Origin of the sequence: Corallococcus sp. AB038B, assembly GCF_003668955.1 — a bacterium.
Taxonomy (GTDB): domain Bacteria; phylum Myxococcota; class Myxococcia; order Myxococcales; family Myxococcaceae; genus Corallococcus; species Corallococcus exiguus.
This window is the reverse complement of sequence record NZ_RAWO01000001.1, coordinates 1-56,014: the sequence shown is the minus strand read 5'-3', so window position 1 is coordinate 56,014 and position 56,014 is coordinate 1. Positions and strand designations below refer to the sequence as shown.

Below are 56,014 nucleotides of genomic sequence, written 5' to 3'. Positions count from 1 at the left end.
ATGCATTCCTGTCGGAGGCGGCATGCGATTGGTGAGGGGCGGTTGGGGCGCGTGGGGACTCGTGCTCGCGCTGACGGCGGGCGGGTGCAGCGGCGGCAAGGACCCCGGTCAGGCCGCGCCCGGAGGCGGCCCCCAGGCGGGCAGCCAGAGCCAGGGCGGCGGCAAGCCCACGCCCGTCCAGGTGATGGCGGTGAAGCCCGGCCCGGTGCGCGACACCCGCGAATACGTGGGCACCCTCATCTCGCGCAGCAGCATCACCGTCGTCCCGCAGGTCGCCGGCTACATCCAGAAGATCCCCGTTCGCCAGGGCCAGACGGTGAAGGCGGGCCAGGTGCTGCTCGTCGTGGATCCACGTCAGGAGCAGGCCTCCTTGCGCGCCACCCAGGCCCAGAAGGCCTCCGCCGTCGCCAACCGCGAGTTCGCGCGCAGGACGCGTGAGCGCAGCGCGCAGCTCCTCAAGGAAGGACTCGTCAGCCGCCAGGACTACGACCAGGCCGTGGCCCAGGCGGCGCAATCCGAGGCCCAGGCCCAGGCGGCGGAAGCGCAAATCCAGAATCAGCAGGTGCAACTGGGCTTCTTCAACGTGAGCGCCCCCTTCGACGGCGTCGTGGGCGACATCCCGGTGAAGCTGGGCGACTACGTGACGCCGCAGACGGCGCTCACCATCCTGGACCAGAGCCGCGCGCTGGAGCTGTCCGTGCAGGTGCCGGTGGACCAGGCCGCGCGGGTGAAGGTGGGCGAGACGCCACTGGAGGTGCTCAACGAGGATGGCGAGCCCATCGTCCGCGCCCCCGCCTTCTTCGTCGCCACCACACCCAATCCCAACACGCAGCTGGTGGAGGTGCAGGCCGCCTTCGAGAACACCGTGGGCCTGAGGGCCGGACAGCTGGTGCGCGCGCAGCTCGTCTACGACGTGCGCGACGCCTTGAAGATGCCCACCACCGCCGTGACACGTCAGGGCAGCCAGTCCTTCGCCATGGTGGTGGGGGAAGGCGACGCCGGCACCGTGGTGAAGCGCCAGCCCGTGACGCTGGGGCTGGTGGAGGGCAACGACTACGAGGTGCTCAAGGGCCTGGACGCGGGCACCCAGGTCATCATCAGCGGAGTGCAGCAGCTGCGGGACGGCATGCCCATCCAGCCGAAGCCCGCGCAGCAGTCGCAGGGCCAGACAGAAGGCATGCCCCTGCCCCCTGCCCAGGGCATGGGCGGCGGCTCGGACGCGGGTCAGTAGGGGGCTGCCATGTTCACCGACTTCTTCATCAAGCGCCCCGTCTTCTCCAGCGTGCTGTCCATCCTCATCACGCTGGTGGGCGCCATCTCCATTCCCAGCCTCCCCATCGAGCAGTACCCGGAGCTGGCGCTGCCGCAGGTTCAAATCACCGCCACGTACACCGGCGCGTCCGCGGAGACGGTGGAGAGCGCCGTCACCACCGTGCTGGAGCGCCAGCTCAACGGCATGGAGGGCATGCGTTACATGTCCTCCACCAGCACCAACGACGGCCAGTCCACCATCACCGCCACGTTCGACCCGTCGCGCGACGTGGACCTGGCCGCGGTGGACGTGCAGAACCGCGTGGCCACCGCCACACCCCAGCTGCCCGCGCAGGTGAACGCGCTGGGCGTCACCGTGCGCAAGGCGCAGACGCAGCTGCTGGTCTCCTTCGGCGTCTATGACAAGGAGAAGCGCTACGACACGGAGTTCATCAGCAACTACGCGGACGTCTTCATCCGCGACGCGCTGTTGCGTGTGAAGGGCGTGGGCGACGTGCGCATCTTCGGCGAGCGACGCTTCGCCATGCGCCTGTGGCTGGACCCCACGGAGCTGGCCCGCCGCGGCCTCACCGCGCAGGACGTGGTGAACGCGCTTCAAGAACAGAACGTCCAGGTGGGCGCGGGCAAGGTGGGCCAGGCCCCGTCCTCCAAGGAGCAGGCGTACCAGCTGTCCCTCCAGGTGAAGGGCCAGCTCACATCGGCGGACGAGTTCGGCGCCATTGTCATCCAGCGCGGCGCTGACGGCGCCCTGGTGCGCATCCGCGACGTGGGCAACGCGCAGCTGGGCGCGGAGAGTTATCAGCAGCTGTTGCGCTTCAACGGCCAGGACGCGGTGGGCCTGGGCATCACGCAGTTGCCCGGCTCCAACGCGCTGGAGGTGCGCGAGGGCGTGGAGGCGGAGCTCAAGCGGCTGTCCACCAACTTCCCGCCGGGCCTCACCTATCAGGTGGCGTTCGACACCACGGCCGCGGTGAGCGCCTCCATCGAGGAGGTGCTCCAAGCGCTGGGTGAAGCCATCCTCCTGGTCATCCTGGTCATCTTCATCTTCCTGCACGGCTGGCGCAGCGTGCTGGTGGCGGTGACGACGCTGCCGGTGTCACTGGTCGGCACGTTCATGTTCGTCAACGCGTTCGGCTTCTCGCTCAACACGCTGACCCTCTTCGGCCTCACGCTGGCCACGGGCCTGGTGGTGGATGACGCCATCGTGGTCATCGAGAACGTGGAGCGCGTCATCGAGCACGAGAAGGTGGACGCGAAGGAGGCCACCCACCGGGGCATGCAGCAGGTGGCCGGCGTGGTGGTGGCCACCGCGCTGGTGCTGTCCGCGGTGTTCATCCCGGTGTCCTTCTTCCCCGGCACCACCGGCGCCATCTACCGCCAGTTCGCGCTCACCATCGCGTTCTCCATCAGCCTCTCCGCGCTCGTGGCGCTCACCCTGTCCCCCGCGCTGTGCGCGCGCCTCCTGCGCCCCAACGAGGGCCAGAAGTTCATCCTGGCGCGCAAGTTCGACGAGGGACTGGACGCGCTCCGGCGCGGCTACGGGAAGCTGCTGGGCGTGATGCTGGGCAAGGCACGGTGGCTCGTGGTGGGCATCTTCGCGGTGTTCCTGGTGGCCACGGGCCTGCTCTACCGAGCCACGCCCACGGGCTTCATCCCGGACGAGGACCAGGGCTACGTCATCATCGCGGTGCAGGGCCCGGAGGGCACGTCGCTGGAGTACACGCGCAACGTCCTCATCCAGGTGGAGGGCATCATCAAGCAGCAGGAGGAGGTGACGCAGATCTTCACCGTGGGCGGCTTCTCGCTGTTGGGCACGGGCGCCAACTACGGCTCGCTCTTCATCAACCTGAAGCCCTGGGATGAGCGCAAGACGAAGGAGTCCAGCGTCGCGGGCCTGATCGAGCGCCTGCGCGGTCCGCTGGGCCAGGTGGGCGGCGCGCGCGTGCTGCCCCTGCAACCGCCCGCCATCCGAGGCGTGGGCAGCGTGGGCGGCTTCGAGTTCGTGCTGGAGGACCAGCAGGGAGGCCGCACGCTGGAGGAGCTGGCGCAGGCCACCCAGGCCCTGGTGGGCAAGGCGGGCCAGGACCCACGGCTGCGCGGCGTGTTCTCCGCGTTCACCGCGGGCTCGCCGCAGCTCAACATCGACGTGGACCGGGAGAAGGCCAAGGCCATGGGCGTGCCCCTGTCCTCGCTGTTCTCCACGCTCCAGGTGTACCTGGGCAGCCAGTACGTGAACGACTTCACCTTCGCCAACCGCGTCTACCGCGTGTTCGTGCAGGCCGCGACGCCCTTCCGCGACAACCCGAAGGACATCGGCAGCTTCTACGTGCGCGCGGACACCGGGGCCATGGTGCCGCTGGAGGCGCTGGTGAAGGTGACGCCCATCACCAGCGCGCAGAACATCACCCACTACAACCTCTTCCGCTCCGCCAACATCAACGGCCAGGGCAGCCCCGGCACATCCACCGGCACGGCCTTGAACGCCATGGAGGAGGTGGCGAAGCAGGCCCTGCCGCCGGGCTTCACCTTCGAGTGGACGGGCCTGTCCCAGGAGCAGAAGAGCGCGGGCAACACCGTGCTCGTCATCTTCGCGTTGGGCATCGTGTTCGTGTTCCTGGTGCTGGCCGCGCAGTACGAAAGCTTCGCCCTGCCCTTCGTCGTCATGCTCGCGGTGCCCGTCGCGATGATGGGCGCACTGCTCCTACAGAACCTGCGCGGGCTGGTGAACGACGTGTTCTGTCAGGTGGGCCTGGTGATGCTGGTGGGCCTCGCGTCGAAGAACGCCATCCTCATCGTGGAGTTTGGCGAGCAGCTGCGCGCGCAGGGCCAGGGCGTGGTGGAGTCCGCCATCAACGCGGCGGAGACGCGCCTGCGTCCCATCCTGATGACGTCCTTCGCGTTCCTCTTCGGCGTGGTGCCGCTGATGCTGGCCAGCGGCGCGGGCGCCTCCGCGCGCAAGTCGCTGGGCACGGCCGTCTTCGGCGGAATGCTCTTCTCCACCTTCGTGAATCTCATCTTCATCCCAGTGCTCTACGCACTGGTGGAAGGCGCGCGCACGAAGGTCCTGAAAAACCGCAAGCACGGCAATTCACCTCGCGGTCCGAGCAACCCGCCGCCGCCGGCCATCCCTCCTGAGGGGGAGCCACCGCGACCCCAGCCGGCGTAACGACGCGTCGCGAAGGACCCGCACAGAGCGGGCAGGCACTCCGGCGCGCTACCCCGCGCCGAAGCGTCCTGGTTATCCTTGGGCGACGCATGCCTTCTCCTCTGACTGTCGATGAGCGGCGTCGGTGGCTGTACACGTTGAAGCAAGCCCCCGTGCTGCGCCACGCGCGTGCGTCCGCCCTGATCCGCTTGCTGGAGCGGGCCCGGCCGGTGGATCCCCAGCCGGGCGAGGGCATCTGCCGCGAGGGCGAGCCGGTGGACGGCATCTACCTCCTCCGCTCGGGCGAGTGGCGGATGACGACGCGAGGGACGGTGCTGCTGCACCTGCGCTCGGGGATGTCACTGGGCGTGGAGGCGCTCGCGCGCGGCACGTGGCCCGTCACGGTGACGGCGGCATCCGCGTCGCATGCCCTCTTCCTTCCTCGCGTGGAGCTGGAGGCGGTGGCGACGGTGCTTCGGCCTGGAAGCCCTGGAGGAAGCGCGGCGGCGCGGCCGGATGTGGTGACGTTCCGCGCGCAGCAGGGGCTGGACCTGCCGCCCGCGATGCGGTCCGTGTTGGTGGAGCTGGTGGCGAAGGTGATGGTCCATGACTTCGGGGACCGGGTGCTGCTCGTGCGCGCGGGGGCGAAGCGCACGAAAGGCGCGGTGCGCGGAGCCGACCGCGTGTTCCGCCGCACGGTGACTCCGGGCGCGCCGCTCCTCGCCGAAGGTGAGGACTTCGACTGCGTGCTGGTGGATGGAGTGCCGGTGCCGGAGGTGCTGACACCGCGCGAGGTTCGGCTGGTGCCGCCGGGTGGAGGGACGGACAGAGTGGGGACGCCGGGAGCGCCGGTGCTGCTCACCGTGCTGCTGTCGCCGTGGCGGTCGCAGGGCAGCACGATGTTGCAGGGGCGCTCGCTGCCGGATGAGGACGGATGGGACGCGGAGGCGCCGCCGCCCGGGTGCCGGCTGCGGCTGGACTGGGAGCGACTGGTGGTGCGGCCCGGGGATTCGCGGCCCCTGGCGGCGTTGGGCCTGGACGCGGGGACGCGGGACGCGCTGTCGCGGTGGGCGCGCGCCATCACCGGCCGGCGCGTGGGGTTGGCGCTCAGTGGCGGCGGCGTGTGGGGCTTCTACCACGCGCACCTGTTGCGGAGGCTGGCGGCGCTGGACGTGCCGGTGGACTTCCTCAGCGGCGCCAGCATGGGCTCGCTGGTGGGCGCGTACTACTGCGGCACCGCGCGCGACGGACGTGAAGGTCTGGACGGTCTGCGCCGGCTCCAGCACCGCGCGCGGAACGGGCACCTGTCCGCCGCGGCACTGTCTTCCGTGGTCACCACGCAGGCCATGGAGTGGCTGGTGCGCGGCGACCTGGGGGACCTGGCGCTGGAGGAATTGCCCATGGGATTCCTGCCGGTGACGACGGACCTGACCACGGGCCGCTGCGTGGTGCTGGAAAAGGGACCGCTGGCGTTGGCGGTGCGCGCGAGCGGATCCGCGCCGGGTGTCTGGGCGCCCACGCTCCAGCCTCCCGCGCGCTACGTGGACGGGGCCTTCACCAGCATGGTGCCGGTGGACGTGCTGCTCCACGCGGGCGCGGACCTGATCTTCTCCAGCAACATCTTCCCCGCGGGCCATCATCACGCGGCACGGCCGCTGCTGCCCGGAGCGGTGGGGCTGTTCCTCTCCGCGCTCAACCCGGTGGCACGAGCGAAGGACCTGCTGGCCAGCGGAGTGCTGCTCCTGCACCGCAGCGGCGACCTGGAGTCCGCGCGAGGGGACCTGCGCTACGACGTGGGCACGCGCGAGCATCCGTTGCTCGGCTCCATGCGCTTCACGCACGTGGACGAGGTGCTGGACGAAGCCGCTCGAGACATGGGCCTGGAGCAGAAGCTGCTGGAGTTCAAGCAGGCCTGGGAGGCGCTGCGAGGGCGTCGGAGCGCGGCCGGAGGCAGGAGGGCCGCGTGATTCCTGTCCGCATCCAGGCGCGGGGGTTCTTGCGCGGGAACCCCGCCAGCGGAAGGAGGGCCGCGTGATTCCTGTCCGCATCCTCGGCACCGCTAGCGTGCTGCCGGGTCCGCCGGTGACGACCGCGGAGGTCTGCGCGCGCGTGGGCCGCGATGCAGCGGAGGTGGAGCGCAAGACGGGCATCCGCACGCGGCACTTCGCTCCGACGGGCATGCGCGCAGCGGACCTGGGCGCTCAGGCCCTGCGAGGCGCACTGGAGGCGGCGGGACTCCCGGCGACAGCGCTCCGGCGAATCCTGTTCGTGTCGTCGATGGGCGGGGACGTCACCACGCCGGCCAACGGCAGCCGGGTGGCGGCGGCGCTGGGGCTGTCCGGGACGTGCGATGCGATGGACGTGAGCAACGCGTGCATGGGTTTCCTGAGCGCGTTCGACCTGGCGGCACGCTCGGTGGCGACGGGGTTGGGGCCGGTGGGTGTGGTGTCCGTGGAGCTGCTGTCGCGCACCACGCGGCCGGAAGACCCACGTCCCTACCTGGTGCTGGGTGACGCTGCGGCAGCGGTGGTGCTGGGCGAGGCCCGGCCCGGCGAAGGCGTACTGGGGGCGGCGTTCGGCAACGACGGCACGCTGCCGCCGGACGTCGTGCTGGAGAACCCGCACATGACGGGCCAGCGCGAAGGCATGCGCTTCCTTACGCCCGCGCGAGACATGACCCGCGTCGCGCTGGGGGCACTGAAGCGCGCGGCGTCGACGGTGCTCCAGGGCGCGGGGCTGACGGTGGCGGATGTGGAGTGGGTGCTCACGCACCAGCCGAACGGGAGCATGCTCGCGGCCATCCTCCAGGCGTTGGAGGTGCCGGAGGAGAAGAGCGTCACGGTGGTGGACACGGTGGGCAGCGTGGGCTCCGCGTCGCTGGGCACGGGGTTGGATCGGCTGTGGCGCACTCGGCCGGTGAAGCCGGGGGACCGGGTGTTGATGGTGGGCGTGGGCGCGGGCGTGGCGCACGGCGCGGTGCTGTACCGGGTGGGTGGGTGACGGTCACGGCGACGGCGGCACGGGCCGCGTGGCTGACGACGTTCCGCCTGCTCCAGCGCTACCACCGCTACGAAGTGGTGAACCTGGAGCCGCTCTTGCGACCCGGAGCGAAGCTGCTGGTGGGCTACCACGGCCGACCCCTGGCGATGGACCTGTGCATGCTGACGGTGACGCTGCACGACCGCCTGGGCTACCTGCCCCATGGCATCGCGCACGGAGCGTTCGACCGCATCCCGGGCATGCGCCAGGTAGCGGACGGGCTGGGCTTCGTTACCGGCGACGGGCCGCTGCTGGAGGAAGCGGTGAAGAAGGGCGAGCACGTCCTGGTGCAGCCAGGAGGCACGCGCGAGGGCTGCCGCGACTTCCGGCACCGCTACCGCGTGGACTGGGGAGAACGGCTGGGCTACCTGCGTCTGGCCATGCGCTACGGGCTGCCCATCGTCCCCATCGCGGGCCACGGCATGGACGACGCCTACGTGGGCCTGAACGACGGCTACGCGTGGGGCAAGCGCGTGGGGATGCCCGGAAGGCTGCCACTGTGGCTGGGCGTGGGCGCCACGGGCCTGTGGCCGCTGTCCCTGTCCTTCCCGGTGAAGATGACCCAATGGGTTGGAGAGCCACTGACAACCCACCTGACCCCGGGATTCGACGCGACGGACCGGGAGTCCCTGCTCACGGTGCACCGCGAGGTGACGGGCGCGGTGCAGGGACTGCTGGACGCGGCGCGACCGTCCTGAGCATCACCACCAGAGCGGGCGGCGCTGCGGCTTGTTGCGGACGCAGTACCACTCCGAAATCTGGTGTGCGGCCTTCAGTGCGAGCCCGTGCTCCCGACGAAGCACGTCCAGGAACCCGTGCAGGGAGAGGACCCGTCCGCGAAGTTCTTCGATGCCCCGATGAAGGGCGCGTCGGTCATGCAGGATCGCCGTCGCGTCGGGATGGTGACAGGCATAGGCAATCACCGAGTGCTCCCCCATCCCCTCTGTCACCGGCGGCAGCTGGAGCTGGACCAGCGTTCGGGCCTCCAGACTCTGAGGCACCAACACGGTGGGCGCACCCGCGATGGCCTTGAGCATCGCTTCCGCCTCCTGGACCAGACGCTCCGGAGCGCCGGCAAGCGAGGCGCCCACGGTCAACTCATCCCAGACCGTGTCGGTGATGACGACGGGCAGGGTCCCCAGCTCCCCCAGCGTGATGGCATGCCCCGCGCGCTGGACGTTCGCCAGCACGTCGGTGTCGACGACGTATCGGCTCATGTAGCGAGCAGGTCCTCGACAGGGCGCCCCAGCAGCTCGCGAGCCCGGCTCGATGAGATCAACTCGTGGGCGTGCGCATCCAGGGCACGACGCTCGATGCCGGTGAAGCGCGTTTCGTCCTCGAAGCCCTCCAGGACGGTTTCGTCCGGGGACATCAAGAGGGCCTCCACGGTCTCCCGCTCCCGGATGTACCGGAGGTTGTAGAGGTGCCAGGCCATGGCGGAGAAGCTGAGGCCGAAGTGGGTGCGAGCCCGGATGACCAGCTCACGGGCTTCCTTCAGGCCGTAGCCCTCCGGCTTCGCGGCCCCCAGGCTCTGCGTCACCGCTTCTTCGGGTGCCAGCAGCATGGCGGCGAACGCATTCGCCCGTTTCTCCGCGGGAGGGTTCTCCATCCAGAAGCGCGACGAGTCCAAGCGCCCCTCGTCCGTCTGGACGTCGCTCTCCGACAGGTCGAGGAGCTGATGCGCCAGTTCATGAGCCAGCACGAAGCGGCGCACCGGCTCACGCGTCAGCTCCGAATGGATGACGATGAGGCGAGCATTGCCAGAGCGGCAGCTGACGCCATGCACGGCGGGATTCGTGAAGGCATGGCGGAGGACGAGGACGTCGAAGTGGCTCTCCATCAGCCGGCCCAGATTGCGCAGCGGGCCCTGACGCTCCGGCAGCAGGGCTCGGACCCTCCGGGCGCACGCATATCCCGCCTGGTGGGCGTTCTTCGCGGGGGGCGGCTCGGGATGGAACTCCTCCGCCAACCGGGGGATCTGCCGAAGCGCTCCAAGCAGGCTGAAGGCCCGTGCCTGCCTGAGCCCATCCAGGAGGAAGTCCCGATCCACATCGGAGAGCGAAGCGCTGACCGCGCCTCCCTTCAGCAGCGCCGCAGGCTCCAAGGGGACCTGCTCGACAGGCGCGGACGTGTGGAAGAAGGCCGTAGGCGCGAGTCCCAGCGCCGAGGCCAGCCGGGTCAGCGCACTGAGCCCCAGCGCCTGCTCGCCCAGCTCGAAGGTCCGGATGAGATGCGCGGACACCCGCGCACGCGCGGCCAGGGCCTCCACCTCCAGCCCGGCTTCCTTCCTCCGCCTGGAGAGCCGGCGGCCCAGCTCCCGCAGGGCATCCGAGGCGTCATCCGTGGGCGGCCCTTGCGTCATGACCTCAGCATCAAGCAGGGCCCCCCAGGTGGCAAGGGCGCCCGCTGGACGCGGCGCGTGACTACCAGCGCACGCGGTAGATGGCGGCGCGGCCCTGGCGGGACTCGACCACGGTTGTGAGCCCCTTCACGCCGGTGGTCAGCATCCCGTGGTGGCAGATGGAGCCGATGAACTCCGGATAGGTCCCGCCCTCGTTCACCTTGACGCGGTAGTCCGTGTCCGACAGCCGCTCCACGTCCACGTGCAGGAAGTTGCTGCCGGAGGCCAGGTTGCGCGACATGCGATCCAGGACGCGCGCCGGGCCCAGCAGCTTCAGCACCGCCTGCAGCGCGCGGCCCATGTTCGTCTCGAAGTAGCCCGCGACGAAGCGCTCGCCCAGCAGCCACTGCGCCTCGTTCATGGACACGTTCGGAAACAGCTCCGTCGCTCCAATCTGCAGGAGCTTCTGCCAGATGGCGTTCGGATACGCGGGCTCCAGCTTCCGGTCCAGGTCCAGCCCGGCGTCCTTCAGCTTCGCGCGCAGCGGACCTTCCAGCCGGCCCTTCAAGGCCAACAGCAGTCCTTCGACCGTATGGCCGAAGACGATCTCCGAGGGGTTCGACACGAGGGGCTCCTCCGCCACGGCTCGGGGGATGACGTGGCTTGGGTGCCCCCTGGTTAGTCCGAACACCGACTCGTGAACAACCCCTACATCCCCGGGGTGATGACGATTTCGCGGGGAGGACAGTCGCACCTCCCCGCCGTCAGAAGCGTCCAGGCAGGCCCCACGTCAATGATTGCTCAGCGGTCCCAGGGACACAGGCAATCCAAGGTGGGGGAGTCTCATGAGCTGGAGCATCCACATTCCCGCGGTGAACACGCTCAAGCTCGCGCTGGGCAACGCCGCTCACGAACAGGCGCTGGGCCACGCGGAGCTGAACGGCAACAAGGCCATCCCCATCCAGGGAGGCCAGGTGTCCCTCACGGGCGCCCTCAAGGTCCCCGTCGAGCTCTTCAACGACCGGAACGACAAGGACGCGTACGGCATCATCGGCGTGCCTCCGAAGCAGTTGGACGGCGCCTCGGTGGAGCCCCTCTTCTCCCCGGACGGGACCGCGTGCTGGCTGAAGTACGCGGCGGAGCTGAGCGCGGAGGCCAACGGCCAGGGGAACTTCCCCTTCGTCGAGTTGAGCGGCGGAGGTTCGCTCCAGGTGAAGGTGGCGGACTACCGGCACCACACCGCGACCCAGATACTGGAGGCCGCGCTGGGTTCGGACGCGAAGTCCCTGCGCCTGCCCTTCGTGCTGGGAGATGTGCAGGCACTCCAACCCGGTGATGCCCTGTCGTTCCAGACGCGCGTGGCCCTGAAGGCCGGAGTGAAGGTCTCCTGGTCCGCCATCAGCACGTCCCTGGTGGGGGCGCTCGCGAAGCGGTTGGCCGGGCAACTGGTGTTCGAGCTGAAGGCGGAGGTGGGCGCGTCCATCGGCGGCACCGTGTCGCTCCAGGACGAGTTCCGCATCGTCTTCTCACGGCCGAAGGACGGACCGTTCCGAGTGTCGGTCCGCAAGGCCACCTCGGACTCCGCGGCGGCCCAGATATCCGCGGGGGTCTCGCTGGGGTACTCGTCGCCGCTGCTCGCCTCCATCCTGGGTGCCGTGGACGCGAAGGTGCAGGACGCACTGAAGGTCGTCGACGGCCTGGAACAGGGCTCGCTCACGCCCGCGCTCCTCCAGGTCGCCGGCGCGCTGCTGAAGCAGCTGGGGTTCCACAAGCCGGTGGAGCCCACGCTCGCGTCGGTGACGGCCGCGTACGAGGAGCTGAAGGACTTCGTCGAGAGCGTGGTCAGCGGAACACTCAAGGCCGGCTTCGAATACGAGTACGCGCGCAGCACCGAGGACTCGACGCTCCTGGAGCTGGAGGTGCCCGTGGAGGAGCTGGCGGGCGCGCACGGCGCGTTCGTCTCCGGCGACCTGGCCTCCATTCAGCACCGGGTGAATGACACCTGGCTGCGGCGCTACTTCCACATGAAGTCCGTGGAGTCCCAGCGCGTCTGGGGCCTGGGCCTGGGCTGGCGCGACGTCAACTTCGCCTCGCAAGAGGACCGGCGGAAGCTCAAGGCCGTCGTCCAGCACGCGTCTCGCGACCACCGGCAGGGCCCGCGCCGCTACGCGTTCCTGGGGGCGCGCAGCTACACGAGCTCGGGCGTGCTGTACGGGAAGACCTCTCGCTGGGGGCTCGACTTCAGCGCCCAGATGCCGCGCTTCAGCCTCACGCCCAGCGCGGACGAGTTCGAATACTCCTTCTTCGCCCAGAGCCAGGTGGAGGACGGCCTGTCGAAGGAGCTCATCCAACGCGCGGTGGACGGGGCCACCGTCTGGGGCGCGGTCCGTCCGGAGGACGCGCCAGCGCTGGTGGATCGCCTCTTCCGCGCGGCGCCCGCCGGCACGAAGACCGAAACGCGGCTGGACCTGCGCGTGGACAACCCCAGCTTCCGGCGGCTGCTGGCGAAGCTGGGCTCCGAACCCGCCTTCGAACGCAACGCCTTTGCACGAGCCCTGGCGCGCGCCATGCCCCGGGCCGGCCAGCCCGTGCGCACCAGCCTCCAGCGCCGGGAAGAGCTCTACACGCCGCTCTGGGACGCGTACCTCAAGGACGGGGCGAAGGACTGGACGCTCGACCGGGCGAAGGCGAGCGTGGCCTGGCACCTGAAGAACCATGCCGGACCGGACGGCTTCGTCGCGTCGCACTGGGAGCAGAGCGGCGGGACGGGCACGTTCTCGGACGTGCTCGTGCAGTCCTCACGCTACGCAGGCGACATCGGGAGCCAGCCGTACGGGAAGGTGTACGTGTTCTGGAGGGACCTGCTCGACAAGCTCATCGCGCTGAACAAGGCCATCCACTCGGAAGCCGTCATCGCGGAGAACGACGCGACCTCCGCCGTGCAGCAGGTGTTCACGTCCCTGGATGACCTGGCCTGCGACGACTTCCGCGTCACCGCGTTCGTCGCGTGGATGGATCAGCTCGCCATCCGGTGGAAGCTGGGGTCGGGCATCCAGCGCCTGCTCCAGGTGCGCGTGGGAGCGCAGGAGTTCGTCATCTCCCACGGCTGAGCGCGGGGGCCGCTACCAGCGCATCCGGTACGTCGCGGAGGGCCCCTCGCGGCCCTCCACCACGGTGGTGAGTCCCTTCACGCCGGTGGTCAGCGTGCCGAAGTGGCACAGGGCCCCGATGAACTCCGGGTGGATGCCGCCTTCGTTCACCCGGAGCTGGTAGTCGGTGGCGGCCAGGCGCTTCACATCCACGTGCAGGTAGTTGTTGCCGGAGGCCATGTTGCGCGTGGTGCGCTCCAGCGTGCGCGCGGGGCCCAGGAACTTCAGCACGCCCTGGAGCGCGCGGCCGATGCGGGTGGCGAAGTAGGCCGTGACGAAGCGCTGGCCCAGGTGCCAGTGCGCCTGCGCGACGGAGTGGTAGGGGAAGAGCACCTGCGCCCCCAGGAGCAACATCTGGTGCCACTGGTCCCGGGGATAGGCGGGCGCCAGCTTCTGGTCCAGGTCCAGCCCCACGGCCTTCAACCGCGTCCGGAGCGGGCCTTCCAGATGCCCCTCCAGGGCCACCAGCAGGCCTTCGACGGTGTGGCCGAATACGACCTTCTCTGGAGTACGCACGATGGGATGCTCCTTCTCCACGGCGCTGGGGATGCGTCCTTCATCGGTAAACGCGGACGGACCCGGGAACAACCCATCCATCCCTTCGTGCAGCGGGCTTTCCACCAGCGGACGGAGCAACTTCACGAAGCCCGTGCGCCATGGGCCATCCGTGGCTTCATCCGGCGCATGTTGCTCAAGGCCTGTCTCAACGGAGCCCGCGCGGCCACCGGACACCCCCGGCTGCCCATCACCCCCGAAGCGCTCGCGAGGGCCGCCGCCGCCTGTCACGCCGCGGGCGCGGGAGCGTTCCACGTGCATCCGCGAGCAGCTCACGGCGGCGAGTCCCTGGACGCGGCGGACATCGGTGTGGCGGTGTCCGCCATCCGCCGCGCCTGTCCGGGCGTGCCCGTGGGCGTCAGCACCGGTGCATGGATGGTCCCGGAACTGACGGCCCGCCACGCGCGTGTCGCCAGTTGGAAGGCGCTGTCCGCGGAGACGCGTCCCGACTTCGCCTCCGTCAACCTGTCCGAGCCCGGCTGGGAGTCCATCGCGGACGCGCTGCTCGACGCGAGCATCGGCGTGGAGGCGGGCGTGTGGTTCCCGGAGGACGTGAGCCGGCTGACCGCGTGGCCCCGTGCTTCGAGGTGCCTGCGCATCCTCGTGGAGACGCAGTCCTCGCAACCGGAAGCCGCGTGTCAGGAGGCACGGACGCTGGTGGACCTGCTGCGCGCCACGAGACTTACGCCTCCCCTGCTCGTGCACGGCTCGGAAGGAGGCGCGTGGGCCGTGCTCGGATGGGCACGGCGCCACGGCTTTGACACGCGCATCGGGCTGGAGGACACGCTCACGCTGCCGGACGGCCAGCGCGCGGAGGACAACGCCGCGCTGGTGGCCGCGGCGCTTCAGCTCCAGGGTGGATGATGCGCGGGAGCGCTCACTTCCGGCACGCGATCACGTGCCAGGACTCCGGCCTGTAGAGGCAGGCCCGCGCCCGGGCCTCCTTTACCTGCGGCGCATCCGGCCCCAGGTGGCGGTACTCCCGAAGGAGCTTCTCGAGCAGCTCGCACGCGGCCCCGGACTTCATGGCACAGGCCTGCTCCGAGCGCGCGAAAGCGGCTTCCAGGTCGCGGGGAACACCCGCGACCTTCTCACTGGAGCGCTCCGCCAGCTGCAAGCAAGCGTCGCTGCTGCCACCGGCGCACCCCTTCTCCGCCACCCGGAGCTCCTCCTCGAGGTTGCGCTCGACCCGGGCGAACCGGCTGCCTGTGCTGGCCCGCTGGTACTGAAGCGTCAGGTCCGCGCAGGCATCCGGGTCGCCCGCGTCGCAGTCCGTCCGCAGGTGGCGCACCCGCAGGTCGTCCTTCGGCACCGGCTGGCCCAGCGCCTCGCAGGCATCCCTCATGCGCGCCTTGCAGCCCTGGGCCTGGATGCCAGGGATGCTGCGTTGCGCGTCCGCCCTCAACGCCTCCGGTCCCGAAGCGGCGATCTTCCGCGTCATGGAGAGGAACAGCACGCAGCTGTTGGCGTCCTCCTGTTTGAAGCATCCGTCACGCCAGGCCTGGATGCCCTTCCCCAGGTTCGAGTACGGGCGGGTGGTGTTGGTCAGGACAACGCCCAGCAGGTTGCACGCATCGCCGCCGTCGCGCGCTTCGCATCCCGTCTCCAGGAAGACGAGGCCCTCGAGTGGAGACGGCGGGATCTTCAGGGCCGCATTCCCGGAGGACAGCACGCCCCAGAGCTCTACGCAGGCGGAGGCCGTACGCTTCAAGCATGCCTCCTCCAGCAGCTGCATTCCCTTCTTCGCGTCCACCTGGAACCCGGCGCTCCCCTCCAACAGCACCATCCCGAGCCGGGCGCACGCATCCCCCTCGCCCTTTCCTTCCTGGCACTCCTCCTTCCAGCGGTCGACGGACGCGCGCGGCGCGGGCTTCGCGTCCGCCGTGGGCTTCGCGCTTGCGGCGACCTTGCTCGCATCCAGTTGGAGCGACTCCAGCACGGACTGCTTCGGCTTCTGCGGAGCGACCTTCGCCGGGTCCAGCTGGAGCGACGCCAGCACGGACTGCTTCGGCCCTTCGGTCTTCGCGCCGTCCGCCGTGAGCCCCAGCATGCGCCGCACGTCGCCACAGGCCTCCGGCACCTCGTGGTCGCACGCGCGCTGGTAGAACATCGTCGCGCGGCCGGGGTTCACCGCCACGCCCGCGCCCTTCTCGTACGCGGTGCCCATCATGTGGCACGCCATGCCCAGGCCCACGCCGGTGCCCAGCTCACACATGGCGCGGACCCCATCCAGCTTCGCGCCCTCCTCCGGCGTGGTGACGGGCGTCGGCTCCGGCTTCGCCGCCACCGCCGCGCTCGCGGGCGTGCACGCCTCCTTCTCCCCCATGCCGCACGCCATACGGAAGTAGCTGGACGCGAGCCGCGCGTCCTTGCGCGTGCGTACGCCCTGGTCGAACTCGCGCGCCACCGTGAGACAGGCGACCCCGAGGTTCCGGTTGCACGCCTGCACCAGCATCCCCATGCCCGCCGCCACGTCCTGCGTGACGCCGAAGCCGCCCATCAGCTTCAGCACGCCCAGGTTGTTGCACGACAGCCCGTCATCTCCCGCGCAGCCACGCTCGTAGAAGCGCACCGCCTGCGCGAGGTCCTTCGCCACGCCCCGGCCCTCGCCGTACAGCAGCGCCAGGTGTCCGCAGCCCTCCGGCAGGTCCTGCTCACAGCCTCGCGCGTACAGCCGCGCCGCCTCGGCCTCGTCCTTCGCGACGCCCCGGCCCTCCTCCTTCAGCACGCCCAGCGCCACGCACGCACGCCGCTCGTCGCCGTTGCAGCTCAGCTCGTAGAGCGCCGCCGCGCGCGCCTCGTCCTTCGCGACGCCCTCGCCCACGCGGAGGCGTTCGGCCTGCTCGAAGCACGCTTGCGCGGTCCTCCCACCACAGGTGCGCTGGTACAGCGTGGAGAGCTGTTCGGCTTCCGACGTCGTTTCGTCCGAGGAGCCATGGGCACAAGCCGCGAACAGTGCGAGGGCTGGCATCGTCAGCCACGCGAAGAGGAATTTCACTGAGGGCATGGGTGGATCTTTCCACTCCATTCCCCTTTCCGTCGAGGACCCCTGCCGTCTCCCGAGCCCCACCTCGCGTGGCTTCCTATGATGGGAGCACCATGCACGAGCCCCCTGTCCCAGGCGGATCTCCTCCAGCCGCATCGGAGGGTGCTCCCCCGGCGTGGGCGCTCATCCTGGGTGCCTCTTCCGGCTCGGGCGCGGCCATCGCGGAGGCCGTCGCGCGCAAGCCGGGGCTGAACGTCTTCGGCGTGCACCGGGGCCGCTACCCGGACACCGCGCGCGAACTGGAGACGCGCGTGCGCGACCTGGGCCGGGACGTGCACCTGCGGCAGGCGGATGCCTCCACGCCCGAAGCCGCCGAGGCCGGCGCGGACGAACTGCTCCACCGCACGGGCCCCCGCAGCGTGAAGCTGTTCGTGCACGCCATCGCCGGTGCGTCCGTGGGGCATTTCCTCTCCGAGGGCCCGGACCGGCTCCACCCGCGCCGCATCCAGCGCACGTTCGACTGCATGGCGCACTCGTTCGTGTACTGGACGCAGGCCCTGGTGCAACGCGACCTGCTGGCCCCGGACGCGCGCCTCCTGGGCCTTCAGAACCCGCTGGACGAGACGCACCTGGGCAACACCGGCCTCATCAGCGCCGCCAAGGCCTCACTGGAGATGTACGTGCGCCACCTGGCCATGGAGCTGGGCCCCAAGGGCCACCGCGTCAACCTGCTCAAGTTCGGCACGGTGATGACGCCCGCGCTGCGCCACGTCTACTCGCCGGAGGCGCTGGCCCGGCTGGAAGCGCGCCACGCGGCCATGAACCCCGCGGGGCGCATGGGCACGCTGGACGAGGTGGCCCGCTTCGTCACCGTGCTCGTGGGCGACGACGCCGGGTGGTTCAACGGCGCCACCATCGACTTCACGGGCGGCATGACGCTGAAGCTGCTGGACCTGGTGCTCAACCCGTGACGGCCGGAACGCGGAACGTGAGGCAGTAGTAGAACGGTGACACCTGTTCCTCGATGACGTCTTCGGCGTTCCGCGGCAGCAGCGCGCGAGGGCTCTTCGCGTCGCGCGTGTAGAACGTGAGCGCGCGGAAGGCGGCGCGTTGGAACAGCGACGGACGGAAGGCCGCGTCCAGCTGCTCGTCCACCACCACCAGCGGCGTGCCGGGCCGAGCCACGCGCGCCATCTCCCGCAGCGCCACCGCGGGCTGGCGATAGCTCCCAATCCCTCCGACGTGGAAGACGCGGTCGAACAGGCCGTCCTTGAACGGGAGCGCGTGCGCGTCCGCCACCAGCAGCCGCGTGTCCTTCACGCCCCGGCCCTTGCTCAGCCGCTTCTCGCACTGCGCCAGCATGCCGGTGCTCAGGTCCAGGCCCCACACCTCCACGGGCAGGCCCGGCGGCATCGCGCCGCGGATGCGAGGCAGGTTCGCGCCCGCGCCCACGCCCACCTCCAGCACGCGCACGGGCTGTCCGTCATCGCGCGGCTTCAGCGCGCCCAACTCCAACCTGCGCATGTATCCGTCGCGCATCCGCGACTCGGAGACGGACTGGAACAGCGGCGTCAGCACCGCCGTCAGCGGGTCGTGCAGCGCGGGGAGCCCGTCGTAGACATGGCGCATCAGGCGGTCCGTGCCCTGCACGCGGTCCTCGCGGTACAGCCGGGCGAGCCCGTCCGCCACCTCCCACGTCTCGCCGCAGCTACCGCAGAGAAGACGTCCCTCGTCCAGCCGGTCGTCCTCGCTCTGCCCGTGCCACACCATCTGGCCCCGGCAATCCGGGCATGCCAGCAACGCCACGTCCCTCAGCCACATCATCGCTTCGTCACCCTGCCGTCCCTTGTTCGGCCAGGGTCCGCGACAGGTCCTCGCGCGCCCCCAGCCGGGTGAAATCCTCCGCCGCGCGCCGCAGCAACTCCGCGCGCTCCGCGTCGTCCGCGGGCAGGTGCCGCGCCCACTCCAGCCGAGCACGCGCTGCCTCGTAGGGCATGCCCCGCGCGTCCGACTCCGCGATGCAGCGCTTCCACGCGCGGAAGGCCTTGCGGTGCTTGCCCGCGAGCCATGCCTCACAGCCGCGCCACAGCCACGCGGAGGGCTCGCCGAAGGGGAACACCCGAGCAAATCGCTCGACCTCCTGGAGCGCGGACCGCGCGCTGTGCGTGAGCGCCTGCAAGCCGGGCCCGGGCGTCTCGCGCGCCAGGAGGGTGAGCAGCACCTCCGCCACCGCCGTCGCGCCGAAGTAGACGAAGTGCGCCACCGGCTTGCCCGCGGACAGCCGCACCAGCGCCTTCTCCGCCGCCGCGCGAGCACCCGCCGTGTCGCCCTCGCGCAGGCACAAGAGCGCCAGCGTGCCGTCCACGATGATGCGGTCGGTGGCGCCGCCATGCGCCTCCGTCCATGCGAGCGCCGGCTCCAGCGCCACGCGGGCCCGAGCGTGTTCGCCCAGCCGCAACAGCATGTGCGCGCGATAGTGCTGGGCCCAGTGCTGCGTCTGCGCCGAGCCTCGGCGCACCGCGGACGCCTCCAGCCAGTCCATCAGCGGCAGGCCCCGCGCGAACTGGCCCCGATACATGGCGGACACGGTGAGCAGCGCGCGGCACTCCTCCGCCAGCCGCAGGTCCCCCACCGAGTCCACGATGGCCGTCGCCCGAGCGAGCCACGTCTCCACGTCCTGCCAGCGCGCCTGGTACACCGCGCACACCGCGTTGCGGTTGAGCACGTAGGCCAGGTCCGCCGGGCGGCCCACGCTTTCGGCCACCTCCTGCGCCCGCTTCACCCACGCGTCCGCCACGCGGTGCACCGGCACCGTGCCCGCCACCACCGCCATCACCGTGTAGCCGCGCGCCAGCTCCGGCGTGGGCCCCGCGGGCTCGCACAGGTTGAGCATGCGCAGGCCGCTCCAGAGCACCGGCAGCGCTTCCTGCGCGTAGATGAACGCGTCGGTGAGCCGCATCAGCAGCCGGCCCGCCACCCGCCGCGACTCCCGGCGCCGCCTGGAATCATCCACGTACGCATCCGGCCGGGCACTCTGCGCCAGCCGAGACAGCGCCTGTGTCAGCGTGCCCAGCACCCACGCCACGCGCGACGAGGGCACACGCCAGCCGAAGTGCGCGAGCGCTGACTCCGCGTGCACGCGGAAGGCCTCCAGGTCTCCCAGTTGGAAGCGCGCCTCCGCGAGCAGCGCCTCCACGCGGCCCTGCTCCAGCGGCGTGGCCTGGGGCGCGACCGCCAGCGCCCGCGAGAGCAGCGGCACCGCTTCCCGGCACGCCCCCACCGCCAGCGCCTCCTCGCCCGCGATCCGCGCGTAGTGCGATTCGCGGGCCGCGTCCCCGGCCTGCCCCCAGTGGTACGACAGCGCGGCGGAGTAGCCCGTGGGGTGGGCCGCCTCCAGCGCCTGGGCCGCGCGGCGGTGGAGCGCGGGGCGGAGCGTCGAGGACAGGTCCTCCAGCAATCGTTCGCGCAGCTTGTCGTGAGCGAAGCGCCAGCGGCCGTCGGCCACGTCCAGCACCGCCGCCGCCGCGCAGTCGGTGAGCCACGCCTCCACGTCCACGCCGGGCGCGGCCCGCTCCAGCACCGCCAGGTCCAGCTCCCGGCCCAGCAGCGCCGCCACGTCCAGCAGCTCCCGCGCCTCCCGAGGCACCTTCTCCAACCGGCGCTGCACCAGCGCGCGCATGCCGCCCGCCCATACGCGCTGGGGCAGCGCGACGGCGCCCAGCCGGTCCAGGCCCCCCGCGTCCTCCGCGAGCGCGCGCACCACCTCCACCAGCAGGAACGGATTGCCCTCCGACTCGCGGCGCAACAGCGACACCACGTCGGGCCGGCGGCCGATGGCGCCGAGCATGGACTCTCCCAGCTGGGCAATCTCCTCCGCGTTCAGCCGTTGCAGCCGCAGCACGTGAGTGCCGGGCAGGTGCTCCGGAAGCTGCGGGGACTCGTCGTCGCGGAAGCTCACGAGCAACAGCAGCGGCAGCCCCGGCGCCCTCGCCGCGAGCTGCGCGAGGAGCTGGAGCGATTCGGCGTGCGCCTGATGCAGGTCCTCCAGGATGACCACGGTGGGCTGCGACAGGCGGGCGAAGAGGTCCTCCACCGTCTGGTGCAGACGCAGCTGCGCCATGTCCGCGTCCAGCTCCGGCGCGGCGGGCACCTCGCGGCCCAGCAGCGCGTCCAGGTCCGGCACCAGCGGCCGGAGCACGCGCGCCTCGCGGTCGGAGAGCTCCGTGAGCATGGGCAGCCAGCGAAGCACCGCGCGCCACTCCTGGTAGGGCACGCCGCCGGTGTCCACCGCCTGGCCGCGCAGCACCATCGCGCCGCGCACCAGCGCCAGCGAGCGCACCTCCTCCAGGAGGCGCGACTTGCCCACGCCGCTCTCGCCGCCGATGAGCCACGCACCGCCCTGGCCCGCGAGCGCCGCGTCGAGCACGTCCGTCAGGTGCTCGCGCTCCGCCACGCGGCCCACGAAGCGCGCGGACTGGAGGAAGCTCTCGCGCGTGGCGGCGGACTCGGCGGGCCGGGGCTGGCCCACGGCGTCGCTCAGCGCGGTGATGACGGCCTCCGCGTCGCGCGGACGGCGGTGGGCCTCCGGCGCCACCAGCTGCTCCAGCAGGGCCTTGAGCGCGGGCGGGAAGCCCGGCGTGGCGAACACCTGGCCCGCGTGGGGCAGCCGGCCGAAGAACATCTGGCACGCCATGGCGCCGAAGCCGAACAGGTCGGTCAGCTCGGAAGGGGGCTGGTCCTCGAAGAGCTCCGGGGCCAGGTAGCCGGGTGTGCCCGCGGGCTGCGCGCGGCGGCCCTGCTGGTCGCGGCCCACGGCCAGGCCGAAGTCCAGCACCTTCACCTGGCCGCGCACCACCAGCACGTTCCCGGGCTTCAGGTCGCGGTGGATGATGCCGCGCCGGTGCAGGTACGCGAGCGCCTGGAGCGTCTGGATGAGCAGCCCCACCTGCGTCGCGAGGGGCGCGTCCGTGCCGGCCTCCACCAGCGTGCGCGCGTCCTCCAGCAGGTCCATGGCCAGGTAGGGGCGGCCCTCGGCGTCGAAGCCGTAGTCCAGCACGCGGATGACGTGCGGGTGGCGCAGCGACACCAGCGTCTGGAACTCATGGGCCAGGGACAGGGCCATGCCCTGCGTGGCGAAGGCGGAAGGGGTGCCCCGGCCGGGCCGCCGCGCCAGGTCCGCCACCGTCTTGTGCAGCCGCTTGAGGGCCACCGGCCCGGACAGTCCGTCCTGCGCGCGCCACACGGTGCCCGCGCCGCCGCGCCCCAGCAGGTCGAGGATGCGGTACCGACGCCCCACGACTTCCGGATCCATGCCCGGAGACGTGTCGATGTCCGGGGCATCCGCCCGGGAGGAGGTCTGACAGGAGGGGGGGTGAGACATGAGGGGGAGCCGCCCTACGTACGGATGAGGATATCCCCCCTTCTCGTGCGGGAGGGGGATTGAATGCGTCCGGGGCAGCCGAAGCAGTAGGCGCTTCGGACCCTGGGGAGCAGCCCGGCGGGCAGGGCCCGGCAGGGCTCCTTCCCTCTAGGGAGTGGAAACACCATTTCTTGATGCAGGGAGGACACCGGATGGCGGGCTACGACTTCGACTTGTTCACATTGGGCGCGGGGTCGGGCGGCGTGGCGGCCAGCCGGCGAGCGGGGGCCTCCGGGGCGAAGGTGGCCATCTGCGAGGAGGGGCGCGTGGGCGGCACGTGCGTGCTGCGAGGGTGCGTGCCCAAGAAGCTGCTCGTGTACGCGGCGCACTACCGCTACGACATGGAGGACGCGGCCGGCTACGGCTGGGCGGTGAACAGCCCCGCGCTGGACTGGAAGAAGCTCCAGACGGTGAAGGCGAAGGAGCTGGACCGGCTGACGGGCATCTACGGGCGGCTGCTGCGCGACGCGGGCGTGACGCTGGTGGAGGGCCGGGGCCGGGTGGTGGACGCGCACACGGTGGAGGTCGCGGGCAAGCGCTACACGGCGGAGCGCATCCTGGTGGCCACGGGCGGGCGGCCCTACCTGCCGGAGGTGACGGGCATCGAGCACGCGCTCACATCCGAGCAGGCGCTGGAGTTGCCCACGCTGCCGCGCCGTGTGGCGGTGGTGGGAGGCGGCTATATCGGAGTGGAGTTCGCGGGCATCTTCGCGGCGCTGGGCGCGAAGGTGACGATGCTGATTCGCGGCGACACGGTGCTGCGAGGCTTCGACAACGACATCCGAGCGGCGCTGACGCAGGAGATGCGCAAGAAGGGCGTGGACATCCGCCCGGAGACGTTCGTCCAGGACATCGAGAAGCGCGAGGACGGCACGCTCAGCCTGCTGACGCGCATGGGGGACACGCTGGAGGTGGACGCGGTGCTGTACTCCACCGGCCGCATCCCCAACACGCAGGGCCTGGGCCTGGAGGAGGCGGGCGTGAAGCTGAATGAGCGCGGCGCGGTGGTAGTGGACGCGCAGTCGCGCTCATCGGTGGAGAGCATCTACGCGGTGGGGGACGTGACGGACCGGCTCAACCTCACGCCAGTGGCCATCGCGGAGGGCCGAGCGATGGTGGAGACGCTGTACCGGAACAACCCGGTGACGATGGACCACGAGAACGTCCCGTCCGCGGTCTTCAGCCAGCCACCCGTGGGCACGGTGGGGCTCACGGAGCGCGAAGCGATGGAGCGCCACGGCAAGGTGGACGTCTACGTCTCCAGCTTCCGGCCCATGAAGCACACGCTGACGGGCCGGGATGAGCGGTCGATGATGAAGGTGGTGGTGGAGCGAGGCACGGAGCGCGTGCTGGGCTTCCACATGGTGGGAGCGGACGCGCCGGAGATCATCCAGGGGCTCGCGGTGGCGCTGAAGTGCGGCGTAACGAAGAAGCAGCTCGACGCCACGGTGGGCATCCACCCCACGGCGGCGGAGGAGTTCGTCACGCTGCGGGACAAGCGCCCGGATCCGTCGGAGAGCGCCACGTTGCTGGAGCTGGGGCGGGAGGTGGTGGCCACGCCTCCGGGGGACACTCGTAAGTAGTCACGCCTCTTCGTCGGGGAGGAGCATGCGGAGCAGCTCGTCGTCAGGGCCCAGGGGACGCCAGCCGGGAGGCGGAGGATTGGCGAGAAGCGCGTCTCCCGCATGCCTCACGCGCTCCTCATGGGTTGTCGGGGTAAAGCCGGACCACAAGCCAAGTGCCTTGGCGACCTTGAAACGGTTGGCGTCATCCAGCACCGCCGGCCAGCCGTCGGGCAGACTCCGCCACAGCTCGCGCACGAGTTGCCCGCGCACCAGACGTGTAAGCCGATGACTGCGCTCTGCTTCGGCTACCAGTCCGCTGAATACCTGCGCTCCGGCAATGTCGTCCTTGCCAAGCTCATCAGCCAGCTCAACCAACGAGGCGGTAGGGCGCGCCTCAGCAAAGGCGGTGAGCGAATCGTAACCACGCTCGCGGACCCGCTCGTACAAGCGGACTCGCCAATTGCCCTGCCATGAGCGTCCGTCGGTCATCGCTTAGCTCTCCAAAACACTTCGCTCGCCAGATCGAAAATTCGCGGCTTCCGATCAGGCTTCCTCGTCAGGCATGAGCGTCCGGAGGAGTTCGTCGTCTGGATCAAGTGGACGCCAGCCAGATGGGGGCGGATTCGCGCGCAGAGCCGCCCGGGCCTGTCTGACCCGTTCCTTGTGGGAATCAGGGGTATCGGCAGACCAGCATCCGAGCGCCTTGGCGACCTGGAAACGAATCTCGTCGTCCATGACAGCCGGCCAGCCATTGGGGAGGCTCTCGGATAGCTCCCTCACGAGCACGTCACGCACAAAACGTGTGACCTGCTTGCGCTGCTCCGCCTCGGCATGCAATCCGCCCAACACCTGCACCCCAGCGATGTCATCCTTCCCAAGTTCCTCGGCAAGTTGATTCAGCGGAACGGCAGGACGCGCCTCAGCGAAGGCGGTCAGCGAGCTGTAACCGCGTTCGCGAACACGCTCATAAAGACGGGCCTTCCAGTTGCCCTCCCATGAACGTCCGTCAGTCATCGCGATCCCCAAGGAATGAACCTCATTGGGATGTCGTAACGCTTCATGCGAGTCGCGACAATGTTCAGGACCTCATTCCGCGTCAGCATACGTCCGACTTCCATTTCAGCCTCACGCAATGCCTCCATGATCATCCTGTTCCACTCGCCGGGCCACATGCGCCCCCGCTTCCAGTCACCACCGCCGTGAATCGCCTCATGGTGGGCCCGCTCCATCCGCACACAGAACTGGTCAATATCCATGTCGCCCTTGAAACCGCGCCGTTCGAACCACTCGCGGTGCTCCTGCGGCAGGACATGGTGCTTCGGAGCGTCGGACATGCCCGCCCCTGCTCTGCCGGTTTCGTGCATGGCACGAACCTCGGGGCTGTCACCCAGCGCTTCACGCACGCCCTTGGGCAGGTCCCGAGGCGCTTGCGCCATCAGCACCTGTCCACCGTGGATGAGGACGGCGGAGCTGACAGCAGGAACGGAGATGACGCCCGCCCTCACGAGCCTCCGCATCATCTCCACCCACTCGGCGGAGACCACCAGCCGCGAGCCCGTCATCACTCCTCCCGAGCTCATCACGAAGCCCACGCTCAGCGACGCAGGCGCTGAGGGAGGCAACCGCGGCAGCGACACCTTCAGCGTGGAAATCATGGCGACCATCTCCACCGCCCGCACCGCCGCGAGGACCTGCCCACCGAGCTTCATGCTCGCGCGAGCCTCCCGATGAATCGCGTCGAATTCACGGGTCAGCTTTCCCATCAACTCGGGCATCGCAACCGCCGCCGCCTCCACCCGCTCCAGGTCCTGGGAGGCGAGGTCCGCCAGCACGGGCTCCATCAGCTCCTGCACACGATGCAGGTCGACAAAGAGCTTCTCGACACTGCACGTCGGACAACTCTGGAGCACCGCATCCGCGAGGTGGAGGAAGTCCACCCAGGTGGCCAGCAGCAGGGTGCCGAACATGGCCGCCTGGAGCTTCGGCCCTGTCATGCGAAGGAGCCCCTGCTCCATGTCCGAGTCCCCCACATCCGAAGCCACGCGTGTCAGCGCGGTGGCACTCCCGAGCGCACCCTTCATCCACTTCACCTGACTGGAGCCATGGTCGAGGTAGCGGGTGAAGACGCCGTTGAGGCTCCATCCCATGAGAGGCGGAGGGCGGTCCGCCAGCTTGGAGAGCGCGGCTTCAACGCCGTCCAGGGAGCCCTTCACTTCGGCAATGCCCGCGAGGACTGCATCACGCGTCAATGCATCACTGTCACGTATGCCCTGGCTGCGCAGCGACCGTTGCTCCGGTCCAGAGAAGATAGATGTTCCACTCGGCGCGTAGCTCAAGTTCCGCGGATGCGGCGAGGAGGCACATCCCGTAGCCAGCAGCACTACGACCAGCATCAGCAACATCATTCGCATACGCGCCTCCCAGGAATGCCCTAGCGAGGGCAGCAAAGGATACGCGTCTGACGCTCAGCCCTCGTCGGCCCACTTCGGAAGGCCACAGCGCAGGCACTTCCGTGTGAACGAGTTCCTATAGGGCCCGTCGATAAAGAACCGCTCTCGACAGCGGGGACATCGGAACAGGATTGCCCGAATCGATGAAACCACGGTGAACAGCATCGACCCCAGCACGAAGGCCAACAGGATTCGACTCCCCCCTGGACGCCCATGCAGGGCCTGCCCCACGACAGGGACGAGCGGAAAGAGCAAGAACCCCACGAGCACCCGCCGGCCCCGCCGCCGCAGGTCCTTCCACTGTTCCCGGTAACTGGAGGCCATGGCAGCCCCTTTAGTCCGTCTCGCCCAACTCGAAAGCCGATGTGCCCGTGTGGTGCTTGCGCTTCGTGAGCTGGTGCTCGTCACGAAGCTGGTTCTCGTAGAAGGGCAGGTGCTCCGCCGTGCGGACCTTGCGCAGCGCGCGGATGGTCTCGTGCTCCGTGGTGTTGCTGTAGCCGTGCTTCGCGTGCACGTTCGTGTACGGCTGGGGCTGCAACACCATCCGCGTGGGGTAGCGGTTCTGCAGGATGTGGATGAGCTCGTGCCCGTATACGACGAACGCCGGCGCGGGGATGGGGTGCTGGTCGCGGGAGTAGTTGCGCTGCGTGCTGTCACGCAGTCCCGAGCGCAGGCTGAGCTGTGAGCCGCGTCCCCCGGTGGGGCGCTTGCCCGCGAGCCCCGGCGCGGGTTCGCTCAGCAGGTAATCCTCGCCGTGGCCGTCCTCGTCGTACCAGCCGATCTCCACCTCCATCGCGCCCATGCGCGGGCTCAGCGCATCACGTGCCTCGGCCAGCTCGGCGTAGGGCTGGGACGTCGACGCCAGGCGGCTGCGCAGTTCGCCCCACGGCTCATTGCCTCGCCGCGAGGACTCCTCGATGCGGGACAGCTCCTGGGTCATCCCTTCGTATTCGGCCTCCAGGCGCTTGAGCTCATCGGAGGTCGCCTGCAGCCGCTGCTTGTTGACCACCACCTTCTGCCGGAAGTTGGAGGAGGGCGTGAAGGCCTGGGTCAACACCAGCGTCACCGGCCACTCCGGATCCGCCTCCGTGTCCCTGAGGATCCACCGCATCAACTCCCGGCCATGCGAACGGGACAGCAACCGGGCGTGGATGGCGCGCACCTCGCGGTTGCCGCGCGCGAACTGCGAGCCCGTGGGCAGCTTCACCGCGCCCGTGCCGTTGCGCAGCGCATTCCAGTCCGCGTCCAGCTGATTCAACGCGGCGGTCCCCAGCGTCCCGCGGTCCGGTGTGTAGAGCTTCAGATTGTTCACGTGGACGTAGTCCACCATCTCGATGTGCGCTTCCTGGATCTCCACCAGGAGCTGCATCAACAGCAGCCGCGACGCCGTGGAATGCGCGAGCCGCTCCTGCTCCACGTCGCAGAGCCGGTACAGCAGATGCTCCGCCGTATCGAGCGCCTTCAGCTTCGCGTCCACCCACGTCTGCTTGCCCGTCAAGAAGTACGAGGCCTTGCCCCAACCACTCCAGTCCGCATGGAACGCATCGAGCGCGGCGCAGAACGGCCGGATGAAATCATCCAGTCGCGACACGAGGGGCAGCAGGTGACGGGGATCCATCCCCAGATCCGACTTGAAGTCCGCCGACGTGCTCAACGCCATGTCCGCTCCCGGTGTCTCGACGGAGCGGAACGGTAGCACGCGGTTCCCTACTCGCAGGCTCGGGCCCGGGAGAGCAGGTACTCACGTTGCGGCGGCGTCCGCGCCAGCGCCGCGGCCTGACGGAAGCAATCCGCAGCCCTCCCCCGCGCCCCTACCTGTTCCAGCAGCATGCCCTCCACGGCGAAGCGGTACGGATACCGCCGCAGCACGGCCTCCGAGCGCAACGGCCCCAACGCCTCCAGCGCCTCGTCCGGCCCGCGCACGCGAGACAGCGCCACCACGCGTCCCAGCGCGACGATGGGCGACGGCTTGAGGCCAAGCAGCGCGTCGTACAACCGCAGCAACCGGGCGCTGTCCTCTGGCCCCGGAGTGGCCGTCTTTGCATGCACGAGGGCGATCTCCGCCTCCAGGTGCAGCGGCGTCAGCACCGTCCCCATGGAAGCGCGCAGGTGCCAGAGCCCTCGAGACATCAAGAGAGGCGAAGACTCCGTCCCGGTTCGCGCCTCCTGCGGCACGAATGCGCCCCGCGCATCCACGCGGCCCGGAAGCCCCGCGGTGCGGAAGCAGAACAGCGCCGCCAGTGCATGACCCTCCGGCGTCGCGGTCCCCGCGTGCGACAGCAACGCCTCCGCCAGGCGCAGCGCCTCCAAGCACAGCTCCGCGCGAGACAGGTCGTGGCCCTCGGAGGCTTCGTAACCTTCGTTGAAGAGCAGGTAGAGCGCGGCGTGCACCGCGCCCAGCCGCTCCGGTAGCGCCTCGGGAGAAGGCACCTCCAACGTGGCTCGACAGGCGCGCAGTGTCCGCTTCGCGCGCACCAACCGCTGCGCCACGGTGGGCTCGTCCGCGAGCAGCGCGGCGGCGACCTCGCGCACGGAGAAGCCACACGCCACCTTCAGCGTGAGCGTCACCTGCATCTCGCGGGAGAGCGCCGGATGACAGCACGCGAACAGCAACCGCAGTGCATCATCCGGAAGCTCCGCCGCGAAGCGCGTGGGCTCCTCCGTCGGCGTGGCCTCCTCCACGGATTCCGAGTCCTCCGGCACCTCCGGCGCGCGCTGCCGCAAGAGGTCCGTCAGCCGGTTCAGCGCCACGCGCAGCAGCCACGCGCGAGGCTGCTCCGGAATCCCGTGGAAGCCCCACGTCCGTGCCGCCTGGAGCATGGCGAACTGCACCGAGTCCTCCGCCAGGTCCAACCGCCCCAGCCCCACGCGCCGGGCCAGGGCCGCGACGAGCCCTGCGGACCACTCGCGGAACGCCAGCTCCAGCGCCTGCGTCACGGAGGACACGCCGTCAGACCTCTTCGATGGCGCGAAGCTCGACTTCACCGCCGTAGCGCAGGTGCGGACACGTCCGGGCCAGGGCCACGGCGGCGTCATACGAATCCGCGGACAGGATGAAGAGACCGCCCACCACGTCCTTCACCTCCGCGTACGGCCCGTCCGACACGAGCAACTGTCCGCCCTGCTGCTTCAGGCGCCGGCCGCCCTCGTCGCGCAGCTTCTCGCCCTGGAGCAGGCGCCCCTCCTGGAGCAGCCCGTCACTCCACCGGGCGTACTCCTCCACGATGGCCTGCAGCTCGGCGGGAGACATGGCGGCGAAGTGGGCGGGGTTCTCGTGCAGCAGCATCAGGTAGCGGGCCATGGGATGGACCTTTCGGGAGACAGTTGGGGGTTTCGCCGAAAAAGACGGCCCACGTCGCCGGAGATCGACATGCCTACCTCACCACCCTGTGCGCACACACACACCGTGGACAGAGAACACTCGTCTCGTGCTCACGGGTGACACGTCACCCTGGGGTGCCTACCCCTGATGGTCAGGAGGCGCGGGCAACGGGCGTGGGCAAGGGCGGGCGATGGTTGGGGGGAATGATGGGGGCGTTGCTGCTCGCGGGATGTCCGTCCGCGTGCAACACGAAGGAGTCGTCACGTCCATTCCAGCTCACGGGGCAGGTGGGGTCGCGTGGGGCGGGCTTCGCATCGGCGCTGTACCAGACGACGGGCGTGCGGATGGAACCGCGCAACCGCATCCGGTGGGCGAACAACGGCGCCGTATTCGACGTGATGGTGGAAGAAATCGGCCGGGCCCGCGCCTCCATTCATATCGTGATGTTCATCTGGCGGCCGGGCCGTGCGTCCGACCGCATGATTGAAGCACTGGCCGAGCGTGCCCGAGCGGGCGTGCACTGCCGCGTGCTGGTGGATCCGCTGGGCAGCGGACCCTTCGAGACGGAGGTGAAGCCTCGGCTGGAAGCAGCCGGCTGCGAAGCGCACCTGTTCCGCCCGCTGCCGGCGGACGAGAACCTGGCGCGCAACCACCGCAAGATTCTCGTGGTGGACGGCAAGGTGGCCGTCACCGGCGGGCTCGCCATCCAGGACGAGTGGCTGGGCGACGCGCGCAACGAAAAGGAATGGCGCGACACCAACGTGCGGGTCCAGGGCCCGGTGGTGGCGCAGCTCCAGCAGGCCTTCGCGGAGAACTGGCAGGAGTCGACGGGCGAGTTCTTGCCCCAGACGGACTTCCCCACGCTGTCGGTGGATCAGCCCGGCCTGGACGCCGCGGGTGAAGGTTGGGCGGCCTTCGTCAGCAGCACGGCGAACCCGGAGGTGACGCGCGCGGAGCGGCTGACGCAGCTGATGGTGAAGGCGGCGAAGAAGCGGCTGTGGATTTCGCAGGCGTACTTCACGCCCAACGACGCGCTGACGGCATTGCTGGTGGAGAAGGCACGCGCGGGCGTGGACGTGCGGGTGCTGGCGCCGGGGGACAAGAATGATCAGCGGGCCATCACGCTGCTCCAGCGCCAGAGCTACGACACGCTGCGGGCAGCGGGCGTGCGCCTCTGGGAGTACCAGCCGTCGATGATGCACGCGAAGACGATGCTGGTGGATGACCGGCTCATCCTGGTGGGGTCCATCAACTACGACGCGCTGTCGTTCAATCTGCTGGAAGAAGGTTCCCTGGTACTGGAGGACGTGGAGGCGGCACGTCAGCTGGAAGCCATCTTCCTGGACGACCTGACGAAGGCGCGGGAGGTCCAGGCCGAGCGCGCCGGACGCTGAGAGGCTGGCTGTCCGCTTTCACGCGTGCCCCCTGGAAACAGTGGGCAAGGGGCGGGCCGTGTGCTCAAGAAGCGCTCCAGGGGCCGCGAGGGTCGCGGCCGGGAGGCATCGCCATGAGCAGCGCAGCTCCTCGTCATCTCTTCGTCGCGGGCGCCACGGGCGCGACGGGCCGCACGCTGATGCGGCAGGCCCTGGCCCAGGGCGTCTCCGTGACGCCGCACGTGCGCCCCAAGAGCGCGAACACGGAGCCCGCGAACCACTGGCCGAAGAAGGCGGTGCTGGAGCTGGCGGACGGGCCCGCGCTGGCGGAGGCGATGAAGGGCAGCACCACGGTGCTCCAGCTCATCGGCACGATGCGCAAGCGCTTCGCGGCCGGAGACACCTACGAGTCGAGCGACATCGGCACCACGCGGCAGCTGGTGGACGCGGCGAAGGCAGCGGGGGTGGACCACTTCGTGTTGCTCACGTCGGTGGGAGCGGGAAGCCCGGTGGGCGCGTACCTCAAGGCCAAGGCGGAAGCGGAGCGCATCGTCCGCGAGAGCGGCATCCCCTACACGATGGTGCGGCCCCCCGCGCTGGAGGGCGAATACCACGCGCCACCCGGCATCCTGCACGCACTGGGCAAGCTGCCGCTGCTGCACCACCTGAAGCCCATGCACCTGGATCAACTGGCCGCCGTGCTCCTGCGCATCTCGGAGCGACGGGCACCGCTCGACACGGCACTCGAAGGCAAGCGCCTGTGGGCGGAGGTCGAGGCGGTAGGCCGGTAGCTGTCAGACCCTTCAGGTAGGAAGGTTCCTCCGCGACTGAGGAGGAACCATGGAAGCCGTTACTGTTGAAGAGGTCTTTGAACAGGCATTGAAGTTGCCCCCCGTGGAACGGGCCTGGCTTGCGTACAAGCTGCTGCTCAACACGGACGGCATGGACGCCTCGCAGTACGTCTTCGATGACTCCATGAGCCTCGACGACGTACTGCGAAAAATCGAGGAGCACTTGAGACGTACTCGAGAGCAGCGCTAGGCCCGCGCCTACTCCTTCACCGCCCCGGCCGTGAGTCCGGACACAATGCGCCGCTGGAACAGCACCGTGAGCACCACCAGCGGCAGCGTGGCCACCACCGATGCGGCGGCGATTTCCCCCCACGGTTCCTTGTACTCACTGGCGAAGAGGCTGATGGCCACCGGCACCGTGCGCTTCTCCGGCGTGGACAGGAACGTCAGCGCGTAGAGGAACTCGTTCCACGCGAAGATGAAGACCAGGATGGCTGTCGTCGCCAGGCCCGGCGCCGCCAGGGGCAACAGCACCCTTCGGAACGCCCCCACCGGCGTGCACCCGTCCACCCGCGCCGCGCGGTACAGCTCGTCCGGCAGCTGGCGGAAGAACGACGTCAGCACCCACAGCGTCAGCGGCAGCGCGAACGTCGTGTACGGCAACGCCAGCCCCACCAGGCTGTCCCTCAGCCCCACCGCGTTGAGGATGAGGTACAGCGGGCTCACCGTCGCGATGGGCGGGAACATCGACACACCCAGCGCCGCGGACAACAGCAGTCCCCTCCCTCGGAACTCCAGCTTCGCCAGCGCGAACGCCGCGGATGCGCCCACCGTGAGGCAGAACACCGTCGTCAGCGTCGCCACCACCAGCGAGTTCAACACCGCCCACAGGAACGGCCGCCCGAACAACACACTCTCGTAGTTCGCCCCCGTCAGGTGCGAAGGCCACGGCCGGGTCAACTCCCCGTCCGGCCACAGGCTCGTGAGCACCTGCCACAGGAACGGTCCCAGGAAGAACGTGAGGAACGCCACCACGGCCAGCGCCGTGCCCAACCCTGGCCGCTTCATCGCCGCCCCTCCTCGCGCCCCAGCCAGCGCAGCCACACCACCGCCAGCAGCACCACGCACAGGAACGTCGCCACCGACAGCGTGCTGCCGTACCCGAAGTCCCCGGAGCGCATCAGCGTCTTGTACGCGTAGATGCTCAGCGTCTCCGTCGTGTTCGCCGGTCCGCCCTCCGTCAGCACGTAGATGGCGTCGAACACACGGAACGCGTCCAGCGACCGGAACAGCACCGCCAACAGCAGCGCGGGCTTCAGCAAGGGCATCGTGATGGACCGGAACTGCCGCCACCCCGACGCCCCGTCCACGCGCGCCGCCTTGTAGAGGTCCTCCGGAATCCCCTGCAGCCCCGCCAGCACCAGCAGCGCCACGAAGGGCGTCGTCTTCCACACGTCCACCAGGATGGCCGCGTGCAACGCATACCCCGGCGCCCCCAGCCAGTTGATCTCCGCTCCACCCAGCAGCCTGTTGATGAGCCCGTAGTCCGGGTTGAACATCCACGCCCACAGCCGAGCGCTCACCACCGTGGGAATCGCCCACGGCACCAGCACCGACGCGCGCAACAAGCCCCGTCCCGGGAACGCGCGGTTGAGCAGCAGCGCCAACGGCACCGCGAGCAGCAGCTCCACCGTCACAGCCACCGCAGTGAAGTACGCCGTGTTCCCCAGCGCGGACCAGAAGCGCGCGTCCCCCATCAGGTAGGCGTAGTTCTCCAGCCCCGTGAAGCGCCGCTCGCCAAACACCAGGATGTACCGGTGCAGGCTCAGCCATATCGCCGCCAGCACCGGGTACAGCGCCACCACGGCCAGCACCACCACAGCGGGCGCCACCAACAGGTACGCCTGCCGCCGCTCCCGAGCCTGCGAACCCGCGCCCCTCATTCCTCCTCCGGAGGCTGCTCACCGGTCAGGTGATCCACCTGCTTCTGTGCCCGCGTGAGCGCCACCTCCGGAGTCCGCAGGCCCGCCACGGCGGCGGAGAACTCGCTCTGCAGCACGTCCGCGATGAGCAGGTAGTACGGCGTCACCGGCCGGGGACGCGCCCGCACCAGCGCCTCCTTCAGGCTCGCGATGAACGGCTCCGCCGCGCGCAGCTCCGGGTCGTCATACAGGGCCATCCGTGGCGGGTTGCGCGCGTAGTGCAGCGCCAGCACGCGGTTCGCCTCCGGCGACGTCAGGTGCGCGATGAGCCGCGCCGCCGCCTTCCTGCGCGCGGGCGAAACATGCGCGTTCACCGCGAGCTGCCACCCGCCCAGCGTCCCCCACCCCGGCTGTCCATCCTTCGTCGGCAGCGGCGCGATGCCCACCTTGCCCCGGATGGGAGAGCCCTCCGCCTGCGCCTCGCTCCACGCATAGGGCCAGTTGCGCATGAACACCGCGCGGCCCTCCTGGAATACGCGCCGCGACTCCTCCTCGCCAAAGCCCGTGACCGTGGGAGGAGACAACCCGTCCGCGATGAGCCCATGCAGGTACGCCAGCGCCTCGCGAGCGGGCTCCGTCTCCAGGAGCACGCGCCCGTCCTCGCCCAGTGATTGCCCGCCGTGGCCCCAGATGGCCTCGTACACGTTGCAGGTCAGGCCCTCGTACTGCCGGCCCTGCCACACGTAGCCCTGGATGCCGGGCGCCTTCGCCATCGCGTCGCGAGTGAAGCGCCGCAGCTCCTCGTAGGTGCGCGGCGCGCGAGGCACCAGATCCGTGCGGTAGTAGAGGACGCCCACGTCCACGTACCAGGGCACCGCGTACGTGCGCCCGTTCATCACGACCGCGTCCACCGGCCCGGGCAGGAACTCCTGGCGCAGGCGCTCGGGAGGGAAGTCCTCGGACAGGTCCGCCACCCAGCCCGCTCGAGCGAACTCCGGCACCCAGACGACGTCCGCCACCAGCACGTCGAAGTCCGTGGCCTTGCCCTGCAACGACGTGAGGAAGAACTGGTGCGCCAGGTCCGACGAATTCGGCAGCGCCTCCGTCACCAACTCCACGTCCGGATTGGCGCGCTCGTACTGCGCCAGCAGCTCACGGAACGGCTTCGGGTCCCCCCACAGCGGCTGGAACTTGAAGACGATGCGAGTGCGGCCCGCGGTGCCCGCCTCCTCGGACGAGCGCCGGCAGCCTCCCACAGCGAGGCCCAGCGCGACGAGGAGGACAAGGAGGCGGCCCATGCGCCCGGATGACTCCAGCGCGCAGGCCCACCGTCAACGCCAAGCCCCGCGCCCGGTCATCCAGGCGACACGGGCACCAAGGCCCCAGGCCCAGGAGCGAACAACCGCCGGGCCGTGGCCCCCACCGCGCGGCACGCGAGCGCATCCACCGCGCCGCCCACCAGCCCACCGGCCAGCGGCACCACCTTGGACAGGTTCACGACGCCCTTCTGCGACGCCTTGCTCACCAGCCGGAAGCCCACCGCGCGGTTGATGCTGCTCAGCGCATGCATCGGCACGGCCTCCAGCGCGCGCATGCCCAGTTGCTGGCTCACTTCGATACCGGCCTGCTTCACCACTTCCTTGCCAATGTCCCCCACGATGGCCAGCAGCGTGAGGGTCCGCACGCGGTCCTCCTCCACGTCATGCCCGTGGATGCGAGCGATGGCGCCCACCAGCCGCGCCTGCACCATCCACGACACGCCCAGGCCCGCGGGCAGCGACACCGGCAGGGTGAGCAGGCCGCCCAGCCCGGACAGGAAGCCCGTGGTGAACAGCTTCCCCGTCTCCCAGTGGATGAGCGAATTGATGCGCGCCTCGTGGTCCGCGTAGCGCGTGTCCCGCAGGTACTCGTCCGCCAGCCCCGTCGCGCTGCACAGCGGCCCCAGGCCATCGAAGCCCGCGTCCAGCACGGCATTCACGACTTCCAGCGGCTTTGACATGCGTCCACTCTCCACGATGAGGCCAGCCCCGCATCCTAACCGGCGGAGGTCCCCTGCTGGAGCGGCCCCTCCTTGTCCGTCCTCCAGACAGGCACGCGACCCCCATCCGCGCGGAGGCCTCCGCACCCGGGCGCGCATCCGGCGCTGCAACGGCGTGCTGTTCCTCGGGGGAACCGACCTGCCCTGAGGCGCCCTACTCCGGCGCCAGAACGGTCAGCTCCTTCGGAGGAACCCGCGGCAGGCGCACGGTGAACACCGTGCCCTCCGCCGCGGACGACCGCGCGTTCACCGTCCCGCCGTGCGCCAGCACCAACTGCCGGACGATGTAGAGCCCCAGCCCGATGCTGCGCTCGGAGCGCCCCACCGTCGTCCCGCGCTGGAGCGGCTCGAAGATGCGCGGGAGCATCTCCGGGGGAATGGGGTCCCCACCGTTGCGCACGTTCACCACGACAGCGTCCTGCTCGCCCCGGCTCTCCACGCGCACCGGAGTGTCCTCCGGGCTGTACTTCAGCGCGTTGCCCAGGATGTTGGACAGCACCTGCGCCATCCGGTCGGAGTCCCACGCCCCCTGCCCGTCCCCCACCTGCTCCATCTGGAGGGTGCGCTCCGGATGCGCCGTGCGCGCCTCCTCCACCACCTGCAGCGTGAGCGCGTGGAAGTCGCACGGCGCCGCGTGCACCGGGATGCCGCCGCCCATGCGCGCCTGCGTGAAGTCCAACAGGTCGCGGATCATCCGAGTGGCCCGCTCCGCCGCGGACAGCACGCGCGCCGCCGCCTTCGCGTGCCACGGCTGGATGTCGTCGCGCCGGAGCATCAGCGATGCGCCCGTGAGGATGGCGCCCAGCGGGTTGCGCAGGTCGTGGCTGACGATGCCAATCAGCTGCTGCTCGAACTCCACCCGCGCCTGCGCCTCGTGCACCAGCTTCTGCCGCTCCTCCTCCGCCCGCCGCCGCTCCGTGATGTCGCGCATGGCGCCCACGATGCGCCGCGCCTTCCCGCTCGCTCCGCGCAAGATGGAGCCCTGCGCCGCCACGTACGCGTACACCCCGTCCTTGCGCAGCACGCGGTACTCGTCCTGCCACCGGTCTTCGTCCGAATCGAACGCCCGCTGCAGCCCTGACAGCACCCGCTCGCGGTCCTCGCCGTGGATGTGCCGGCGCCACCACGCCGCGTCCGCGTCCACCTCTTCCAGGGGGAAGCCGAAGACCTCCTCCGTCGCGTCGCCAATCCAGTGCATCGTGTCCGTCTGGAGATCCAGGTCCCAGATGGCGTCGAAGCTCGCGTGCGCCACCAGCTGGTAGCGCTCCTCGGAGCGGCGCAGCGCCTCCTCCGTGCGCTTGCGCAGCCGCACCCCTTCCGCCTCGCGCAGCGCCCGCCGCACGCTGGGGCCCAGCCGCTCCAGCCGGTCCTTCAGCACGTAGTCCGTGGCGCCGCGCTTGAGCAGCTCGATGGCGCGGTCCTCGCCCAGCGCGCCGGACACGAAGAGGAACGGCGTGTCCGGACACACGGCCTTCGCCGCCTCCAGCGCGCTCATCCCGTCGAAGCCCGGCACGTTGTAGTCCGACAGGATGAGGTCGAACTTCCCCTTCTCCAGCGCCGCGACGAAGGCCGCCCGCCCCTGCACGCACTCCAGCGTTGAAGGCAGCCCGCCCTCCTCCAGCTGCGCGGCCACAAGCTGCGCGTCCAGAGGGCTGTCCTCCAGCAAGAGGATGGACAGGGGCCGTTCCATCGAAGGCAGAGTCGTCAGGTCCCGCGCGGCACCGCCGCGTGCGTTCACTTGGGGGCTCCCGTCGTGCCGGGAGAGCCCGGAGGCGGCTGGTTCACCACCGCCCAGAACAGCCCCAGCTCGCGCAGCGCGGACACGAAGTCCGGGAAGGCCACGGGCTTCACCACGTAGGCGTTCACGCCCAGGCCGTAGCTGCGCGCCAGGTCCCGCTCCTCGCGCGACGAGGTGAGCATCACCACCGGCACCGCCTTCAGCTCCGGGGCACCCTTCACCTTCTCCAGCACCTCCAGCCCGTCCACCTTCGGCAGCTTCAAATCCAACAACACCACCGCCGGGTGGCCGTCCTGCCGGTTCGCGTACTCGCCCTTGCGGAAGAGGTAGTCCAGCGCTTGCTGTCCGTCGCGAACCACCACCACCTCGTTGGCCAGGTGCACCTCTTCCAGGGCCGCCAGGGTGAGCGCCACGTCGTTGGCGCTGTCTTCCACCAGGAGGATCCGCTTGAGGTCAATCACGCGTGCGTCTCGACTTTCTTCTCCACGGGAGAAGCGCGGGGCAGGGTGAAGGTGAAGGACGCGCCCTGCCCCACGGCGCCCTCCGCCCAGGTCCGCCCTCCATGGCGAGACACGATGCGCCGCACGTTCGCGAGCCCGATACCGGTGCCCTCGAACTCCTCGGCCGTGTGCAGGCGCTGGAAGACGCCGAACAACTTATCCACGTACTGCATCTCGAAGCCCACGCCGTTGTCGCGCACCCACACCGCGACCTCGCCTTCCGTCTCGCGTGCCCCCACCTCGATGAGGGTCTCCGGCTTGGGACGGGTATACTTCAGCGCGTTCGCCAACAGGTTGTGGATGACCTGCCGCAGGAGCGACGGGTCGCCTTCCACCGTGGGCAGGCTTCCCACCCGCCACTCCACCTGCCGCCCGGTGGCCTCCGGCATCAGGTCGCGTTTGGCCTCCTCCACCAGCTGGCCCAGGTCCACCCGCGACTGGCGCAGCTCCGCCCGGCCCATGCGGCTGAACGCGAGCAGGTCATCCACCAGCGTGCCGCCCTGCTTCGCCGCTCCCGCGATGGTGGCGAGGTAGCCCTTCGCCACGTCGTCCAGCTTCGCGCCCGCCCGCCGGTCCAGCAACTGCGCGAAGCCGGTGATGTGCCGAAGCGGCGCGCGCAGGTCGTGCGACACGGAGTAGCTGAAGGACTCCAGCTCCTTGTTCGCCTCCTGCAGCTGGGCGGTGCGCTCGCGCACGCGCTTCTCCAGGCCCGTGTTGAGGTGGCGGATCTCCTCCTCCGCCTGCTTGAGGCTCTCCAGCGTGCGGCGCTCGTCGTCGATGTCCGTGTTGGTGCCGAACCAGCGGACGATGCGCCCCTCGCCATCCCGCACGGGCATGGCGCGCGACAGGAACCAGCGGTAGCTGCCGTCCGCGCGGCGCAGGCGGAACTGGTCCTCCCACAGCGTCCCCTCGCGAAGGGCCGCGTTGAAGTGCTCCAGCACGCGCTCGGAGTCCTCCGGGTCAATCAGCGCGTTCCAGTCCGTCTCCCCCACCTGCGCGGGTGACGTCCCGGTGTAGTCGTACCAGCGCTGGTTGAACCAGAAGAGGCGTCCCTCCGGCTCCGCCATCCACGACAGTTGCGGGATGGAGTCCGCCAGCGTGCGGAACTGCTGCTCGCGCTCCTTCAGCTCCGCGGCCAGCGCCTCGATGCGCCGGCGCGCCAGCACCTGCTCCGTCACCTCCCAGGACACGGACACGATGCCGTCCACCTTGCCCTCCGCGTTGCGCAGCGGCTGGAAGGTGAGGTTGAAGTAGCCCTCGGGCGCGTCCTGCCCCACGTCACGGCCCAGGCGCATGGGCACCTCGTGGCCGCGGTAGGTCTCGCCGGTGCGGAAGACGTGCTCCAGCTGATCCACCTGCCCCTGGTCCTTCAGCTCCGGCAGCGCCTGCCGCACGGTCAGCCCCAACAGCGGCCGGGAGCCGGTGAGCTTCAGGCGCAGGTCGTTGGCCATCTCGAAGACCAGGTCCGGCCCGCGCAGCACGGTGATGGCGGCGGGCAGCTGCTTGAGCACCGCGAACAGGTTGCGCCGCTCCGCCTGAGCCGTCTCGTACAGGCGCGCGTTCTCCAGCGCCACGCTGGCCATCTGCGCCAGCTGCACGGCGATGGTCTCGTCCTCCGCGTCGAAGTCGCCCTCCAGCTTGTCGGACACGTGCAGCAGGCCCAGGTTGCGGCCGTCGTGGCCCACCAGCGGCACGGCGAGGAAGCCCTTCAGGGGCAGCGCGGGCGGCGGCGCGGCGGGCGCTTCCGAGTAGGCCGCGTGCTGACGCAGCTCCGCGCGAGTCAGGCGCAGCGGCCGGTTCTCCTGGCACACCCGGGCGAAGAGTCCGCGCTCGTCCACGCCCACTTGGGCGGCGCCGGGCGCCTGCGGATCATGCCCTACCGCGGACAGAGAGCTGAGCGTCGGCGCGTCCCGTCCGTCCGCCACCTGCACGTAGGACTGGTTCGCGCCAATCAGCTTGCGCGCCTTGAGCGTCACGAGCTCCAGGATGGCCGGCACGCTGCCCGCCGCGTTGAGCGCCAGGCTCGCGCGCGACAGGCCGCGAAGCTGCTCGGTGCGGCGCAATTCGCCCGCCATCAGACGGGCCCGCTCCGCGTCGGCGCGCTTGCGAGCGGTGATGTCCTGCACGGTGCCCACGAAGCGCACCGGCTTGCCGTCCTGGAAGTGCGTGCGGCCCGTGGCGCGCACCCAGCGCTCCACGCCGTCCTTCAACCCCACGGTGCGGTAGGCCACGTCGTAGTCGCCCTTGCCGGTGGGGTCCCAGCTGAGCGCGATCGCGCGCTGCACGGCGTCCCGGTCCTCCACGTGCAGGCCCGCGAGGAACAACTCGTAGGACGACTCCGAGTCGGGCGGCAGGCCGAAGAGCGCCTTGCAGCGCGCATCCCACCTGAGCTCGCCCGTCACCACGTCCATGTCGAAGGTGCCCAGCGCCGTGGCCGTCAGCGCCAGACGCAGGCGCTGCTCGCTGTCCGCCAGCGCGGCCTGCTGCTTTCGCAAGTCCTGCGTGAGCGCCTCCGTGTGCCGGCGCGCGCGCACGAACTCCGTCACGTCGGTGGCCAGGGTGATGATGCCGGACGCGGTGCCGTCCACGTCCACCATCGGGTGGTAGATGACGTTGAAGAAGACGGAGTCCGGCTGGCCGTCGCGCACCAGCTTCACCTCGAATTCCGGCCGCACGAAGGGCTGCCTCGTGCGCACCACCCCGCGCAGCACCTCCATGATTTCCGGCTGCGAGGCCATCTCCGGGAACGCGTCCAGCAGCGCCTGTCCCGGCGTCACCCGCCGGCCCACCAGGAGCTCGTAGTAGGGGTTCGCCAGTTCGAAGACGAAGTCCGGCCCGCGCGTGATGGAGATGCCCACCGGGGCCTGCATGAAGAACGCGTGCAGCCGCTCGCGGTGGACGGCCTCCAGGGCGTCGCGCTCGCGCTCGCGCAGCGACTCCTCGCGCCGCTGCACGGCTTCGCGCGCCAGGTGCAGCTCCACGAACATGGACACCTTCGCCAGGAGGATTTCAGGCCGCAGCGGCTTGCGCAGGTAGTCCACCGCGCCGTGCGCGTACGCCGCCAGCCACTCCTTCTCGTCGCCGTCGCCCGCGGTCATCAGCAGCACGGGCGTGCGGCGGCTGCGCTCGCGCTCGCGCAGGAGGCCCAGCACCTCCACGCCCGTCATGTCGCCCAGGTTCATGTCCATCAGGACGGCGGCGAAGTCCTCGTCCAGCACGCGCCGCAGGGCCTCGCGTCCGGAGGTGGCGCGCACCAGCCGCTGCCCCAGGGGCAAGAGGATGCCCTCCAGCGCCAGGAGGTGGCCGGGCGTGTCGTCGACAATGAGGATGCTGGCCCTGGGAGAAGACGCGGGCACGGATGCGGCGGCGGAGGACATGGTGGAGGCTCGGGGGACGGGCTCCTCTTCCCTTTAGGCTGACGGGCACTCGGCGGGGGACGGGCCCGGCTTCGGTGCGTCGCCCGTTGACGGCAGGACAACACTCCACGCCGCAACCTGCCTCCTCCCTCCCGTCGATTCCAGAAGAACCTCGGGAGTTGCCGGTTTCGCGTCTCCCCGTCCGCCAGGAGAGGCACCAGGAGGGCGCCCGTCCTCCAGGCTGCACCTCGTTGGTGCTTCAGGTTTCCAGCCCGATCAGGGCGAGGGCAGGCGTCGCAGGGACGTCATGGGGAACGGCGCCCAGAAGGGCGTCGCCAGGCTCTCCCCTTCCAGCGGGAACCAGGCCCCGTCCCTTCCCGCCAGGACGTGGAAGTCCTGCGCGGGGGTGAAGCCCTGACCTACGAGCGCCATGCGTTCACCCTTCGCGTTGGTGGCCACGTCCAGCACGAGCACCGTATGGCCGGGGCTGCCGCCCAGGACGAAGAAGTCCCCGGGGCGCAGCTGCTCCCGCGTGGGACGGGCGCCTTCCGCCTGGATCGACAGGGTGCCCGCGTAGGTGAAGAGCAGATTCAGGTAGTTGCGGAAGGCCGCCCGCGAGCTGTCCGCCGCCGCGCTCCCCGGCACCCACGTCACCTTCGAGCCGGAGACGCGCGCCCGCTCTCCGGCCGCGTACTTGGGCCAGGACGCCAGGTGGCCGCTGGTGAAGCGGTAGGCGATGCGCTCCGACTGGCCGGACGCCCAGCGCCACTCCGCGTGGAGGCGAAGGATGGAGTCCGCGCACTGCTGGAGGTTCGCGGTGCCCACGTCCAGCTCCCCCACCGCCGCCAGCCGGGAGTCGGAGGCCGCCAGCACGGTATTGCCCTGGAAGTCGCGCACGGGGGAGCCATCGGAGCGCAGGGGCAGTCCGCGCAACCAGGCGCCAAAGGAGCCCGCCTCCAGGGGCATGCGCGTGTAGCCCTCCGGAGGCGCGAAGGTCTCCTCCAGCGAGCGCACCTGGGCGGAGGCTGGCAGCCACGGGTAGCGCGTCCGCTCCTCCGCCGTGGGGGCTCGGGTCGCGACCTTCGCCCGCCCGGCCGCTTCACAGCTCGCCAGCGGCAGCGCGACGATGAGCAGGGTGGCCAGTGCCAGCAGGGGGCGGAAGGGTCCCATCGCGTTCAAGAGGCGGACTCCAGGAGGACAGAGGCCGGGGAAAATCCCGGGCCATGCCCTGGGACACCGTACGCGGGCCGCGGGGTCCTTTCGTTGGACGTGGCTCCACGAGGGCACCAGAGGAGTTCTTCGCTGGACGCTCGCCATGCCGGGCAGGTGCGCCCCGGGGGCCGAGCACTACCTTTTGAAGGCCATGCACCGTCGGGCAAGCCTCGTGCTGCTCAATACGCTGTCCCTGTCGCGACTGCCGCTCGCCGCGGTGTTCATCGCGGTGTCGGACCTGCGCATGAGGGCCTTCCTGGTGGTGCTGGCCGCGGCGACGGACTTCCTGGACGGTTGGATTGCCCGGCACCGGGGACTGGCCACGCGCATGGGAGCGCTCATCGACCCGGTGGCGGACCGCGCCTTCATGGTGACGGCCTTCATCGTGTGTCTGCTGGACGGGCTCATCGACCCCGTGGAGCTGACGCTGCTGCTCCTGCGGGACATCGGCACGGCCATCGGCTTCATCGTCGCCAGGGTGCGGCCGGACATGCGGGCCATCGAGCTCAAGGCGCGGATGCTGGGCAAGGTCGTCACGACGTTGCAGCTCGCGGTGTTGCTGTGCGTCCTGCTCTACCCGCCGCTGGTGCGGCCGCTCGTGGCGCTCGTCGCGCTGCTGTCGCTGGCGTCGGTGGTGGACTACACGCGGGCGGTGTGGCGTCAGCGTCAGCGCCGGGAACTGCCGCCGTCACGGCCGTCCTCGCACCTTCCTCATGGGCCCACGGGTGCACCCATGGGGTCCGTGAGGGAGTGACGCGAACGCCTCACGCAGGCACGGCGCGCATGTCCCCGGACAAGGCCAACCGGGCGCGTTCGCGCTCCATGGCGGCGCGCTCGCCGTCGGACAGGGCGTCCCAGACCTCGTCCATCGTGTCGAGCAGCGCATCCGCTTCGGGTGAATCCCCGCCGTGCGCGCAGGCGCGGACGAGGGCCAACTTGTGCAACAGGGTTCGGTATCGGTTGTAGACCGTCATCGTCCGGGAGACGCGGACGGGGCCATGCGGCTGACGGAGGGGCCGCGGGCTACCGGCGGCGTTGAGTCTCGGCGTCGCGCCGGGCCTCGGCGCCGGTCAGCACGGCGATCTCCCGCGTGTGGCTCCGGCCCACCAGGTTCACGGTGGCGCGCACACGCTCGCCCTCCTTGAGCTCCGTCACACCGATGTCCTCACCGTCGCGGACGACGCGCGTCTGGGTGCTGATCTCCAGCGGCAGGCGTGAGCCATCGTTGTCGATGACGACCACCGTGTCGGACACCGAGCGCACCTTCCCCCGGTAGATGGCATCCACCACCGCGACGCCCTGCGAGGCGCCAGGAGCGGAAGGCTTCGCCGTGGAGGGAGGAGCCCCCGTTCCCGTGTTGCCCGTCCCTCCCGTGCCCGAGTTCGTGTCCGGGCCCGGGTTGGGCGGAGTCGTCTGCCCCTCCGGGTTTGGCTCCGCGCTGGGGCTGTTCGGATCCGACCCGGCCTCGGTGCCCTGCGCGGGCGCGGCGCCAGGAGCCGTCCCAGCGGGGGCCTGCGTGTTCGTCCCGGAGCCGCCTGTCCCCGGCTGCTGTTGCGGCACGGGCGCTGGAGCTTGTTGCGGCGTGGCCGCGGGAGCCTGCGGTGTGATCAGCCGATAGCCCTCGGGAGCGGCGGTCTCCTCGGACGCCGCGTCATCCTGCATGCCACCGGATGGAGTCCCGGCGCACATCAGCAGGCAGGCCAGCCCCGCGATTCCCAATCCCAGCCAGGTGTCTCGCCTCATGCGCCGCGTGCCTCCCTTCGTGGGAAGGTGCACGCGCACGCGGCACGAACCACCCGCCCGGAGGACTGGCGCTCGCATGCCCGCCCGGGCTGCCAACCCACGACCCGGCGCCTGCTCGGAAAAAGAAAACGCCCCCGGTCCCACGAAGGGACGCGGGGGCGTCAGGCCCACGGGCGCGAAGGCGCGCGGTTACGGCAGCGGGAGCGGACCGCCGCCCTGGGGCAGCGTGCGCGCCAGCTCCACGGCCTTGGCCGCCTGCACCAGGCCATAACCGTACTTCTCGTCCTTGCCCGGCGTCGTCTTGTCGTCCTTCGCCGTCTTCTCCAGCACCGCGCGCACGTGCGCGGCGCTCAGGTCCGGCCGGGCGCTGAACACCAGCGCGGCGACGCCCGACACGTGCGGGGTGGCCATGGAGGTGCCCGACTCGCGCTGGTAGTCCAGGCCGGTGATGGTCACCGTCACGTCCTGGCCCACCAGCTTCTTGAGGGACGCGCCGGCCGCCATGGACACCGACACCGTGGGCACCCAGTGCGCGTTCGAGGAGCCCAGCGTGAAGGTGCCCTCCGCGTCGTCCGCCACGTTGTTGCCGATGATGACCGCGCGGGCGCCGGCCTGGATGACGTTGCGGGCCTTCTCCTCGAAGAACAGGTCGCCGCGGTCCACGTACGCGACGAAGCCGTCGCAGGTGGCGGTCTCACCGCACGCCGCGCGGTCCGCGCCCAGGCCGCAGTTGACCAGCCGGCCCGTGTACGTGCCCTGCGCGGTGTACGTGAGCGGCGACGAGGTGACGGGCGCCGACGCCGCGGTCACCGAGGACAGCGACGCCGCCCCCAGCACCGTGGCGCTCAGCACGTTCACGCCGGGCCCCACCACGGACAGCTCCTGGCCGAACTGCGAGAAGGGCGCGTACTCGCCCTGCAGGTCCACCGCGCCCACCGCCATCACCGACGGCAAGTACGCGGCCGGATACGCGATGCCGCGCTTGCCGTCATTGCCGCTCGCCGCGACGGACAGCATGCCGTTGCCGTTCTCCCAGACCTTCTCGAACATGAGCTGCTCGGTCTCGGACGGATCCGGCGCGCCCAGCGACAGCGAGGCAATCCGCGCCCCTTGCGAATGGCACCAGTCCACCGCCGCGATGACGTCGTCCGTGCGGCCGCCGCCGTCCGTGTCCAGCACGCGCGCGACGAGCAGCGACGCGCCCGGCGCCACGCCCACCACGCCGTTCGGCTCCTCCCCGGGCGCCACGCGCGCGCCGGAGCCCGCGCCGAACTGCGCCAGGATGGTCGCGGACACGTGCGTGCCGTGGCCGCCGCCCACCGTCAAAACGCCCTGGGACACGCTCTGGTCGGACGGGTCGTCATCGTCGTCGACGAAGTCCTTGCCCATGACGAACGCCGCCTTCAGCTCCGGGTGCTTGCTGTCCCAGCCGCTGTCGATGACGCACACCTTCACGCCCTCGCCCGTGGGCGCGCCGGGGTCGATGACGCCGTCGTTGTTCGCGTCCCACAGCTGAGGGACCTGGATCAGCTTCAGCCCTTCGGTGTACTCGCCCACCGACCCCTGCGTGCTGTACGCGCCCTGCCACGACGCCAGCGGCGGGGGCGTGGGCAGACCCAGCGCGCGCACGCGGCGGTTGGGCGTCACGGAGAGCACGTCCGGGTGGAGCTTCAGCGCGGAGATGGCCTCCGGCGACAGCCGCGCGGACACCACGTTCATGTTGGGGATGCGGCGCTTCACCGTGCCGCCCTCGCGCTCCACGGCCGCCGCGATGTCCGCCGAAGCCGCCAGCGCGCTCGCGGTCACCTTCGGCTTGTAGGTGATGATGACGCCGTCCGGCGCCGTGTCCGTGCTCAGCGGGGAGACCCCCGGCTTCGGCAGCGACACCTCCGAGGTGCCAGGACACACCTGGGGCAGGACATCGATGGGTTCGGGGTCGCTGCCACAGCCGCTCGCCACCAGTCCGGACAACCCGAGCCCAAGCCAAAGCCAACGCTTCATGGGGTGTATCTCCTTCGCCCGGCCAACGTGGATTACCGCGCCGTGACCTGCCGCCCCCGAAAAGGGGGCCGGGAAGAACGGGCCGACCCTGCTTCCCGTTCCCAGGACGATTTAAGCATGGACGCAGCACGACTGCTCGGGCGGCTGTCGTGCGCACGACGGCCATCCGGTGCCGGTCCATCGTGAGGCGCTCAACGCTCAGCTTGGGGAGCGCCTCGTTCGCGGCAGGACCTGCGGCCCGGCATGACGCACCGGGCCCGGACTCCCATCAGGGCGTCAGGCGTCGGAGGGGTCCACGCCGAAGATGCGCTGGGCATCCACGGCATAGGCCGCCAGCTGACGCTCGGTCTCCGCGGTGTCCCAACCCAGGAGAGGCGCCATCACCTCCGCGGCGCGGACGGCGGCGGCGCGGCCCTGGTCGCGCGTCTCGAACGCGACCTTGAGGCGGCGGATGAGCAGGTCCGCCAGCGTCTGGACCATCTCATGGGACACGCCCCAGGCGGCCTCGGCGCGGCGGTAGGGCAGGCCCTCTACCAGCGGCTCGGCCAGCGCGGGCGACTCGCGAGTAAGCGCCCACACCGCATGCCAGCGGCTGCCGTATGCGCGAACCAGGTGTTCGCCCGTGGCGGCATCCCCCACCTCCTGCTTCGCCGCCGCGAACTCCGCGTCCAGCTTGAGGATGTCGCCGCCCGGCAGGGGCTGCTCGTGGGTGACGGGCTTCTTGTGCGGGCGGGACAGGTGGCGCTCCACGGCGTTGACCACATCGCGGGCCATGACCCGGAAGGTGGTGAGCTTGCCGCCGCTGATGGCCAGCACGCCGGACGGGCTGACGTCGATGGAGTGCTCGCGGCTCGCGCTGCCCGCGTCGCTGTTGCCGTGGTAGCCGCTCGCCGCGAGCGGGCGGATGCCGGCCCAGGCGCTGACCATGTCCTCGCGGGTGAGGTTCGCCTCGGGGAAGAAGGCGTTGGCGGAGGAGAGCAGGTAGGCCACGTCCGCCTCGCTCGCGCGCACCTCGGCCGGGTGGGCGCGGGTGGCGGTCTCCGTCGTGCCAATGAGGGTGAACGCATCCGCGGGCAGGATGAACATCACGCGGCCATCCACGGGCGACAGGAGCGTGAGCGCGTCCCCGATGTTCAGCCGCGAGCGGGGCACGGCGATGTGCACGCCCTTGCTGCCGCGCACCGCGGGCCCCGTGCGCTCCTGCTGCGACGAATCCAGCCTGCGGATCTCATCGCTCCAGGGCCCGGTCGCGTTGACGACGGCGCGAGCGTGCACGGTGTGCTCCAGGCCGGTGAGGTGATCCACCACCACCGCGCCCTTCACCTTGCCGTCCTCCAGCACCAGCCGCTTCACGGAGGCGTGGTTGAGCACCACCGCGCCGGCCTCGCTCGCGCCCAGCGCGTTGGCCAGCGTGAGGCGAGCGTCGTCGGTGGCCGCGTCGTAGTAGCGGGCGCCGCCCTTGAGCCCCTCGGAGCGGATGCCGGGTTCGGCCTCCACCAACTGCTTGAGCGACAGGCGCTGATACGCCTTCACGTTCCGGAACAGGGACAGGGCGTCGTACAGCATCAGGCCCGCGTTGAGCTTCCAGCGCGGCACGCGAGCCCCTTCGTAGACGGGCCAGATGAAGGCCAGCGGGCGCACCAGGTGAGGCGCCAGGTGGAGCAGGCGGCGCCGCTCGATGCTCGACTCGAAGACGAGCCCCAGGTGGCCATGCTCCAGGTAGCGCAAGCCACCGTGGATGAGGCGCGACGAGCGGCTGGACGTCCCGCTGGCGAAGTCCTCGCGCTCCACCAGGGCCACCTTCAGGCCCCGCAGCGCCGCGTCCCGAGCAGCACCCGCCCCCGTCACCCCGCCGCCAATGACGAGCAGGTCGAACGACTCACTCCCCAGCGCACGCAGACGGTCGGCGCGCGAGGGCGGGGCAGGAACCTCCGTGGAGGCAGGCAGGGAACGAAGGGCGGCGGATTCGGAACGCACGTGACGAGTCTATGACGGGAAGTCTGTGGCCGCAGCGGATTCCGATGCGATGCGTCAAGCGGTCCACGGGGTCATGGGACTGGGCGGCAAGGAACTGTCTGGCAGCGGGCGGCGGAGGCCGCCTTGCGTGTCGGGGGGAGGACGGATAGGCAGGCAGCCGCCTCACCTCCCCCGTCCTGGACGCTCCGCCGCCGCACCCCGAACCGCCGTGTGGGATACCCGAGACCGACGAGACCTGGCGTTCCTGGGACTGTGGGTCCTGGTGTACGGGCTCGCGGTGGCGCCGGTGCTGCACGCGGTGGTGGGACACGGCGGAGGACTGGGGCGCCACGAACACGGCGTCAGCACCCACGTCCACCGAACCCAGGCCGCATGTGACGCGACCCGGGCCGCGTGTCCGACGGAGTCCGAACAGGGCACGCCGGAAGGAGCGAAGCAGGGCCACGGCCACCAGCATCTGACGGGCTCGGTGGAGCACCTGCTGGCGCTGGCGGCGAGCTGGACGGTGTTCGTGCCGCCGAAGTTGCGCTGGGTGTCCTGGCGCGTGGAACCGGAGAGAAGCCCGAAGTGGTCACCGGGCCAACGGTTGCGGTCCGCGGCGATGCCGCAGGGCCCCTAGAGACATCCGGCCCCTTCGGGCTTCCGTAAGGATGACTTGCGAGCATGCGGACCGTCTGGCCCAGGCCAGACACGGGCCTGCGTGAGCGTGTGTCCCGAAGCCGTCTGTCTTTCAACCCGCACGCCCCGGAACGCGTCCCGACGCGAGCCGGGGACGTGTCGTCGTCTCCTCGTGCCTTCCCCACCGTGACCATGTTGCTCATCGCGTTCGCCACGCTCTCGACGAGTCTTCCCTCGGCCGTGCCCGCAGCACAGGAAGAGCCGCGCCAGGAAGTCACCGGTCACGTGGAGACAGAAGCCACGCCGGAACAGCAGCAACCCGAAATACAACAGCCCACGGAAGCCGCCGGGAAGCAGCGCTCCACGGTGGTGCGAGGCACGCGTCCGGCCCAGAGCGCCGCGGAAGTCACCATCGGCCGGGACATCCTCGACACGGCACCGCGAATGAACGCGACGGACGTGCTCCGAGTCGTCCCGGGCCTGGTGGCCTCGCAGCACAGCGGCGAAGGCAAGGCGCAGCAGCTCTTCCTCCGAGGCTTCGACGCGCTCCACGGCCAGGACGTGGAGCTGAACGTCGGAGGCCTGCCGGTGAACGAGGTGAGCCACATCCACGCGCTCGGCTACGCGGACACCAACTTCATCATCCCGGAGCTCGTCCAATCGCTGGAGGTGACGGAGGGCTCCTATCGCGCGTTCCAGGGGGACTTCGCGGTGGCGGGAACGGTGCGCATGGACCTGGGCGCGCGTGAAAAGGGCGTGGAGTTCGCCGGCACGCTGGGCCAGTTCAACATGCGCCGGCTCGTCGTGACGGTGCGCCCGGGCGAAGACCCCGGCACCTTCGCGGCGGCGGAAATCGGAGAGAGCGACGGCTTCGGGCCCCAGCGAGGCTACGGCCGGGCCACCCTGCTCGCCCAGGCGAACCTGGACCTGGGCCACGGCCTGAGCGCGCGAATCCTGGGAGGAAGCTACGTCACGCGCTTCGACTCACCCGGAGTGGTGCGAGAGGACGACCTCGAAGCCGGGCGCCGCACCTTCTACTCCGGCTCCTTCGACCGTCAGGGAGGCACGGTCTCCCGGCACCAGCTGCTCATCGGAGTGGACCTCCCGCGCGAGGGCACCGCGCGCACGCGCCTGGAGGCCTTCGGAATCCTCTCGGACCTGCGCCTGCGCAACAACTTCACGGGCTACCGGGTGGACGACCGGGGCGACGGCCTGGAGCAGACCCACGACGGCTCCACCCTGGGCCTGCGAGCCGAGCACCGCCGCCAGGTCACGCTCTTCGACCGCCCCGTCGCGTTGGAGCTGGGCCTGGGGGGAAGGCGCGACGGCATCCACCAGACGCAACGCCGTTACCGCGAGACGGACGGCACCTTCTTCGCGGAAGAAGTGGACGCGAACATCACCCAGACGGACGTCTGGGGTTACGCCGAAGCCAGGCTCCCGCTGGGCCGCTGGGCCTTTCGGTTGGGAGGCCGCGCGGACGCGCTGGGCGTGGAGGTCTTCGACGCGCTCGCCTTCCGAGACCCGCGCTACTACGACGGACAGGGCTACTCGCGCAGCGCCTTCGGGGTGCACTGGGGCGCGAAGGCCGGCGTCGAATACGCGCTCACGGACACCTGGGCCCTCTTCGCCAGCTACGGAGACGGCTTCCGTTCCCCGCAGGCGCGAAGCCTCGCGGAAGGAGAACAAGCCCCCTTCGTCAACGTGCACGGCGCGGAGCTGGGCACCCGGAGGGACGGAGAACGTCTGTCCTTCCAGGCGAGCGTCTTCGGCTCGCAGGTGGCGGACGACTTCTTCTTCGACCACACGGTGGGCACCACCGTCTTCACCGGAGAGACGCTGCGCACCGGCATCTCCGCGTCCCTGCAGGCGCGTCCGCTCGAAGGCGTCACGGCCGCGCTGAGCGCCACGGTGGCGAACGCAACGGTGACGAGGACGGGCGCGAAGCTCCCCTACTTCGCGCCGCTGGTCGCCCGAGCAGACATCGGATGGGAGAAGCCACTGCCCGGCATCGACTCCGTGCTGTCGCTGGGCACGGGCCTCACGCTCATCGGGCCCAGGCCCCTGCCCTACGACGAACACAGCCGCACCGTGTTCCTCGCGGACGTGCAGGCCGCGCTGCGCAGGGGAGCACTCGCACTGCGGCTCGACGTGAGGAACCTGCTCAACACGCGCTGGCGCGACGGCGAGTTCGTCTACAGCTCGCGCTTCGACCCCACCGCTCAGCCGAGCCTCGTTCCAGCCAGACATTTCACCGCGGGGGCACCACGCGTGGCCTCGCTCACCCTGGAGGTCCACCTGTGATGAACCCGATTGCACTGGCCTTGACCGTGGCCCTGATGAGCCTGGGCTGCGGCGGCAAGACCGAAGCGGAGCGCCGCACCTTCGCCGTGACGATGACGGCGACAGCACCCACGGCCCCCAACGAGTACGGCTGGACGGTGACGCCCGAAGCCGCGCAGCTCTCCGTGGGCTCAGTGCGCTTCTTCGAGGGCCGCGTGCTGCTGTCGCAACGCCTCCCCCGCTTCGACTGGTACTCGCTCATCGGAGGCACTGCGCACGCGCACCCCGGCCACTATGTCCCCGGGGATGCACTGGGAGAGGTGCTCAACACCCGGACCGTGGATCTGCTCGCGGGAGGCAACCTGGGGGACGCCAACGCCGTCACCGGTTCATACGGCTCACTGGAGCTGACGCTCGTGACGCCCACGGCGGCTTCGGACGCGCAGAACATCCTCGGAGGCCACCAGGCCCACGTTCGAGGCACCGCGACCCACACGTCCGGAGCCACGGTGCGCTTCGACGCGACGGTGGATCTGCCCAAGGCCATCGAAGGCGTGCGCTTCGAGCGCGACCTCCAGCAGGAGGCCGGCTTCGTGCGCATCGCGGTGGACCTGGGGACATGGATGGACCGCATCGACTTCGCCACCGCGTCGCTTCCGGACGCGGCTGGCGTTTCCACCTTCCCCGCCAACAGCCAGGCCCAGAACGGCCTGGTGCGCGGCGTGGAAGACACCAGCGCCTACGTCGTGACGTGGGTGGAAGGAGCAGCGGAATGAAGAAGCATTGGCTGATGGGAGTGTCCTGCCTGGCCCTGGTCGCCTGCTCGTCGGGTCAAGGCAACGTGACGTTCACCGCGTACGGGGAGGACTTCATCGAGAAGGAGATCCCCGCGAGCGCCTTCGAGGACGGCTGGACGGTGAAGTACACCAGGTTCCTCGTGAAGCTGAGCGAGGTGAAGGTCGCCAACCACGAGGGAGAAACCGCCGCCGAGCAGACGGCCGCGAAGGTCTACGACGTGCACCGTCCGGGCCCCGTGGACGTCGCGAAGTTCAGCGACCTGGCCGCCGAGGAATGGGACGAGGTGAGCTACGCCATCGCCCCCGCCACGGACGCCACCGCCGGCAACGCGGACGCGGAGGACGTGACGCGGATGAACACCGAAGGCTGGTCCGTCTACGTCGAGGGCACGGCCACCAAGGGCGCGGCAACCAAGAGCTTCCACTGGGGCTTCGCGACCAACACCCTCTACGAGCACTGCGAGAACGAGGACATCGGCAACGGCGTCACGGTGCCCAAGGGAAGCACGGAGACGGTGCAGCTCACCATCCACGGCGACCACCTCTTCTTCGACGACCTCCAGTCGCCGGACGCGAAGATGCGCTTCGACGCCATCGCCGCGGCGGACAGCACGGGCATCGTCGGCCCGGACGGCGAAATCACCCTGGATGAGCTGGGCCTGGTGAACCTGACGTCCCTGCCCTCGGACCAGTACGGCACGGGAGGCGCAGGCAGCGTGCGGACGCTGCGCGACTTCGTGACGGCGCTCGTGCGCACCGTGGGTCACTACCGCGGCGAAGGCGAGTGCTCGCCGCGCGTCCGCTAGGACAACGCCCCCGGAGGGGCCGGCCCGAACGCGCGGCCGGCCTCTCCCGTTTCACTCAGCGCTTCGAGGAATCATCCCCGCCCGTCATGCCCCCACCGCCGTGCGACGGCATGTTGGACGGCGGGTTCGGAGGACGGTTCGGGTTCATCTGGTTGGAGCGGTTGTCCTGGGCGGACTTGTGCTCCGGGCGCTCGGGGTTCTTGGTGTTGGAGCGCTGATCATTCGGGCTCGGGGTCTTGTGCTTGCTCATCGTGCGGCGTCCTCCGTGTGTCCGGACATGGGCGCCCGGACGGAAGGCACGGTAGGGAGACGCCTCCAGGAAGCGCAGGGGCCCAGCGGGCGCTGCCTGGTGTCCAGCACCGGTCGCTCGGGCTGCCCTCCCCGGCCAGGGAACGCTCGCCGCGGTCTCCTCCGGATGCCAGGGAGGATGCGAATGCCTACTCCTTGACCCCGGGGAGGTGCGGCGAGTGAAGACCGTGACCTACGAGCGCAGTGGCCAGACGAACACCGGGGCGCAGGCGCTGCGAGTGGAAGGCCTCAAGCACCTGCGCGTCCTGGAACAGGGCGAACCGGTGGTGGAGCGGGACCTGACGCCAGAGGAGATCCGCCGCCTGGCCCCGTTGCTGGAACCCCTGCAGCAAGAGCCCGAACCCGCCACCCTCGCGCCCCAAGCAGGAAGCCCGGACATCCTGGCGGTGACCCTGGCCTTCGAGGACGAGGAGACGCCCCGGTTGAGGCTCGCCACCGAGCGGCTGCCCGCGAAGGGAGGCGGGTATGATCGCCTGCTCGCGGAGCTGGACGCCCTGCTGTCGGCGGAGCTCCACGCGCGAGCCCCCCGCCACGCCCACGCCGTCCTCCCGCACCAACTTCGTCACGATGAATGACGGAGGCCGCACGGTCCGTGAGGGCCGCGCCTGCCGGGGCACAGCAGGGGAGCAGCCAGGGCCGGTTGCCCTGGAGGCCCGGTTCTGACAGACAAGAAGCATGAAGCGCGTGCAGTTCTCCGTGCACCGCACGGTTGGAGAGGCACGGATGCTGGCGGGGGCCCTGGAATCGGCCGGGCTCTCGGTCGACATCCGCGGCGAGTCCCTGGTCCCGCTGAGCGGAGAGATTCCCAGCACCGAGGCCTGGGTAGAGCTGTGGCTGTGGCCGCAGGAACTGGAAGCCGGGCGCGAGGTCCTCGCGGATCTCCAGGCCAACCAGGAGGCCGCCAACCGTTCGGTGACATGTCCACGCTGTGGCGAGGAGAACCCCGCCAACTTCGAACTCTGCTGGAGCTGCGAGCTGGAACTGCCGTCGGGGCTGCGCCCACACCTCCGGGCCGTCTAGAAACGCCCCATGAGCGACCCAGCGAACGAACCGGGGGAGCGGAGCGGCCGACACCGGAACCAGGGTCTCCGGCGCGTCATCTGGGTCTGCGGGGCGGCGCTCGCCATCCACGCCATCCCCCTGTTCCTGCCCCGCGACATGCCCGAGCAGGAACTGGCCATCGCGAGGGCCACGGAGAACGTGGAGGGCCGCCTGCGGTTTCTGGTGCCCCTGAAGCACAACGACAAGGCAACGGCGGCGGACCTGCGCGAGGCGGCCGAGCTCCTGCGAGAAGGAGCCCCCGCGGAAGCGCACGATCTGGCCCTGGAAGCCGAGCGGAGGGACCCGAACGCCCTGGAGACCCAGCTCCTGCTCGCGCGCATCTGCGACCGGGAGCGGATGTCCCGCTGCGTGGACCAGTCGCTCGAGAAGGCACGGAAGCTCGCGCCGGCGGACCCAAGGCCGGAGCTGCTCCAGGCGGACCTGAGCGAGGCGAAGGGCGACGTCGGGGGCGCCACGGAGGCCCTGTCCCGAGCCTACAGCCGCACTCCCGGCGATCCCCTCATCGGAATGCGCTACGGTCGGCTGCTCAGCCGGATGGGCAGGCCCGAGGACGCCCTGAAGGTCTTCACCTCCCTGGAGGGCAAGGTCCCCACGGCCCGGCTCCTGGTGGAACAGGGTCTGGTGCTGACCAAGAATGGCCGGAGCCGCGAAGCCGTGGGGCTGTTGCAGCAGGCCGTACAGAAGGACCCGAAGCTCACGGAAGGCCACTTCCAGTTGGGCATCGCCTGGTTCGAGCTAGGCAACGAGACCGCCGCCGAGGAGGCCCTGCGTCAGGCCGACCGACTGAACGTGTCCGACACGCGGGCCCTGGGCACCCTCTGCACCCTCCAGCTGAAGGCGGGCAAGTTCGAGGGAGCACGCCAGACGCGCACGGACCTGGAGCGGCGCTTCCCACAGCGAATGGACGCCATCCGGGAGCAGTGCCGGCTCCCGTGAAGTTCAACGCGGCTCCTGCCCCCGAATCTGGCGCAGCATCCGCGCCGAGGCGATGACCGGCGCGTCCACGGACCCGTCGGCCCGTTCGGTGCGCACCACCGCCTGGAGGAAGGGGATTGCCTCTTCATCCCGGCCCTGCTGGAAGAGCAACTCCCCCAGCGCGAACCGTGCCTGGGTGAGGAGGACCAGGTCCTCCGCCGCCACGGCCGCATCGATGGCATCACTCAGCGCGGACTCCGCCAACTCGGGCTGTCCGCGTCCAAGCAGCTCGCGGGCGCGCTGCAGGTATTCAAGGGTATTCATGGGGCACGGTCCCCAAGCGGAGAAGACGGCAATGGAAGACAAGCGCCTGGTCGAGCTGGAAATCCGCTACACGCAGCAGCAGGAGCTGCTGCAGGAGCTGAGCGACGTGCTCTACCAGCAGGGGCGCGTCATCGACGCGCTCCGGATGGAACTGGACCAGCTCAAGCACAAGCTGGACGCCGAGCCGGGCCTGGTGGACGCCCGCCAACAGGAGCGGCCACCGCACTACTGAGCCAGGACCTCAGAACTTGTAGCCCAGCCGCAGGCCAATGATGGGATTCGGATCGAGGTAGCCCACCTCGATGCCGATGCTCGCGGCCTTGCCCTGGAGGCCAAAGCCAAACGCAGCATGGGCCTTGAAGGTGTCGCCCTTGAAGAAGATCCACGGGCCCGCGAGACCCTCGATGTAGACGTTCCGGCCCACCGTCGCGCGAAGCGAGATGTCCAACGGAACGCCAATGATGTTGCCGTCCGTGACGAGCACCGCGCCGAACCGGGCACCCACGAAGAGTGGACCCGCGACATGCCCCTCAACGCCCAGCGTGAAGTTGAACGCGGCGCTGGTGTCGACCCAGTAGTCCGCGCCCACGCCCAGGCGGACGCCGGACTGCTGCGCCTTGGATTCCGCGGGCGCCAGCAGGAGCCCCAGCGCGAACAGACCAGCGGCGTAGATTCGAAGCAGATGCATGCGAGAGGCTCCTGTCCAGAGAGGGGGGAAGGAGCGCCACTCAAGCAAAGCAGCCAGGGTCAGGCCAGCCTCAAAGCCAGGCGCCTGTACGTTCGCATCCCGTCGGATCAATCCACGAAGAAGCGTGCGTCCGAGACCCGCGAGACAAGCCCGCAAAGACAAAGCCCCTGGTGCCTTGCGGCACCAGGGGCTTTCAAAAAGAATCCGGCAGCGACCTACTCTCCCACGCGGTTTCCCGCGGAGTACCATCGGCTCTGGAGGGCTTAACTTCCGTGTTCGGGATGGGAACGGGTGTGACCCCTCCGACATTGCCACCGG

50 protein-coding genes and 1 rRNA gene (1 of these 51 cut by a window edge) are annotated in these 56,014 nt (G+C 70.1%); 22 read left to right on the top strand and 29 right to left on the bottom strand.

All coding sequences use genetic code 11. From position 1 onward, the window contains the following. The 6 genes from D7Y04_RS00265 to D7Y04_RS00240 form a co-directional block, all read left to right on the top strand. Nucleotides 1–35 carry the 3' end of a TolC family protein gene (locus D7Y04_RS00265; RefSeq protein ID WP_120594320.1) on the top strand. The gene continues 1,276 nt to the left of window position 1, outside the view, so only the last 35 of its 1,311 coding nucleotides appear in the window; the start codon falls outside the window, past its left edge; its stop codon occupies nt 33–35. Further along, complete coding sequence (locus D7Y04_RS00260; protein ID WP_121757962.1) at nt 23–1,231, top strand: efflux RND transporter periplasmic adaptor subunit; 1,209 nt, start codon at nt 23–25, stop codon at nt 1,229–1,231. Before D7Y04_RS00265 ends, D7Y04_RS00260 begins: the two co-directional genes overlap by 13 nt. A gap of 9 nt (nt 1,232–1,240) precedes the next feature. Further along, a complete protein-coding gene (locus D7Y04_RS00255) occupies nt 1,241–4,438 on the top strand; it encodes an efflux RND transporter permease subunit (protein ID WP_121757961.1) in 3,198 nt (1,065 codons plus the stop codon). Nucleotides 4,439–4,527: 89 nt separating this feature from the next. Next, on the top strand, nt 4,528–6,384 hold the full coding sequence (locus tag D7Y04_RS00250) for a cyclic nucleotide-binding and patatin-like phospholipase domain-containing protein (protein WP_120594323.1): 1,857 nt from the start codon (nt 4,528–4,530) through the stop codon (nt 6,382–6,384). Between the two features lie 64 nt (nt 6,385–6,448). Next, nucleotides 6,449–7,417: a 3-oxoacyl-ACP synthase III family protein gene (locus D7Y04_RS00245; RefSeq protein ID WP_120594324.1), complete on the top strand. Its 969-nt coding sequence runs from the start codon at nt 6,449–6,451 to the stop codon at nt 7,415–7,417. Beyond that, nucleotides 7,414–8,154 (top strand): lysophospholipid acyltransferase family protein, encoded by a 741-nt coding sequence (locus tag D7Y04_RS00240; RefSeq protein WP_121757960.1) that lies wholly within the window; start codon nt 7,414–7,416, stop codon nt 8,152–8,154. Before D7Y04_RS00245 ends, D7Y04_RS00240 begins: the two co-directional genes overlap by 4 nt. Before the next feature lie 3 nt (nt 8,155–8,157). Here D7Y04_RS00240 and D7Y04_RS00235 read toward each other — a convergent pair whose 3' ends face one another. From D7Y04_RS00235 to D7Y04_RS00225, 3 genes are all read right to left on the bottom strand, one after another. Beyond that, complete coding sequence (locus D7Y04_RS00235; RefSeq protein WP_120594326.1) at nt 8,158–8,673, bottom strand: hypothetical protein; 516 nt, start codon at nt 8,671–8,673, stop codon at nt 8,158–8,160. After that, a complete protein-coding gene (locus D7Y04_RS00230) occupies nt 8,670–9,818 on the bottom strand; it encodes an ImmA/IrrE family metallo-endopeptidase (protein WP_120594327.1) in 1,149 nt (382 codons plus the stop codon). Before D7Y04_RS00230 ends, D7Y04_RS00235 begins: the two co-directional genes overlap by 4 nt. 61 nt (nt 9,819–9,879) lie before the next feature. Further along, nucleotides 9,880–10,422 carry a DUF2378 family protein gene (locus D7Y04_RS00225; protein ID WP_121759217.1) on the bottom strand — a complete coding sequence of 181 codons (543 nt, stop codon included), beginning with the start codon at nt 10,420–10,422 and terminating at the stop codon, nt 9,880–9,882. 220 nt (nt 10,423–10,642) lie between these two features. Here D7Y04_RS00225 and D7Y04_RS00220 point away from each other — a divergent pair, with 220 nt between their 5' ends. Further along, complete coding sequence (locus D7Y04_RS00220) at nt 10,643–12,907, top strand: hypothetical protein (RefSeq protein ID WP_121757959.1); 2,265 nt, start codon at nt 10,643–10,645, stop codon at nt 12,905–12,907. A 12-nt stretch (nt 12,908–12,919) separates the two neighbouring features. Here D7Y04_RS00220 and D7Y04_RS00215 read toward each other — a convergent pair whose 3' ends face one another. Beyond that, on the bottom strand, nt 12,920–13,588 hold the full coding sequence (locus D7Y04_RS00215) for a DUF2378 family protein (protein ID WP_233601194.1): 669 nt from the start codon (nt 13,586–13,588) through the stop codon (nt 12,920–12,922). Nucleotides 13,589–13,630: 42 nt separating this feature from the next. Between D7Y04_RS00215 and D7Y04_RS00210 the strand changes: the two genes are divergently transcribed. Then, nucleotides 13,631–14,365 carry a 3-keto-5-aminohexanoate cleavage protein gene (locus D7Y04_RS00210; protein ID WP_121757958.1) on the top strand — a complete coding sequence of 245 codons (735 nt, stop codon included), beginning with the start codon at nt 13,631–13,633 and terminating at the stop codon, nt 14,363–14,365. Between the two features lie 13 nt (nt 14,366–14,378). Here D7Y04_RS00210 and D7Y04_RS00205 read toward each other — a convergent pair whose 3' ends face one another. After that, nucleotides 14,379–16,508 carry an SEL1-like repeat protein gene (locus D7Y04_RS00205; protein WP_158627433.1) on the bottom strand — a complete coding sequence of 710 codons (2,130 nt, stop codon included), beginning with the start codon at nt 16,506–16,508 and terminating at the stop codon, nt 14,379–14,381. 92 nt (nt 16,509–16,600) lie between these two features. Between D7Y04_RS00205 and D7Y04_RS00200 the strand changes: the two genes are divergently transcribed. Next, the gene (locus D7Y04_RS00200; protein ID WP_233601193.1) at nt 16,601–17,458 is read left to right on the top strand and encodes an SDR family NAD(P)-dependent oxidoreductase; all 858 of its coding nucleotides are present in this window, start codon (nt 16,601–16,603) and stop codon (nt 17,456–17,458) included. On the opposite strand, the gene D7Y04_RS00195 is transcribed toward D7Y04_RS00200, so the two are convergent. After that, on the bottom strand, nt 17,448–18,311 hold the full coding sequence (locus D7Y04_RS00195) for a methyltransferase domain-containing protein (protein WP_172817130.1): 864 nt from the start codon (nt 18,309–18,311) through the stop codon (nt 17,448–17,450). The genes D7Y04_RS00200 and D7Y04_RS00195 overlap by 11 nt on opposite strands. A gap of 7 nt (nt 18,312–18,318) precedes the next feature. Next, nucleotides 18,319–21,867 (bottom strand): serine/threonine-protein kinase, encoded by a 3,549-nt coding sequence (locus D7Y04_RS00190; protein ID WP_121757956.1) that lies wholly within the window; start codon nt 21,865–21,867, stop codon nt 18,319–18,321. 191 nt (nt 21,868–22,058) lie between these two features. Here D7Y04_RS00190 and gor point away from each other — a divergent pair, with 191 nt between their 5' ends. After that, the gene (gene gor / locus D7Y04_RS00185) at nt 22,059–23,489 is read left to right on the top strand and encodes a glutathione-disulfide reductase (protein WP_121757955.1); all 1,431 of its coding nucleotides are present in this window, start codon (nt 22,059–22,061) and stop codon (nt 23,487–23,489) included. Here the strand turns inward: gor and D7Y04_RS00180 are convergent, their stop codons facing one another. From D7Y04_RS00180 to D7Y04_RS00150, 6 genes are all read right to left on the bottom strand, one after another. After that, complete coding sequence (locus D7Y04_RS00180) at nt 23,490–23,960, bottom strand: NUDIX hydrolase (protein ID WP_120594332.1); 471 nt, start codon at nt 23,958–23,960, stop codon at nt 23,490–23,492. A 54-nt stretch (nt 23,961–24,014) separates the two neighbouring features. Then, nucleotides 24,015–24,485 carry an NUDIX hydrolase gene (locus D7Y04_RS00175; protein ID WP_120594344.1) on the bottom strand — a complete coding sequence of 157 codons (471 nt, stop codon included), beginning with the start codon at nt 24,483–24,485 and terminating at the stop codon, nt 24,015–24,017. Beyond that, a complete protein-coding gene (locus D7Y04_RS00170) occupies nt 24,482–25,882 on the bottom strand; it encodes a DUF2380 domain-containing protein (protein ID WP_121757954.1) in 1,401 nt (466 codons plus the stop codon). Before D7Y04_RS00170 ends, D7Y04_RS00175 begins: the two co-directional genes overlap by 4 nt. A 373-nt stretch (nt 25,883–26,255) precedes the next feature. After that, nucleotides 26,256–27,581 carry a hypothetical protein gene (locus tag D7Y04_RS00160; protein ID WP_121757952.1) on the bottom strand — a complete coding sequence of 442 codons (1,326 nt, stop codon included), beginning with the start codon at nt 27,579–27,581 and terminating at the stop codon, nt 26,256–26,258. 47 nt (nt 27,582–27,628) lie between these two features. Then, on the bottom strand, nt 27,629–28,867 hold the full coding sequence (locus D7Y04_RS00155) for an RNA polymerase sigma factor (RefSeq protein WP_158620574.1): 1,239 nt from the start codon (nt 28,865–28,867) through the stop codon (nt 27,629–27,631). Nucleotides 28,868–28,871: 4 nt separating this feature from the next. Next, nucleotides 28,872–29,222 (bottom strand): YciI family protein, encoded by a 351-nt coding sequence (locus D7Y04_RS00150; RefSeq protein ID WP_120574657.1) that lies wholly within the window; start codon nt 29,220–29,222, stop codon nt 28,872–28,874. A gap of 224 nt (nt 29,223–29,446) precedes the next feature. Here D7Y04_RS00150 and D7Y04_RS00145 point away from each other — a divergent pair, with 224 nt between their 5' ends. The 3 genes from D7Y04_RS00145 to D7Y04_RS00135 all read left to right on the top strand — a co-directional run bounded on the left by D7Y04_RS00145 (nt 29,447) and on the right by D7Y04_RS00135 (nt 31,657). Next, nucleotides 29,447–30,637 carry a phosphatidylserine/phosphatidylglycerophosphate/cardiolipin synthase family protein gene (locus D7Y04_RS00145; RefSeq protein WP_233601191.1) on the top strand — a complete coding sequence of 397 codons (1,191 nt, stop codon included), beginning with the start codon at nt 29,447–29,449 and terminating at the stop codon, nt 30,635–30,637. A 113-nt stretch (nt 30,638–30,750) separates the two neighbouring features. Next, nucleotides 30,751–31,407 carry an NAD(P)-binding oxidoreductase gene (locus D7Y04_RS00140; RefSeq protein ID WP_120600182.1) on the top strand — a complete coding sequence of 219 codons (657 nt, stop codon included), beginning with the start codon at nt 30,751–30,753 and terminating at the stop codon, nt 31,405–31,407. A gap of 49 nt (nt 31,408–31,456) precedes the next feature. Beyond that, entirely contained in the window at nt 31,457–31,657 is a 201-nt protein-coding gene (locus tag D7Y04_RS00135; RefSeq protein WP_121757950.1) for a hypothetical protein, read from the top strand. 8 nt (nt 31,658–31,665) lie between these two features. On the opposite strand, the gene D7Y04_RS00130 is transcribed toward D7Y04_RS00135, so the two are convergent. From D7Y04_RS00130 to D7Y04_RS00090, 8 genes are all read right to left on the bottom strand, one after another. Beyond that, nucleotides 31,666–32,475: a carbohydrate ABC transporter permease gene (locus tag D7Y04_RS00130; protein ID WP_014392992.1), complete on the bottom strand. Its 810-nt coding sequence runs from the start codon at nt 32,473–32,475 to the stop codon at nt 31,666–31,668. Then, entirely contained in the window at nt 32,472–33,350 is an 879-nt protein-coding gene (locus D7Y04_RS00125; protein ID WP_121757949.1) for a carbohydrate ABC transporter permease, read from the bottom strand. Before D7Y04_RS00125 ends, D7Y04_RS00130 begins: the two co-directional genes overlap by 4 nt. Beyond that, nucleotides 33,347–34,627, bottom strand: coding sequence for an ABC transporter substrate-binding protein (locus D7Y04_RS00120; RefSeq protein ID WP_121757948.1), 1,281 nt, complete (start codon nt 34,625–34,627; stop codon nt 33,347–33,349). The genes D7Y04_RS00125 and D7Y04_RS00120 overlap by 4 nt, the downstream gene beginning before the upstream one ends. A gap of 56 nt (nt 34,628–34,683) precedes the next feature. Then, nucleotides 34,684–35,328 carry an EcsC family protein gene (locus D7Y04_RS00115; protein WP_158620734.1) on the bottom strand — a complete coding sequence of 215 codons (645 nt, stop codon included), beginning with the start codon at nt 35,326–35,328 and terminating at the stop codon, nt 34,684–34,686. 193 nt (nt 35,329–35,521) lie between these two features. Then, entirely contained in the window at nt 35,522–37,057 is a 1,536-nt protein-coding gene (locus tag D7Y04_RS00105; protein ID WP_216672731.1) for an ATP-binding protein, read from the bottom strand. A gap of 44 nt (nt 37,058–37,101) precedes the next feature. Continuing rightward, the gene (locus tag D7Y04_RS00100) at nt 37,102–37,566 is read right to left on the bottom strand and encodes a response regulator (RefSeq protein ID WP_120579302.1); all 465 of its coding nucleotides are present in this window, start codon (nt 37,564–37,566) and stop codon (nt 37,102–37,104) included. After that, nucleotides 37,563–40,982 carry a PAS domain-containing protein gene (locus D7Y04_RS00095; RefSeq protein WP_121757947.1) on the bottom strand — a complete coding sequence of 1,140 codons (3,420 nt, stop codon included), beginning with the start codon at nt 40,980–40,982 and terminating at the stop codon, nt 37,563–37,565. The genes D7Y04_RS00100 and D7Y04_RS00095 overlap by 4 nt, the downstream gene beginning before the upstream one ends. A gap of 255 nt (nt 40,983–41,237) precedes the next feature. Next, nucleotides 41,238–42,131 (bottom strand): DUF4846 domain-containing protein, encoded by an 894-nt coding sequence (locus D7Y04_RS00090; protein ID WP_121759214.1) that lies wholly within the window; start codon nt 42,129–42,131, stop codon nt 41,238–41,240. A gap of 193 nt (nt 42,132–42,324) precedes the next feature. Between D7Y04_RS00090 and D7Y04_RS00085 the strand changes: the two genes are divergently transcribed. Beyond that, the gene (locus D7Y04_RS00085; RefSeq protein ID WP_120597495.1) at nt 42,325–42,927 is read left to right on the top strand and encodes a CDP-alcohol phosphatidyltransferase family protein; all 603 of its coding nucleotides are present in this window, start codon (nt 42,325–42,327) and stop codon (nt 42,925–42,927) included. A 10-nt stretch (nt 42,928–42,937) separates the two neighbouring features. Here the strand turns inward: D7Y04_RS00085 and D7Y04_RS00080 are convergent, their stop codons facing one another. The 4 genes from D7Y04_RS00080 to glpD all read right to left on the bottom strand — a co-directional run bounded on the left by D7Y04_RS00080 (nt 42,938) and on the right by glpD (nt 47,894). Beyond that, on the bottom strand, nt 42,938–43,117 hold the full coding sequence (locus D7Y04_RS00080; protein WP_233601190.1) for a hypothetical protein: 180 nt from the start codon (nt 43,115–43,117) through the stop codon (nt 42,938–42,940). A gap of 79 nt (nt 43,118–43,196) precedes the next feature. Then, nucleotides 43,197–43,916, bottom strand: coding sequence for a hypothetical protein (locus tag D7Y04_RS00075; RefSeq protein WP_147454670.1), 720 nt, complete (start codon nt 43,914–43,916; stop codon nt 43,197–43,199). 189 nt (nt 43,917–44,105) lie between these two features. Further along, the gene (locus D7Y04_RS00070) at nt 44,106–45,917 is read right to left on the bottom strand and encodes a S8 family serine peptidase (protein ID WP_121757946.1); all 1,812 of its coding nucleotides are present in this window, start codon (nt 45,915–45,917) and stop codon (nt 44,106–44,108) included. 276 nt (nt 45,918–46,193) lie between these two features. Beyond that, a complete protein-coding gene (gene glpD / locus D7Y04_RS00065; RefSeq protein WP_121757945.1) occupies nt 46,194–47,894 on the bottom strand; it encodes a glycerol-3-phosphate dehydrogenase in 1,701 nt (566 codons plus the stop codon). Nucleotides 47,895–48,102: 208 nt separating this feature from the next. Here glpD and D7Y04_RS00060 point away from each other — a divergent pair, with 208 nt between their 5' ends. The 4 genes from D7Y04_RS00060 (at nt 48,103) to D7Y04_RS00045 (ending at nt 52,398) form a co-directional block, all read left to right on the top strand. Beyond that, nucleotides 48,103–48,513, top strand: a complete 411-nt coding sequence (locus D7Y04_RS00060; RefSeq protein WP_233601189.1) for a hypothetical protein — start codon at nt 48,103–48,105, stop codon at nt 48,511–48,513. A gap of 191 nt (nt 48,514–48,704) precedes the next feature. After that, entirely contained in the window at nt 48,705–50,816 is a 2,112-nt protein-coding gene (locus D7Y04_RS00055) for a TonB-dependent receptor (RefSeq protein ID WP_370457096.1), read from the top strand. Further along, nucleotides 50,816–51,571 carry a hypothetical protein gene (locus D7Y04_RS00050; protein WP_120597501.1) on the top strand — a complete coding sequence of 252 codons (756 nt, stop codon included), beginning with the start codon at nt 50,816–50,818 and terminating at the stop codon, nt 51,569–51,571. The genes D7Y04_RS00055 and D7Y04_RS00050 overlap by 1 nt, the downstream gene beginning before the upstream one ends. Continuing rightward, on the top strand, nt 51,568–52,398 hold the full coding sequence (locus tag D7Y04_RS00045) for a hypothetical protein (protein ID WP_120597502.1): 831 nt from the start codon (nt 51,568–51,570) through the stop codon (nt 52,396–52,398). Before D7Y04_RS00050 ends, D7Y04_RS00045 begins: the two co-directional genes overlap by 4 nt. 55 nt (nt 52,399–52,453) lie before the next feature. Here D7Y04_RS00045 and D7Y04_RS00040 read toward each other — a convergent pair whose 3' ends face one another. Beyond that, nucleotides 52,454–52,648, bottom strand: a complete 195-nt coding sequence (locus D7Y04_RS00040) for a hypothetical protein (RefSeq protein WP_120597503.1) — start codon at nt 52,646–52,648, stop codon at nt 52,454–52,456. A 217-nt stretch (nt 52,649–52,865) separates the two neighbouring features. Between D7Y04_RS00040 and D7Y04_RS00035 the strand changes: the two genes are divergently transcribed. The 3 genes from D7Y04_RS00035 (at nt 52,866) to D7Y04_RS00025 (ending at nt 54,705) form a co-directional block, all read left to right on the top strand. Further along, nucleotides 52,866–53,282: a hypothetical protein gene (locus D7Y04_RS00035; RefSeq protein WP_120597504.1), complete on the top strand. Its 417-nt coding sequence runs from the start codon at nt 52,866–52,868 to the stop codon at nt 53,280–53,282. A 100-nt stretch (nt 53,283–53,382) separates the two neighbouring features. Next, complete coding sequence (locus D7Y04_RS00030) at nt 53,383–53,727, top strand: hypothetical protein (protein WP_120597505.1); 345 nt, start codon at nt 53,383–53,385, stop codon at nt 53,725–53,727. A 9-nt stretch (nt 53,728–53,736) separates the two neighbouring features. Then, entirely contained in the window at nt 53,737–54,705 is a 969-nt protein-coding gene (locus tag D7Y04_RS00025; RefSeq protein ID WP_121757943.1) for a tetratricopeptide repeat protein, read from the top strand. Nucleotides 54,706–54,708: 3 nt separating this feature from the next. Here the strand turns inward: D7Y04_RS00025 and D7Y04_RS00020 are convergent, their stop codons facing one another. Beyond that, nucleotides 54,709–55,008, bottom strand: coding sequence for a tetratricopeptide repeat protein (locus D7Y04_RS00020; RefSeq protein WP_120544379.1), 300 nt, complete (start codon nt 55,006–55,008; stop codon nt 54,709–54,711). 31 nt (nt 55,009–55,039) lie between these two features. Between D7Y04_RS00020 and D7Y04_RS00015 the strand changes: the two genes are divergently transcribed. Further along, entirely contained in the window at nt 55,040–55,240 is a 201-nt protein-coding gene (locus D7Y04_RS00015; protein ID WP_120597507.1) for a SlyX family protein, read from the top strand. A 9-nt stretch (nt 55,241–55,249) separates the two neighbouring features. Here D7Y04_RS00015 and D7Y04_RS00010 read toward each other — a convergent pair whose 3' ends face one another. Both D7Y04_RS00010 and rrf read right to left on the bottom strand, forming a co-directional pair. Beyond that, nucleotides 55,250–55,696 carry a hypothetical protein gene (locus D7Y04_RS00010; protein WP_120567841.1) on the bottom strand — a complete coding sequence of 149 codons (447 nt, stop codon included), beginning with the start codon at nt 55,694–55,696 and terminating at the stop codon, nt 55,250–55,252. A gap of 202 nt (nt 55,697–55,898) precedes the next feature. Next, a 5S ribosomal RNA gene (gene rrf / locus D7Y04_RS00005) occupies nt 55,899–56,014 on the bottom strand.

Excerpts from the sequence above, each read along its gene's own strand:
- D7Y04_RS00010 (WP_120567841.1), bottom strand. The coding sequence starts at position 55,696 with ATGCATCTGCTTCGAATCTACGCCGCTGGTCTGTTCGCGCTGGGGCTC.
- D7Y04_RS00090 (WP_121759214.1), bottom strand. The coding sequence starts at position 42,131 with ATGGGACCCTTCCGCCCCCTGCTGGCACTGGCCACCCTGCTCATCGTC.
- D7Y04_RS00230 (WP_120594327.1), bottom strand. The coding sequence starts at position 9,818 with ATGACGCAAGGGCCGCCCACGGATGACGCCTCGGATGCCCTGCGGGAG.
- D7Y04_RS00170 (WP_121757954.1), bottom strand. The coding sequence starts at position 25,882 with ATGCGAATGATGTTGCTGATGCTGGTCGTAGTGCTGCTGGCTACGGGA.
- D7Y04_RS00150 (WP_120574657.1), bottom strand. The coding sequence starts at position 29,222 with ATGGCCCGCTACCTGATGCTGCTGCACGAGAACCCCGCCCACTTCGCC.
- D7Y04_RS00045 (WP_120597502.1), top strand. The coding sequence starts at position 51,568 with ATGAAGAAGCATTGGCTGATGGGAGTGTCCTGCCTGGCCCTGGTCGCC.
- D7Y04_RS00250 (WP_120594323.1), top strand. The coding sequence starts at position 4,528 with ATGCCTTCTCCTCTGACTGTCGATGAGCGGCGTCGGTGGCTGTACACG.
- D7Y04_RS00195 (WP_172817130.1), bottom strand. The coding sequence starts at position 18,311 with ATGATGTGGCTGAGGGACGTGGCGTTGCTGGCATGCCCGGATTGCCGG.
- D7Y04_RS00115 (WP_158620734.1), bottom strand. The coding sequence starts at position 35,328 with ATGTCAAAGCCGCTGGAAGTCGTGAATGCCGTGCTGGACGCGGGCTTC.
- D7Y04_RS00220 (WP_121757959.1), top strand. The coding sequence starts at position 10,643 with ATGAGCTGGAGCATCCACATTCCCGCGGTGAACACGCTCAAGCTCGCG.
- D7Y04_RS00040 (WP_120597503.1), bottom strand. The coding sequence starts at position 52,648 with ATGAGCAAGCACAAGACCCCGAGCCCGAATGATCAGCGCTCCAACACC.
- D7Y04_RS00120 (WP_121757948.1), bottom strand. The coding sequence starts at position 34,627 with ATGGGCCGCCTCCTTGTCCTCCTCGTCGCGCTGGGCCTCGCTGTGGGA.
- D7Y04_RS00160 (WP_121757952.1), bottom strand. The coding sequence starts at position 27,581 with ATGGCGTTGAGCACGTCGGCGGACTTCAAGTCGGATCTGGGGATGGAT.
- D7Y04_RS00095 (WP_121757947.1), bottom strand. The coding sequence starts at position 40,982 with ATGTCCTCCGCCGCCGCATCCGTGCCCGCGTCTTCTCCCAGGGCCAGC.
- D7Y04_RS00015 (WP_120597507.1), top strand. The coding sequence starts at position 55,040 with ATGGAAGACAAGCGCCTGGTCGAGCTGGAAATCCGCTACACGCAGCAG.
- D7Y04_RS00125 (WP_121757949.1), bottom strand. The coding sequence starts at position 33,350 with ATGAGGGGCGCGGGTTCGCAGGCTCGGGAGCGGCGGCAGGCGTACCTG.
- D7Y04_RS00175 (WP_120594344.1), bottom strand. The coding sequence starts at position 24,485 with ATGACTGACGGACGTTCATGGGAGGGCAACTGGAAGGCCCGTCTTTAT.
- D7Y04_RS00190 (WP_121757956.1), bottom strand. The coding sequence starts at position 21,867 with ATGTCTCACCCCCCCTCCTGTCAGACCTCCTCCCGGGCGGATGCCCCG.
- D7Y04_RS00085 (WP_120597495.1), top strand. The coding sequence starts at position 42,325 with ATGCACCGTCGGGCAAGCCTCGTGCTGCTCAATACGCTGTCCCTGTCG.
- D7Y04_RS00075 (WP_147454670.1), bottom strand. The coding sequence starts at position 43,916 with ATGAGGCGAGACACCTGGCTGGGATTGGGAATCGCGGGGCTGGCCTGC.
- gor (WP_121757955.1), top strand. The coding sequence starts at position 22,059 with ATGGCGGGCTACGACTTCGACTTGTTCACATTGGGCGCGGGGTCGGGC.
- D7Y04_RS00205 (WP_158627433.1), bottom strand. The coding sequence starts at position 16,508 with ATGCCCTCAGTGAAATTCCTCTTCGCGTGGCTGACGATGCCAGCCCTC.
- D7Y04_RS00180 (WP_120594332.1), bottom strand. The coding sequence starts at position 23,960 with ATGACCGACGGACGCTCATGGCAGGGCAATTGGCGAGTCCGCTTGTAC.
- D7Y04_RS00260 (WP_121757962.1), top strand. The coding sequence starts at position 23 with ATGCGATTGGTGAGGGGCGGTTGGGGCGCGTGGGGACTCGTGCTCGCG.
- D7Y04_RS00235 (WP_120594326.1), bottom strand. The coding sequence starts at position 8,673 with ATGAGCCGATACGTCGTCGACACCGACGTGCTGGCGAACGTCCAGCGC.
- D7Y04_RS00105 (WP_216672731.1), bottom strand. The coding sequence starts at position 37,057 with ATGGAACGGCCCCTGTCCATCCTCTTGCTGGAGGACAGCCCTCTGGAC.
- D7Y04_RS00210 (WP_121757958.1), top strand. The coding sequence starts at position 13,631 with ATGTTGCTCAAGGCCTGTCTCAACGGAGCCCGCGCGGCCACCGGACAC.
- D7Y04_RS00025 (WP_121757943.1), top strand. The coding sequence starts at position 53,737 with ATGAGCGACCCAGCGAACGAACCGGGGGAGCGGAGCGGCCGACACCGG.
- D7Y04_RS00255 (WP_121757961.1), top strand. The coding sequence starts at position 1,241 with ATGTTCACCGACTTCTTCATCAAGCGCCCCGTCTTCTCCAGCGTGCTG.
- D7Y04_RS00140 (WP_120600182.1), top strand. The coding sequence starts at position 30,751 with ATGAGCAGCGCAGCTCCTCGTCATCTCTTCGTCGCGGGCGCCACGGGC.
- D7Y04_RS00030 (WP_120597505.1), top strand. The coding sequence starts at position 53,383 with ATGAAGCGCGTGCAGTTCTCCGTGCACCGCACGGTTGGAGAGGCACGG.
- D7Y04_RS00130 (WP_014392992.1), bottom strand. The coding sequence starts at position 32,475 with ATGAAGCGGCCAGGGTTGGGCACGGCGCTGGCCGTGGTGGCGTTCCTC.
- D7Y04_RS00055 (WP_370457096.1), top strand. The coding sequence starts at position 48,705 with ATGTTGCTCATCGCGTTCGCCACGCTCTCGACGAGTCTTCCCTCGGCC.
- D7Y04_RS00135 (WP_121757950.1), top strand. The coding sequence starts at position 31,457 with ATGGAAGCCGTTACTGTTGAAGAGGTCTTTGAACAGGCATTGAAGTTG.
- D7Y04_RS00070 (WP_121757946.1), bottom strand. The coding sequence starts at position 45,917 with ATGAAGCGTTGGCTTTGGCTTGGGCTCGGGTTGTCCGGACTGGTGGCG.
- D7Y04_RS00020 (WP_120544379.1), bottom strand. The coding sequence starts at position 55,008 with ATGAATACCCTTGAATACCTGCAGCGCGCCCGCGAGCTGCTTGGACGC.
- D7Y04_RS00145 (WP_233601191.1), top strand. The coding sequence starts at position 29,447 with ATGATGGGGGCGTTGCTGCTCGCGGGATGTCCGTCCGCGTGCAACACG.
- D7Y04_RS00200 (WP_233601193.1), top strand. The coding sequence starts at position 16,601 with ATGCACGAGCCCCCTGTCCCAGGCGGATCTCCTCCAGCCGCATCGGAG.
- D7Y04_RS00050 (WP_120597501.1), top strand. The coding sequence starts at position 50,816 with ATGAACCCGATTGCACTGGCCTTGACCGTGGCCCTGATGAGCCTGGGC.